The sequence below is a fragment of the Streptomyces sp. NBC_01723 genome, assembly GCF_036246005.1.
Classification (GTDB): domain Bacteria; phylum Actinomycetota; class Actinomycetes; order Streptomycetales; family Streptomycetaceae; genus Streptomyces.
The window spans coordinates 3,687,276-3,744,946 of record NZ_CP109171.1 but is presented as its reverse complement, the minus strand read 5'-3'; the positions used below and the strand labels follow the sequence as shown (position 1 = coordinate 3,744,946).

The 57,671-nt window shown below is 73.1% G+C and carries 48 protein-coding genes and 1 tRNA gene (2 of these 49 cut by a window edge); 18 read left to right on the top strand and 31 right to left on the bottom strand.

The window, feature by feature from the left end; all coding sequences use genetic code 11:
* Together OIE75_RS17145 and OIE75_RS17140 are read left to right on the top strand one after the other, a co-directional pair.
* A protein-coding gene (locus OIE75_RS17145) for a phosphoglyceromutase (RefSeq protein WP_307013391.1) crosses the window boundary here: on the top strand, positions 1-389 show its 3' portion. The gene continues 373 nt to the left of window position 1, outside the view; 389 of the gene's 762 nt are visible here — the last part of the coding sequence; its start codon lies off the left edge, out of view; its stop codon occupies positions 387-389.
* 530 nt (positions 390-919) lie between these two features.
* Positions 920-2,458, top strand: a complete 1,539-nt coding sequence (locus OIE75_RS17140; protein WP_329471401.1) for an alpha/beta hydrolase — start codon at positions 920-922, stop codon at positions 2,456-2,458.
* Positions 2,459-2,516: 58 nt separating this feature from the next.
* Here OIE75_RS17140 and OIE75_RS17135 read toward each other — a convergent pair whose 3' ends face one another.
* Positions 2,517-3,344, bottom strand: coding sequence for a helix-turn-helix domain-containing protein (locus tag OIE75_RS17135; protein ID WP_329471400.1), 828 nt, complete (start codon positions 3,342-3,344; stop codon positions 2,517-2,519).
* A gap of 111 nt (positions 3,345-3,455) precedes the next feature.
* Between OIE75_RS17135 and OIE75_RS17130 the strand changes: the two genes are divergently transcribed.
* A complete protein-coding gene (locus OIE75_RS17130; RefSeq protein WP_329471399.1) occupies positions 3,456-4,268 on the top strand; it encodes an alpha/beta fold hydrolase in 813 nt (270 codons plus the stop codon).
* Positions 4,269-4,372: 104 nt separating this feature from the next.
* On the opposite strand, the gene OIE75_RS17125 is transcribed toward OIE75_RS17130, so the two are convergent.
* The 7 genes from OIE75_RS17125 to phoU all read right to left on the bottom strand — a co-directional run bounded on the left by OIE75_RS17125 (position 4,373) and on the right by phoU (position 9,497).
* A complete protein-coding gene (locus OIE75_RS17125) occupies positions 4,373-4,969 on the bottom strand; it encodes a dihydrofolate reductase family protein (protein ID WP_307013383.1) in 597 nt (198 codons plus the stop codon).
* A 279-nt stretch (positions 4,970-5,248) separates the two neighbouring features.
* The gene (locus tag OIE75_RS17120) at positions 5,249-5,512 is read right to left on the bottom strand and encodes a DUF1905 domain-containing protein (RefSeq protein ID WP_329471398.1); all 264 of its coding nucleotides are present in this window, start codon (positions 5,510-5,512) and stop codon (positions 5,249-5,251) included.
* Positions 5,513-5,611: 99 nt separating this feature from the next.
* Positions 5,612-6,481: an AraC family transcriptional regulator gene (locus OIE75_RS17115; RefSeq protein ID WP_307013379.1), complete on the bottom strand. Its 870-nt coding sequence runs from the start codon at positions 6,479-6,481 to the stop codon at positions 5,612-5,614.
* Between the two features lie 85 nt (positions 6,482-6,566).
* Complete coding sequence (locus tag OIE75_RS17110) at positions 6,567-7,907, bottom strand: lanthionine synthetase LanC family protein (protein WP_329471397.1); 1,341 nt, start codon at positions 7,905-7,907, stop codon at positions 6,567-6,569.
* 51 nt (positions 7,908-7,958) lie between these two features.
* The gene (locus tag OIE75_RS17105; RefSeq protein ID WP_307013375.1) at positions 7,959-8,309 is read right to left on the bottom strand and encodes an SCO4225 family membrane protein; all 351 of its coding nucleotides are present in this window, start codon (positions 8,307-8,309) and stop codon (positions 7,959-7,961) included.
* A gap of 173 nt (positions 8,310-8,482) precedes the next feature.
* Entirely contained in the window at positions 8,483-8,638 is a 156-nt protein-coding gene (locus tag OIE75_RS17100; protein ID WP_307013373.1) for a hypothetical protein, read from the bottom strand.
* A gap of 169 nt (positions 8,639-8,807) precedes the next feature.
* Positions 8,808-9,497 carry a phosphate signaling complex protein PhoU gene (gene phoU / locus OIE75_RS17095; protein ID WP_161326571.1) on the bottom strand — a complete coding sequence of 230 codons (690 nt, stop codon included), beginning with the start codon at positions 9,495-9,497 and terminating at the stop codon, positions 8,808-8,810.
* 236 nt (positions 9,498-9,733) lie between these two features.
* On the opposite strand from phoU, the gene OIE75_RS17090 reads away from it, so the two are divergent.
* Together OIE75_RS17090 and OIE75_RS17085 are read left to right on the top strand one after the other, a co-directional pair.
* Positions 9,734-11,014 (top strand): sensor histidine kinase, encoded by a 1,281-nt coding sequence (locus OIE75_RS17090; protein ID WP_307013372.1) that lies wholly within the window; start codon positions 9,734-9,736, stop codon positions 11,012-11,014.
* Positions 11,011-11,691, top strand: coding sequence for a response regulator transcription factor (locus OIE75_RS17085; RefSeq protein ID WP_019326704.1), 681 nt, complete (start codon positions 11,011-11,013; stop codon positions 11,689-11,691). The genes OIE75_RS17090 and OIE75_RS17085 overlap by 4 nt, the downstream gene beginning before the upstream one ends.
* 73 nt (positions 11,692-11,764) lie before the next feature.
* Here OIE75_RS17085 and OIE75_RS17080 read toward each other — a convergent pair whose 3' ends face one another.
* Positions 11,765-12,469 carry a DUF461 domain-containing protein gene (locus OIE75_RS17080; protein WP_307013371.1) on the bottom strand — a complete coding sequence of 235 codons (705 nt, stop codon included), beginning with the start codon at positions 12,467-12,469 and terminating at the stop codon, positions 11,765-11,767.
* 619 nt (positions 12,470-13,088) lie between these two features.
* Between OIE75_RS17080 and OIE75_RS17075 the strand changes: the two genes are divergently transcribed.
* From OIE75_RS17075 to OIE75_RS17050, 6 genes are all read left to right on the top strand, one after another.
* Positions 13,089-13,571 (top strand): CarD family transcriptional regulator, encoded by a 483-nt coding sequence (locus tag OIE75_RS17075; protein WP_003953493.1) that lies wholly within the window; start codon positions 13,089-13,091, stop codon positions 13,569-13,571.
* A gap of 303 nt (positions 13,572-13,874) precedes the next feature.
* Complete coding sequence (gene ispD / locus OIE75_RS17070) at positions 13,875-14,663, top strand: 2-C-methyl-D-erythritol 4-phosphate cytidylyltransferase (RefSeq protein WP_329471396.1); 789 nt, start codon at positions 13,875-13,877, stop codon at positions 14,661-14,663.
* Positions 14,653-15,156 carry a 2-C-methyl-D-erythritol 2,4-cyclodiphosphate synthase gene (ispF, locus tag OIE75_RS17065; protein WP_307013368.1) on the top strand — a complete coding sequence of 168 codons (504 nt, stop codon included), beginning with the start codon at positions 14,653-14,655 and terminating at the stop codon, positions 15,154-15,156. Before ispD ends, ispF begins: the two co-directional genes overlap by 11 nt.
* Positions 15,157-15,446: 290 nt before the next feature.
* Complete coding sequence (gene cysS, locus OIE75_RS17060; protein WP_329471395.1) at positions 15,447-16,847, top strand: cysteine--tRNA ligase; 1,401 nt, start codon at positions 15,447-15,449, stop codon at positions 16,845-16,847.
* A gap of 120 nt (positions 16,848-16,967) precedes the next feature.
* Positions 16,968-17,909: a 23S rRNA (guanosine(2251)-2'-O)-methyltransferase RlmB gene (gene rlmB / locus OIE75_RS17055; RefSeq protein ID WP_307013364.1), complete on the top strand. Its 942-nt coding sequence runs from the start codon at positions 16,968-16,970 to the stop codon at positions 17,907-17,909.
* Positions 17,910-18,057: 148 nt separating this feature from the next.
* A complete protein-coding gene (locus tag OIE75_RS17050) occupies positions 18,058-19,764 on the top strand; it encodes a DoxX family protein (protein ID WP_307013362.1) in 1,707 nt (568 codons plus the stop codon).
* Between the two features lie 99 nt (positions 19,765-19,863).
* Here the strand turns inward: OIE75_RS17050 and OIE75_RS17045 are convergent, their stop codons facing one another.
* The 3 genes from OIE75_RS17045 to msiK form a co-directional block, all read right to left on the bottom strand.
* Positions 19,864-20,601 (bottom strand): nucleotidyltransferase family protein, encoded by a 738-nt coding sequence (locus tag OIE75_RS17045; RefSeq protein ID WP_329471394.1) that lies wholly within the window; start codon positions 20,599-20,601, stop codon positions 19,864-19,866.
* 42 nt (positions 20,602-20,643) lie between these two features.
* On the bottom strand, positions 20,644-21,102 hold the full coding sequence (locus OIE75_RS17040) for a hypothetical protein (RefSeq protein ID WP_329474003.1): 459 nt from the start codon (positions 21,100-21,102) through the stop codon (positions 20,644-20,646).
* Between the two features lie 221 nt (positions 21,103-21,323).
* Entirely contained in the window at positions 21,324-22,460 is a 1,137-nt protein-coding gene (gene msiK, locus OIE75_RS17035; protein WP_307013359.1) for a diacetylchitobiose ABC transporter ATP-binding protein MsiK, read from the bottom strand.
* A gap of 224 nt (positions 22,461-22,684) precedes the next feature.
* Between msiK and OIE75_RS17030 the strand changes: the two genes are divergently transcribed.
* Positions 22,685-22,758, top strand: a tRNA-Thr gene (locus OIE75_RS17030).
* Between the two features lie 65 nt (positions 22,759-22,823).
* On the opposite strand, the gene OIE75_RS17025 is transcribed toward OIE75_RS17030, so the two are convergent.
* The 12 genes from OIE75_RS17025 to OIE75_RS16970 all read right to left on the bottom strand — a co-directional run bounded on the left by OIE75_RS17025 (position 22,824) and on the right by OIE75_RS16970 (position 37,218).
* Positions 22,824-24,278: an NADase-type glycan-binding domain-containing protein gene (locus OIE75_RS17025; RefSeq protein ID WP_329471393.1), complete on the bottom strand. Its 1,455-nt coding sequence runs from the start codon at positions 24,276-24,278 to the stop codon at positions 22,824-22,826.
* Positions 24,275-24,784, bottom strand: a complete 510-nt coding sequence (locus OIE75_RS17020; RefSeq protein ID WP_307017981.1) for a phage tail protein — start codon at positions 24,782-24,784, stop codon at positions 24,275-24,277. The genes OIE75_RS17025 and OIE75_RS17020 overlap by 4 nt, the downstream gene beginning before the upstream one ends.
* 62 nt (positions 24,785-24,846) lie before the next feature.
* Positions 24,847-26,805, bottom strand: a complete 1,959-nt coding sequence (locus tag OIE75_RS17015) for a putative baseplate assembly protein (RefSeq protein ID WP_329471392.1) — start codon at positions 26,803-26,805, stop codon at positions 24,847-24,849.
* Positions 26,805-27,257: a GPW/gp25 family protein gene (locus tag OIE75_RS17010; protein WP_307013353.1), complete on the bottom strand. Its 453-nt coding sequence runs from the start codon at positions 27,255-27,257 to the stop codon at positions 26,805-26,807. The genes OIE75_RS17015 and OIE75_RS17010 overlap by 1 nt, the downstream gene beginning before the upstream one ends.
* Before the next feature lie 49 nt (positions 27,258-27,306).
* Positions 27,307-29,226, bottom strand: coding sequence for a VgrG-related protein (locus OIE75_RS17005; RefSeq protein ID WP_329471391.1), 1,920 nt, complete (start codon positions 29,224-29,226; stop codon positions 27,307-27,309).
* The gene (locus OIE75_RS17000; RefSeq protein ID WP_329471390.1) at positions 29,226-29,945 is read right to left on the bottom strand and encodes a CIS tube protein; all 720 of its coding nucleotides are present in this window, start codon (positions 29,943-29,945) and stop codon (positions 29,226-29,228) included. The genes OIE75_RS17005 and OIE75_RS17000 overlap by 1 nt, the downstream gene beginning before the upstream one ends.
* Before the next feature lie 29 nt (positions 29,946-29,974).
* Entirely contained in the window at positions 29,975-30,397 is a 423-nt protein-coding gene (locus OIE75_RS16995; RefSeq protein WP_064728566.1) for a phage tail protein, read from the bottom strand.
* A gap of 63 nt (positions 30,398-30,460) precedes the next feature.
* Positions 30,461-34,408 (bottom strand): hypothetical protein, encoded by a 3,948-nt coding sequence (locus OIE75_RS16990; protein ID WP_329471389.1) that lies wholly within the window; start codon positions 34,406-34,408, stop codon positions 30,461-30,463.
* Between the two features lie 3 nt (positions 34,409-34,411).
* Complete coding sequence (locus OIE75_RS16985) at positions 34,412-34,570, bottom strand: DUF6760 family protein (protein ID WP_007450918.1); 159 nt, start codon at positions 34,568-34,570, stop codon at positions 34,412-34,414.
* Positions 34,567-35,085 carry a hypothetical protein gene (locus OIE75_RS16980; RefSeq protein WP_307013343.1) on the bottom strand — a complete coding sequence of 173 codons (519 nt, stop codon included), beginning with the start codon at positions 35,083-35,085 and terminating at the stop codon, positions 34,567-34,569. The genes OIE75_RS16985 and OIE75_RS16980 overlap by 4 nt, the downstream gene beginning before the upstream one ends.
* Positions 35,085-35,531: a phage tail protein gene (locus OIE75_RS16975; protein WP_307013341.1), complete on the bottom strand. Its 447-nt coding sequence runs from the start codon at positions 35,529-35,531 to the stop codon at positions 35,085-35,087. Before OIE75_RS16975 ends, OIE75_RS16980 begins: the two co-directional genes overlap by 1 nt.
* Positions 35,532-35,613: 82 nt before the next feature.
* Complete coding sequence (locus OIE75_RS16970) at positions 35,614-37,218, bottom strand: phage tail sheath subtilisin-like domain-containing protein (RefSeq protein WP_307013340.1); 1,605 nt, start codon at positions 37,216-37,218, stop codon at positions 35,614-35,616.
* A 330-nt stretch (positions 37,219-37,548) separates the two neighbouring features.
* Between OIE75_RS16970 and OIE75_RS16965 the strand changes: the two genes are divergently transcribed.
* The 5 genes from OIE75_RS16965 (at position 37,549) to OIE75_RS16945 (ending at position 45,808) form a co-directional block, all read left to right on the top strand.
* Positions 37,549-40,383 carry a hypothetical protein gene (locus tag OIE75_RS16965; protein WP_329471388.1) on the top strand — a complete coding sequence of 945 codons (2,835 nt, stop codon included), beginning with the start codon at positions 37,549-37,551 and terminating at the stop codon, positions 40,381-40,383.
* Positions 40,384-40,581: 198 nt separating this feature from the next.
* Positions 40,582-41,232 (top strand): eCIS core domain-containing protein, encoded by a 651-nt coding sequence (locus OIE75_RS16960; RefSeq protein ID WP_307013338.1) that lies wholly within the window; start codon positions 40,582-40,584, stop codon positions 41,230-41,232.
* A gap of 90 nt (positions 41,233-41,322) precedes the next feature.
* Positions 41,323-42,747 (top strand): hydrolase, encoded by a 1,425-nt coding sequence (locus OIE75_RS16955; RefSeq protein ID WP_329471387.1) that lies wholly within the window; start codon positions 41,323-41,325, stop codon positions 42,745-42,747.
* Positions 42,748-42,820: 73 nt separating this feature from the next.
* A complete protein-coding gene (locus OIE75_RS16950) occupies positions 42,821-44,248 on the top strand; it encodes an RICIN domain-containing protein (RefSeq protein ID WP_329471386.1) in 1,428 nt (475 codons plus the stop codon).
* A 99-nt stretch (positions 44,249-44,347) separates the two neighbouring features.
* Complete coding sequence (locus OIE75_RS16945) at positions 44,348-45,808, top strand: RICIN domain-containing protein (RefSeq protein ID WP_307013332.1); 1,461 nt, start codon at positions 44,348-44,350, stop codon at positions 45,806-45,808.
* A gap of 19 nt (positions 45,809-45,827) precedes the next feature.
* On the opposite strand, the gene OIE75_RS16940 is transcribed toward OIE75_RS16945, so the two are convergent.
* The 3 genes from OIE75_RS16940 to OIE75_RS16930 all read right to left on the bottom strand — a co-directional run bounded on the left by OIE75_RS16940 (position 45,828) and on the right by OIE75_RS16930 (position 49,402).
* The gene (locus tag OIE75_RS16940; RefSeq protein WP_443078367.1) at positions 45,828-47,873 is read right to left on the bottom strand and encodes an ATP-binding protein; all 2,046 of its coding nucleotides are present in this window, start codon (positions 47,871-47,873) and stop codon (positions 45,828-45,830) included.
* Entirely contained in the window at positions 47,870-48,547 is a 678-nt protein-coding gene (locus tag OIE75_RS16935; RefSeq protein ID WP_307013330.1) for a DUF4255 domain-containing protein, read from the bottom strand. The genes OIE75_RS16940 and OIE75_RS16935 overlap by 4 nt, the downstream gene beginning before the upstream one ends.
* 171 nt (positions 48,548-48,718) lie before the next feature.
* On the bottom strand, positions 48,719-49,402 hold the full coding sequence (locus tag OIE75_RS16930) for a helix-turn-helix transcriptional regulator (protein WP_307013328.1): 684 nt from the start codon (positions 49,400-49,402) through the stop codon (positions 48,719-48,721).
* 354 nt (positions 49,403-49,756) lie between these two features.
* Here OIE75_RS16930 and OIE75_RS16925 point away from each other — a divergent pair, with 354 nt between their 5' ends.
* Positions 49,757-53,098, top strand: a complete 3,342-nt coding sequence (locus tag OIE75_RS16925) for an AAA family ATPase (protein ID WP_329471385.1) — start codon at positions 49,757-49,759, stop codon at positions 53,096-53,098.
* Positions 53,099-53,116: 18 nt separating this feature from the next.
* On the opposite strand, the gene OIE75_RS16920 is transcribed toward OIE75_RS16925, so the two are convergent.
* The 4 genes from OIE75_RS16920 to OIE75_RS16905 form a co-directional block, all read right to left on the bottom strand.
* A complete protein-coding gene (locus tag OIE75_RS16920) occupies positions 53,117-53,998 on the bottom strand; it encodes an aminoglycoside phosphotransferase family protein (RefSeq protein WP_307013324.1) in 882 nt (293 codons plus the stop codon).
* A 77-nt stretch (positions 53,999-54,075) separates the two neighbouring features.
* Positions 54,076-55,578: an MFS transporter gene (locus tag OIE75_RS16915; protein WP_307013321.1), complete on the bottom strand. Its 1,503-nt coding sequence runs from the start codon at positions 55,576-55,578 to the stop codon at positions 54,076-54,078.
* 63 nt (positions 55,579-55,641) lie between these two features.
* Complete coding sequence (locus OIE75_RS16910) at positions 55,642-56,622, bottom strand: zinc-binding dehydrogenase (RefSeq protein WP_329471384.1); 981 nt, start codon at positions 56,620-56,622, stop codon at positions 55,642-55,644.
* 69 nt (positions 56,623-56,691) lie between these two features.
* Positions 56,692-57,671, bottom strand: partial view of an NAD(P)-binding protein gene (locus tag OIE75_RS16905; RefSeq protein ID WP_329471383.1) — the 3' portion only. 187 nt of this gene lie beyond the right edge of the window; the window shows 980 of its 1,167 coding nt (coding positions 188-1,167); its start codon lies off the right edge, out of view; it ends in the stop codon at positions 56,692-56,694.

Sequence of the window (57,671 nt, the reverse complement as noted above, 5' to 3'; positions counted from 1 at the left end):
CGCCCCCGCTGGACCGCGACGCCGAGTACTCCCAGTTCGACGACGCCCGCTACGCGACCCTCCCGCCGGAGCTGCGCCCGCAGACGGAGTGCCTGAAGGACGTCGTCGCCCGCATGCTCCCGTACTGGTTCGACGCGATCGTCCCCGACCTCCTCACCGGCCGCACGGTCCTGGTCGCCGCCCACGGCAACTCGCTGCGCGCCCTCGTCAAGCACCTCGACGGCATCTCCGACGCCGACATCGCGGGCCTGAACATCCCGACGGGCATCCCGCTGTCCTACGAACTCGACGCCGAGTTCAAGCCGCTGAACCCGGGCGGGACGTACCTGGACCCGGACGCGGCCGCGGCTGCGATCGAGGCGGTCAAGAACCAGGGGAAGAAGAAGTAGAGCACGTGATCACGCCCTTGACCTGCGCGGTTAGCGCGGGTCAGGGGCATTTTCATGCGCTGGGAACCTCCTGGACCCTCTGCCCCTGGGCTGAGCCCGTGGGTTTCCTGAGACCGGAGCGCGTCAGCCCCGGGCCGGAGTGCCCGAGGGGCCGCTTGAACGCACCCCAGCGGAGCGAGCGTGGTGTCGTGGAAAAGGCGGCACCGGCTGCGATGTCGTGCACGTGAATAGCTGTGTGCTCCAGCATTCTCCCACTCTGTGCTGACGCACAGGGCTTGTCGCACCAATGCTCACCCGCGGAACACGAGCCGACGGGACGGTATACGCCGCAGCAGATGCAGAGCAGTGGCACAGGAGACCGGTCCTGTCGGCAGGCAGGTGGGGGTCGTCTCCGTCCTGCGGCGGAGCCGCCCCCGTCTCAGGGCGAAGGTGACCGGGTCCTGCTGGACGATGTGCTGTCACCGATCACGGGCAGACGGTGGTCCTACGCCGGATCTTCCGGCGTAAGCGGGCGCGTGGGAGGACCTGGCATGCAGCGCAAGACGCTCTCGGTCACTGTGGGCACGGTCGCCGCCCTGGCGGTTGCGGCGGCCGGGACGATCGTGACGTGGCCGGACGAGGACGGGGACCGTCCGGTCACGGCGGCGGAGAAGCGTGCGCGGAAGGCGCAGCAGGACAGGCGGGAGGAGCAGGCGGAGAAGGCAGGGTTGAAGTGGGGTGATTGTCCCGAGGGGCTCGCGGCGCCCCGCGTCCAGTGCGGCAGCTTGAAGGTCCCGCTGGACTACGACGACCCCGACGGCCGAACGATCCGGATCGCACTCACGCGGATGGCGAGCAGCGATCCGGACCGCCGGCGCGGGGTGCTGCTGACCAACCCGGGCGGTCCCGGCATGTCGGGCCTGGGCCATCCGGCGCTGCTGGCGAAGGCCGAGTTGCCCGAGGAGGTGCAGGCCAGGTACGACATCATCGGAATGGACCCTCGCGGTGTCGGCGCCAGCAGCCCGGTGACCTGTGACCTCACACCGAAGCAGATGGCTCGCGGCAACTTCCCCTCCTTCGCGGAGAACTCGGAGCAGGTCACCGCCGAGGCCGAGTACGCGAAGACCGTCGCCGGACAGTGCGGGAAGTCGAAGACCGCCGACATGCTGCCGCACCTGTCCACCGCGAACACCGCGCGCGACATGGACCGGGTGCGTGCCGCCCTCGGCGAGGAGAAGGTCTCCTACTTCGGCCAGTCGTACGGCAGCTACCTCGGGGCCGTGTACGCGACACTCTTCCCCGGCCATGGCGACCGGATCGTCCTGGACAGCAACCTGGGTCCGGGCGGTTACGACGCGGCGGGCTTCCGGCTCATGGCCCGCGGCATGCAGGTCCGCTTCCCGGACTTCGCCGCCTTCGTCGCGGCCCAGCCCGAGTACGGGCTGGGCCGCTCCCCGAAGGAGGTGGCCGCGAAGTACGACGAACTGGCCGACCGGCTGACGAAGAAGCCGGTGGACGGGGTGGACGGGACGCTGTTTCGCGGCATCAGCTTCGAGTATCTGTTCTCCGACGCGCGCATGCCGGAGCTGGCGAAGCTGTGGCAAGCCCTCGACAAGGGCGGACCTCTGCCGTCCAAGCCTCCGACAGCGGCCTCGGACAACTTCCCGGCAAGCCGGCTGCACGTACTGTGCAACGACTCGCGCTGGCCGCAGGACGTCGCGGCATACCAGGCCGGCGCCGCCGCCGACCGCAAGGCGTACCCCATGTTGGGCGGTTCAACGGGCAACGTCACTCCCTGCGCCTTCTGGCCCGAGCCGAAGGAGAAGCCCGTGCGGATCAGCGACGAGGGTCCGTCGAACGTCCTCATGGTGCAGAACGAACGGGACCCGGGCACGCCGCTCGCTGGGGCCCGGAAGCTGCGCGAGGCGCTGGGCGACCGGGCGAGGATGGTGACCGCCGATCAGGGCGGCCACGGCGTCTACCCGTTCGGGACGAACACCTGCGCGAACGACGCGGTGACGGCGTTCCTCACGGATGGCAAGCGCCCGAAGGAGGACCTCGCCTGCGAGGCGCAGCCGTCGACGGGCTGAGCCGGCGCGGCCTCGGACCGCCGTGTTCCGTCCAGCCGACGTCCAGCTGAGTTCCTCCTCACTCGCCGGCCGCCGTCGCCTGCCACGCGCCCGGGCGTTTGCCCGTCGCCTTCCGGAAGAACACCGAGAAGTTGGACGCGTCGGGGAAGCCGAGTACGTCGGCGCAGCGGGCGGCGGTGAGGCGGTCGTGAGCGAGGAGCCGTTTGGCTTCCAGGGTGATCCGTTCGACGATGTACGCCTTCGCGGTGCGGCCGGTGGCCTGCTGCACCGCTCGTGAGAGGGTGCGGGGCGCGTATCCCAGCGCACGGGCGTAGTAGCCGGCGTCGTGGTGTTGCCGGAAGTGCGCTTCCACGCTGGCGCGGAACAACCGGAACACCGGAGGTGTGAGCCGTGCTTCGGCGTGCGGTGGGTGCAGCCGGATGAGGAGCGCGGAGAGCAGGATCTCGGGCAGCTCCGTCGAGGAGTCACCGGGTGGGGCGGATGCTTCGAGGAGGAGATGGCCGCGTGCCGCGTCGACGAAGGGCCAGTCGGCGTCGGGGATGCTCCAGTGCGCGGCCAGGTCCGGGGAGGCGACGAGTTCCCGGGTGGCGTGGGTGACCGGCGCGGTCGGCACGAACAGCACGAGGTGCCCTGCCGTTTTTGCGATGTCGTCCCACCGGTGCACCGCGCCGGGTGGAATCCACACCGCGGACCGGTCCCGGAGCGGGTGGAGGCGGAAATCGACCGTGACCGAGCCGGGTCCGGCGTCGATGACGGCGAGGACGTGGAAGTCGGCGCGCTGCGTGCCGCCGTCGTTCAGCTCGCGAAGGCGGCCGAACGTCATCGTCTCGACCGAGGCGGCGGGGCGTCCCGAGGGCTGGTAGGTCATCTGCCGGATCACGCTCACGTGTCCAGTTTTCACCATCGGGCGACCAGTCACGCCGATGTCCCGTCCGGGTGCGGAAGTTTCAATGAACACACAGGGCAATCGCCCAGAGCACCGACCGGAAGAGCCATCATGAACACGACGCAGCAGACGCTTCTGCCCGTTTACGACCATCGGCCGGGGACCGGGCCGACTCTGGTGTTCCTGCACTACTGGGGTGGTTCTGCCCGCTCCTGGGACCTCGTCGTCGACCGCCTGGCGGGCCGTGACGTGCTCACGGTCGACTTCCGCGGGTGGAGCCGGTCGAGTGCTCTGCCCGGTCCCTTTACGCTCGGTCAGCTCGCCGACGACACGCTCGCCGTGCTCGCGGACGCGGGGGTCAGCGACTACGTCATGGTGGGGCATTCGATGGGGGGCAAGGTCGCACAGTTGGTCGCGGCCACCCGGCCCGCCGGCCTGCGCGGCCTCGTTCTCGTGGGCTCCGGCCCGGCGAAGCCCGCCGCCCAGGTCACTGCCGAGTACCGGGAAGCCCTTTCGCACGCCTACGACTCCGCCGAGTCCGTGGCCGGGGCACGGGATCATGTCCTCACCGCGACCGAGCTGCCCGCTCCGGTCAAGGCGCAGATCGTGACCGACTCGCGGACCGTCACCGATGCCGCCCGCGCCGAGTGGCCGCTGCGCGGCATCGCGCAGGACATCACCGAGCACACGCGCATGGTCAACGTGCCGGCTCTCGTCGTCGCCGGAGAACACGACCAGGTGGAGCCCGTCGGCGTGCTCCGCGACAACCTGGTGCCCTACCTCTCCCAAGCCGACTTCGTGGTGGTCCCCCGTACCGGTCACCTGATCCCGCTGGAAGCCCCGGCCGACCTCGTCGACACCATTACCGCCTTCGAGCCGGTGGCCTCACCGGCCCCGCGGCCCGACGACGGGCGGTGCCCCTGAGCACCCGCCCGCGGGGCCCGGACAGGCCCTGCCGCGATGCTCCGCACCCGACCGATCCGCCCGCCGCAACGAGGGGATCCGGCTCGGCGTCTTCGCCAGCAACCTCATGCCGTCGCCCCGGGGCGACGCACCCGGTAGCGCAGGTGAGTGACGTCCCGGTCGTCGAGGCGTCGGACGAGGTCGAGTTCGATGTGATCACTGCCCAGGTGGTCGAAGAGCCGTCGGCCGCCTCCGAGGAGGACTTGGACCAGGTGGATCTCCATCTCGTCCAGTTGCCCGGCTCGGAGGAGTGCCTGGGCCGCGCCCGCCCCGTGCACCATGACCGGGCGGTCCCCGGCGGCCGCGCGAGCCTGACGGGCGCAGTCCTCGACGTCGGTGACGAATCGCGTGTGGCCGGGTGGCACGTCTCCGTCGTCCACCCGGTGGGTGAGGACGAAGATCGGCACGCCGTGGTGATGGTCGCCCTGCCAGCGCCCGGCGAGTTCGAAGGTCCGACGGCCGGAGATCAGCGCGCCGGTCGCCAGCGCCTCGCGGTAGACCTGTCCGCTGGGACCGTCGGATTCCCGGTCGTCGAGCCAGTTGAAGAGACGACCGCCCGAGCGCCCGAGCTCCTGGCCCGGTCGATCGTCCGGGCCGGCGACGTAGCCGTCGAGCGACATCGACATGTACAGCCTGATCGGATTGCCTGCTTCGGCTTCCATCGCTCCTCCATGCATGGGGGTGCTGCTCCGCTTCCCGCCCCGCAGCGGCGGGGGTGTCACAGTGGAGGGACCGCAGGCGGCGGGCAAACTCATCGGCCCGGCGAGGCATGCGAGGGACATGCGGGAAACATGCGAACACCCGGTCGGGAACCCGTGTCCAAACCGACGGCCGCGTCGGCGGGTGGCTTCTCAGAGGACGGTCGAGAGGGTGATCGCCGCGGCACGTCGGCGTCGTCCAGGGGCCGTCTTCGTTCGAATGGTGCATGGGCGGCCCAGGGGTCAGGCATCCACCCGCTCCACCAGCCGCACCGTCACCGCATCCCCCTCCCCGATCGCCCTCCGCACCTCCGCCTTCACCGGCAGTTTGTGGGTGCCGTCGCCCAGGGCCATGAAGGAGCTCTGGAAGGGGTGGCCGTCGATCGTGCCGCGGACCTTCACCAGGCCGTGGGTGCCGAAGAAGGTGGTCGACTCGGGCCAGACGACGTAGGTCCAGCCGCCCTTGTTCGGGCTCTTTCGCAGGGTCGCGGTGAATCGTGCGTCCATCGTCCGTACCGCCTGTTCGGGAGTTCTGCGTGGCGTCCGTCTTCAGGGAGTAGGACGGCAGCCGGCCACCGAACTCATCGGTGGCCGGGCGGATGGTGGCTACGCCGGTTCCACCGGGAGCCAGAGTTCGCACGTCGCCGTCGTGAAGTCCTCCGTGCGGGACAGGACGGCCACGAGTGACGGGCCGGGCCGCAGGCGCCACGGGTTGGAGGGGAACCACTCGGTCGCCGTCGCCGCCCAGGCGGTCTGGAGGGTTTCCGGGTGGGGGCCCGAGGTGCGGAAGACCGCCCACATGCCCGCCGGGACCTCGATGGCGTCGAGGTCGTCGGGGGCCGGTGTGTCCCGGGTGACTGCGACGCCGTGCAGGTAGGTCAGGTCGGTGCCCTCCGCGCTGTCGGGGGCGAGGTCGTCGCAGACCTGGAGGAGGCCCGCCGGTTCGGTGTCGCCGAGGGACTTGAGGCGGGCGTGCTCCTGCGGGGGGAGGGCCGCGATGTGCTCCTGGATGTGCGGGTTGACGCCCTCGTGGATGAGGGGGACGCGGGTCGCGTGTCCGATCAGGCGGAACGCGGGGCGGTCGGCGAAACGGGTGTCCATGGGAGTGCTCCCTTCGACGGTCAGGCGGAACCTGAGCTGCGGTTGTGACTGAAGGGGGCCTCCGGCACGGCGTACCTCGCGCGGGGCGGCGCCGTGCACGGCCCGGAACGCGCGTCCGAATGCCTCCGTCGAGCCGTATCCGTGGCGGACGGCGATGCTCAGCAGGTCGTCCTCGCCCCGCACGACGTCGGCGGCGGCGACCGTCATGCGGCGCCGGCGCACGTACTCCGACAGCGGCATGCCCGCCAGCGACGAGAACATCCGGCGCAGGTGGTACTCGGTCGTGCCGAGCGTTCCGGCCAGCGCGGGTACGTCGAGCTCCTCGGTGAGGTGCTCCTCGACGAGATCGATGAGTCTGTTCAGTGCCGAGATCACGGGGCCTCCCTTCCTGCGTCAACCGTGGCAGGGGGCGGCCCCGCGGCGCCCGATCGTTGTGGTCCGGTGCGATCGGGGCCCCGGCTCACGCGGGTACGGCGGGCTGGTCGGGCCACGTGAAGGCGTAGCGCGGGTCGCCGCCGCGGGTCAGGCGTACGAAGCGCAGCAGCTCGCGGACGATGCCCGCGTTGCCCATGGCCCAGCCGACGCGCGGTTCCAGCGTGCTCGGGGTGGCGCGGTGCTCGACGTTGGACCAGCGGGCGCCGTCCTCGTCCCGGGTCGCGTGTGCGGCCAGGTCCGTCGCGAGGAGGTGGGCGAAGCCGTCCGGGGCGTACGGGTCGAGCCGCTCGGCGATGCGGTCGCAGGCCAGGGCGAGGACGCCCGCGGTGCCGCAGCAGCGGCCGTTGTTGTCCCAGAAGCCGGGGCGAAGCCGCCGGGGCACGCCGGAGTGGGTGACCGTGTGCCAGCAGCGGTCGGCGAGGGCGGACCAGGCGGGATCGGCGGTGACGTCCCGCAGCAGCCGGAAGGCCTGGGCGTCGCCGGCCGGGCCGTGGCACCAGCCGTAGCTGAAGGGCTCGATCAGGTCGGGGAGGAACTGGGGGGTGGAGTGGCGGACGAGGAAGCCCGGACCCGCCTCCCCGGTCGAGCCGGCTTCCCCGGTCGCTCCGGCTTCCCCGGTACCCCCGGCCTGCTCGCCGTCCGGTCCCGCCTCGGCCCGCGCCACGAAGTCCGCCGCGCCCGCCAGTGCCAGCTCCGTCAGGTCCGCACGGCCGGTGTCCGCGCCCACCCGGGCCAGCGCCAGGGCGATGCCGAGCGAGCCGTGCGAGACGTGGTGCAGCCGGGCCTCGACGTCCGGGCGGTGGGCCCACTGGACGCCGTCGGGGGTGTGCTCAGCGGTGCGCAGATACGGCTCCATGGCCAGCACGGCCAGTTCGTCGTCCCCGGCCAGCAGGGCCCCGAGGCCTATCCCCGCGTTGCCGCCCATCAGCTCGAAGAGCGGGCCCCAGCGCGTCCCGTCGAAGCGGGACCGGACGAGGGCCAGCGCGCGGTCGGCCGCCGCGCCGGACGCCCGGTCGCCGAGCTGTTCCTGCACGGCGCGCAGGACGAGCGCCAGCCCGGTGCGGCCGAAGTAGAGGGAGTCGTCCTCGATGTCGTCGACGCGGTGCGCCAGCTCGCGGGCCGCGCGCAGGGCGGTGTCGGCGTAGGCGTCGTCACCGAAGTGCCGCCACGCCTCCAGGAGTACGGGGATGTTGCCGGCCGTGCCGCTGTAGAGCATCGGGTCCGAGGCGTCGTCCGAGGGGCGGTCCGGCCAGGCGAGGCCGCCGTCGGGGGCCTCTCGCCCCGCACCGGTCAGCCAGCGCAGCGCCTCCGCCGCGAGTTCCTCGACCTCGTCGGCTGCCACGACCGTGCCCCCGGTTGCCCTCATGCGGCCACTCTCCCATCCGTCACCGGACGGACCCAGGGGGAGGTCGCGGTGTCAGTTGGCCGCGGTGAGGTGCCCGCGGCGGCCGCGCAGGCCCTCCCAGACCGCGCCCAGCGCCAGCGACTGGACCAGCGCCGAGAGCACGATGCCGCCGATGAAGAACCACGCCGGGGCCTCGCCGCCCCAGCTCCCCTCGCCGAGCCAGGCCACGAAGCCGAAGGCGGGGAAGGTGAACAGGGCGGGCCAGACCCAGATCAGGGACGCGTCCGGGCTGTCCGCGAACAGGGGCTCCAACGCGGCCACGGCCATCGCCCCGCCGACCAGGGCGAGGTAGATGCCCGAGACACGGTTGGCGACGGCGAGGCGGGCGAGGCGGGAGAGGGCGGGTATCGGGCTGCGCTTCATGGATCTCGATCTCCCCGGGAGTCGTCTGGGTCTACGTCTTCTTCCTGTTTCCAGGGTCGGACGTGGGCGGCTCCGGAGCCTGAGTACCCGTACTCAAGTCGAACGACGCGACACCCATGGGGCGCCCGGGGCGGCCGGCCACCCCGGCCGCCCCACGCACCACCGCTGTGCCGTCAGCCGCACTGGCAGGGATTGCCCGACTGGCAGCCGCAGCCGCACCCCGAGCCGCAGCCGCAGGCGGCGATCAGGGGCAGGGCGCGGATCTCGGTGGGCCGCTCGGTGCGGCGTTCCCGGGCGGGGTCGGGCTTCGTGCTGGGGGAATCGGTCATGGTTCCTCCTGGAAGCTGCTGCCTGCCTCCATCCGGAGGCTGGTGTCCGCCTCCATTGCACGCCCGGGGCGGCCGCCGTATCAACGGCGCATTGGGGCATCGCCGCGCGCCCCGGGCCGTATGCTCCCGCGCCCGGCCCGTACACCCCGCCCGTACGCCCCCGCGCGGGTCAGGCGCCCTCGACCTGCGTGGTCGGCTGGATGTCCGCCTGGAGGTCGTCCGCGTGCTCGCCGGTGACCAGGTAGACCACGCGCTTGGCGACCGCGACGGCGTGGTCGGCGTAGCGCTCGTAGTAGCGGCCCAGCAGCGTCACGTCGACGGCCGTCTCGATGCCGTGCTTCCAGCGGTCGTCCATCAGGTGCTGGAAGAGCGTGCGGTGCAGGAGGTCCATCGCGTCGTCGTCCTGCTCCAGCTGGAGGGCCAGGTCGACGTCCTTGGTGATGATCACCTCGGCGGCCTTCGCCATCAGGCGCTGCGCGAGCTGCCCCATCTCCAGGATGGTCGCGTGCAGGTCGTGCGGGACGGCGCGCTCCGGGTAGCGCAGCCGGGCCAGCTTGGCCACGTGCTGGGCCAGGTCGCCCGAGCGCTCCAGGTCGGCGGACATCCGCAGCGAGGTGACGACGATCCGCAGGTCCGTCGCCACCGGCTGCTGCCGGGCCAGCAGGGTTATCGCCCGGGCCTCCAGCTCGTGCTGGAGTTCGTCGACCCGCTGATCGCCCTCGATGACGGCCTCGGCCAGCTTCAGGTCGGAGTCGAGGATCGCGGTCGTGGCGCGTCCGATGGCCGACCCGACCAGCCGGGCCATCTCCACCAGACCGTCACCGATCGAATCAAGTTCCTCGTGGTACGCGTCCCGCATCAGGGTTCCCTCTCGTACGTCCGTTTAGGGGGCTCAAAGAACTGGCTCGCACATGGCTCGCACCGGCTCGCACCCCTCGCCGTGCCCCCACGCTTACACGTTCCGGCCTGTACGCGTCCGTTTCCGGCACCACAAATGAACCATCACTGGCTCCAAGGTGAACTCTGGGCGACGAGTGTTCGAGGTCGCACCCCGATGGCTGGGGCGAGGACGTACGGCATGCCTAACCTGGAGACATGGACGTGAACGCGGCGGTCGCCGCAGTGGCAGCGATCGCCGGAGTACTCACCGGCGTCATCGCCGTGCTGGCGTTCCGCTGGAGCGAGCGCGACCAGAAGCGCCCCACCCGCACCTCCCTGCACACGGACCCCGTCCTTCCACCCGGGGTGGACACCGTTCTGTCGGTGCTCCGCTCCTCCGCCGTCGTCCTCGACGAGGCCGACGGGGTGGTCAAGGCCAGCTCGGCGGCGTACGCCCTCGGCCTGGTCCGGGGCGGCAAGCTCGCCGTGGAGCCCATGCTCCAGATGGCCCGGGACACCAGGAGGGACGGGGAGATACGGCAGGTCGAGCTGGACCTGCCCAGGCGCGGGAACGGACGGGGCGAGGCCCTGGCCGTCTCCGCGCGCGTCGCGCCGCTCGGATCCCGGCTGGTGCTCCTGTTGGTCGAGGACCTCACCGAGGCCCGCCGCATCGAGGCCGTACGGCGCGACTTCGTCGCCAATGTGAGTCACGAACTGAAGACCCCGGTCGGGGCGCTCTCCCTGCTGTCCGAGGCCGTCATGGACGCCGCGGACGATCCGGAGGCGGTGGAACGGTTCGCCGGACGGATGCAGATCGAGGCCACCCGGCTCACCAACCTGGTGCAGGAGCTCATCGACCTGTCCCGGGTGCAGAACGACGACCCCCTCGACGACGCCGAGCCCGTCCGGGTGGACGAGCTGGTCGCCGAGGCCATCGACCGCTGCCGGCAGGCGGCCGGCAGCAAGCAGATCACCATGGCCGCCGGAGGAACGGCTGATCTGCACGTACGCGGCAACCGCGGCCAGCTCGCCGCCGCGCTCGGCAACCTCGTCGAGAACGCCGTCAACTACTCGCCCGCCCGCACCCGCGTCGGCATAGCCGCCCGCCGCGTCAACGCCCCCGGCGGCGACCTGATCGAGATCGCCGTGACCGACCAGGGCATCGGCATCTCGGAGCGGGACAAGGAACGCGTCTTCGAGCGCTTCTACCGCGTCGACCCGGCCCGCTCCCGGGCCACCGGAGGCACCGGTCTGGGTCTCGCCATCGTCAAACACGTGGTCGCCTCGCACGGCGGGGAGGTCACGGTGTGGAGTGCCGAAGGCCAGGGCTCCACCTTCACCCTGCGACTGCCGGAATCGGGCCTGTCCCGCGACCGCGCGGCGCGACGCCCGGACCACGCCGGACTCAGCGAAGAGACCGGCGACACCGAACGGTCCCCCTCATCCCCCCAAACATCCCCGTACGAAACGCTTCCCGCCCCGGAGGTCCTTCCGTGACCCGTGTGCTCGTCGTCGAGGACGAGGAGTCCTTCTCCGACGCCCTGTCGTACATGCTCCGCAAGGAGGGCTTCGAGGTCGCCGTCGCGACCACCGGCCCCGACGGACTCGACGAGTTCGAGCGCAACGGCGCCGATCTCGTCCTCCTCGACCTGATGCTGCCCGGCCTGCCGGGCACCGAGGTCTGCCGCCAGCTGCGCGGCCGCTCGAACGTTCCCGTGATCATGGTGACCGCCAAGGACAGCGAGATCGACAAGGTTGTCGGGCTGGAGATAGGGGCCGACGACTACGTCACCAAGCCCTTCTCCTCCCGCGAGCTGGTCGCCCGCATCCGCGCCGTACTGCGCCGCCGCGGCGAGCCGGAGGAGGTCGCTCCCGCCGCGCTGGAGGCCGGCCCCGTCCGCATGGACGTCGACCGGCACGTGGTGACCGTGGGCGGCACCAAGATCGACCTGCCGCTCAAGGAGTTCGACCTGCTGGAGATGCTGCTGCGCAACGCCGGCCGCGTCCTCACCCGCATGCAGTTGATCGACCGGGTGTGGGGCGCCGACTACGTCGGCGACACCAAGACCCTCGACGTCCACGTCAAGCGGCTGCGCGCCAAGATCGAGCCCGACCCGGGCGCGCCGCGGTACCTCGTGACGGTGCGCGGGCTCGGGTACAAGTTCGAGCCGTAGACCGGACGCCGTCCCGCGGGACACGGCGAAGGGCGGGACCTCCCGGAGGTCCCGCCCTTCGTTCGTACGGTGCTCAGTGGCCGGCGTCGGTGCCCGTGCCGGTGCCCTGCGAGGTGCCGGAGGTAGCCGTTCCGGTCTCGTTCGCCGCCCCGGAGGGCTCGCCCGAGGCTTCGCCGGTGGGCTCGCCCGAGTTCTCGCCGTCGGAGGGCTCCCCGGAGGTCCCCTCGGAGGGCTGTGCGGACGCGCCGGGCGCCGCCGGGACGTCGCTGGGGCCCCAGCCGGAGAAGTAGCTCTCGGCGGGCACGACGAAGGCGCGCAGGCTCACCTCACCGGCCTTGCTGAAGGTGAAGGTGATCTTCTGCGCGTTGCCGTCCTGGACCGCCTCGCGGCTGCTGGGCAGGACGGCGGCGGCGTTGTCCTTGCCGCCGACGACCAGGGAGCCGCCGGCCGGGACGGTCAGGCCGCCCTTCTGGCCCTCGGCGGGCTTCAGCTCGGCGGTCTTGTCGGTGCCGGCCACGGTGATGGACTCGAGCGTCTGGTCCGACCTGCCGTTGTTGAACAGCGTGGCGGAGACCACCGCCGGGCCCGTCGACTCCAGGTCCGGCTGCGTGATGACGACGGCGTTCTGGATCTGGATGTCACCGACCGTCGTTGCGGCGTTGTCCGGCTTGATCTCCAGCGACTGGGCGTTGTGACCGGCACCGCACGCGGCGAGCGAGGCGATCGAGAACGCGATGGCGGCGGCGGCGAGGGCACCGCGTCGAAGGCTGCTGCTCACGGCGGCGGCAACTCCTTGGACTCGAGCGGGGTGGCGGCAACGGATAAAGCCGCCCTAAGTGACTGTCAGCGGCCTTAGGCTACCGAGCCGTTCCCGGGCCGCCGCACCCGACCCTCCCCGAAGGACCACGGGCTTCGCCCGGCAGGCGGCAGTCCCGGCCCTCTTCAGGGGCTGCTTTGCGGCTCGCACCCGTCCGCCATTCGTATAAGAGCCGGTCCGCCATACGGGTTGTCGATCGGTGCGCGAAATTTCGGTGAAGGAATGCGCGGACCGCCGGAAATTGATCACCGAGGGCCCATCGGCGTGGCTCGTGATCAATTCCGGAATCGGCCGGAACCCCGGCACGGCCACCGAACGGAGTAGCGGAAGTCGCACGCCTGGAACCGGACATATCGGGATGTTCAGCCCGGTGGATGGCGCTCCGGTTGTGTGTGACGGGCCCGTTTCGCCCGGCCTGGAGAGCCGCTCCGACCTGCGAATTCTTTCTTCCGCTCGCCTCGCGCAGCACGTTCCTGTTGCTGTTGTCAAGCCCCGAGATATGCCCTGACCTGCGAAAACGCCATTCAGAACCCGCCGTTTCCGTGTTACCCTGGATAGCCACGGAAGGGGTACCTGTCACATGACGTTCAAGGTTGGCGACACCGTGGTCTATCCCCATCACGGGGCCGCGCTGATCGAGGCTATCGAAACTCGCCAGATCAAAGGCGTGGACAAGACCTACTTGGTGCTGAAGGTCGCTCAGGGCGACCTGACGGTACGTGTGCCAGCGGACAATGCGGAGTTCGTCGGCGTGCGTGATGTGGTTGGTCAGGACGGGCTGGACCGGGTCTTCGAGGTGCTGCGCGCGCCGTACGCCGAGGAGCCCACGAACTGGTCGCGTCGCTACAAGGCAAACCTGGAGAAGCTCGCCTCCGGCGACGTCATCAAGGTCGCGGAAGTCGTGCGCGATCTGTGGCGTCGTGAGCGCGAGCGCGGACTCTCCGCAGGTGAGAAGCGCATGCTCGCCAAGGCCCGCCAGATTCTGGTGAGCGAGCTGGCTCTCGCGGAGAACACCAACGAGGACAAGGCGGAGGCCCTGCTCGACGAGGTGCTCGCCTCCTGAGGCGAGGCGCGGACCGCCGCCCGCTCGGTTCAGCGCACTGAAAATGCCGTGGTGCCCGATGACGTCTTTGCTGTCGCCGGGCGCTGCGGCATGTTCGTACCCGGATGTGAATTTCGCGCATCCGCAGGTCCGGATGCCGATGATCCTCGTACGCTCCTCCCGGGAGGCTTCCCCCGGGTCCTGTTGTGCCGGGCCCGGACTGCTGGCTCGACCAGGGTCACGGAAGGGTCCGGTCGAGGCGTCGCGCCCGGCACGGTGAGGCCATACCCAACTAGGTCGAGCACACAAACCTGACAGGAACCGATGTCTGACGATTCGCGTCCCTCGCCCGCCCCGCCGTCGGCCGACAGGGCCGCCGATGACCGTGCCAACGCCAGGACCGCGGCGGTCATTCCGGCCGCCGGCCGTGGCGTACGGCTCGGGCCGGGCGCCCCGAAGGCCCTCCGGGCGCTGGGTGGCACGCCCATGCTCATCCACGCGGTCCGGGCGATGGCCGCCTCCCGCGGGGTCTCCCTCGTGGTGGTCGTCGCCCCGCCCGACGGCGCGGCCGAGGTCAGGAGCCTGCTGGACACGCACGCGCTGCCCGAGCGGACGGACTTCCTCGTCGTCCCCGGCGGCGCGACGCGTCAGGAGTCCGTACGGCTCGGACTGGACGCGCTGCCGCCCGAGTACGGCATCGTCCTCGTGCACGACGCGGCCCGGCCGCTGGTCCCCGTGGACACGGTGGACGCCGTGATCGAGGCGGTACGGGAGGGCGCGCCCGCCGTGGTGCCGGCCGTGCCGCTCGCCGACACCGTCAAGCAGGTCGAGCCCGCCGAGGTCCCCGGCGTGCCGGAGCCCGTGGTGGCGACGCCGGAGCGGGCGCTGCTGCGGGCGGTGCAGACACCGCAGGGCTTCGACCGGGAGACGCTGGTGCGGGCCCACACGACGGTGACCGGCGAGGTCACGGACGACGCGAGCATGGTCGAGCGGATGGGGCCGGCCGTGGTGGTCGTGCCGGGGCACGAGGAGGCGTTCAAGGTGACGCGGCCGCTGGATCTGGTCCTCGCGGAGGCGGTACTGGCACGCAGGAGGCTCAACGATGGGTTCTGAGGCGGAGGCGCTGCCGGTGTTGCCGCAGGTCGGGATCGGCACGGACATCCACGCCTTCGAGGCGGGGCGGGAACTGTGGTGCGCCGGGCTGAAGTGGGAGGGCGAGGGGGACGGCCTGGCCGGGCACTCCGACGCGGACGTGGTCGCGCACGCGGCGTGCAACGCGTTGTTCTCCGCGGCCGGGCTCGGGGATCTTGGGCAGCACTTCGGCACCGGGCGGCCGGAGTGGGCCGGGGCCTCCGGGGTGACGCTGCTGGCGGAGGCGGCGCGGATCGTGCGGGCGGCGGGGTTCCGGATCGGGAACGTCGCGGTGCAGGTGGTGGGGGCGCGGCCGAAGATCGGCAAGCGGCGGGACGAGGCGCAGAAGGTGCTGTCCGAGGTGGTGGGGGCGCCGGTGTCGGTGTCGGGGGCGACGACGGACGGGCTGGGGTTTCCCGGGCGGGGTGAGGGGCTGATGGCGGTGGCCACGGCGTTGGTCGTGCGGGTTCCCTAGCCGGGCGGGCGAGGTAGGGCGGTGTGGCGGCGGTGTGAGGGGTGCCGCCGGGTGGCGCGCCGTGCGGCGCGCCGCCCCGCGCCCCGCCAGGGGCCCCGCCCCTGGACCCCGGCCTGTGCCCACCCACCACCCGACTCGGTCGGGTAAGCGGCCGGACTCGCCACGATCGCCCGGCTCGGCCGGGCATGACGGTGGACTCGCAGCGATCGCCCGGCTCGGTCGGGCAAGAGGTGGGCGCCGACGTCGGCCGTGTGCCCGTGGCACTGCTCGGGGCCTACTACCCTGGACTCGTGACTATTCGGCTGTACGACACCAGCGCCCGGCAGATCCGTGACTTCGCCCCCCTCACGCCGGGCTGCGTCTCGATCTACCTGTGTGGCGCCACCGTGCAGGCGGCCCCGCACATCGGGCACATCCGGTCGGGCCTGAACTTCGACATCATGCGCCGCTGGTTCGCGTACCGCGGCTACGACGTCACGTTCATCCGCAACGTCACCGACATCGACGACAAGATCATCTGGAAGGCGGAGCAGCAGAACCGCCCCTGGTGGTCCATCGGGTACGAGAACGAGCGGGCGTTCAACGACGCCTACGACGCCCTCGGCTGCCTGCCGCCCACCTACGAGCCCCGCGCCACCGGGCACATCACCGAGATGGTCGAGATGATGCGCGGGCTCATCGAGCGCGGGCACGCCTACGAGGCCGAGGGCAGCGTCTACTTCGACGTACGGTCCCTGCCCGGGTACCTGTCGCTGTCCAACCAGGACCTCGACGAGCTGCGCCAGCCCGCCGGGGAGGGCGAGACCGGCAAGCGGGACCCGCGGGACTTCGCCATGTGGAAGGCGGCCAAGCCCGGGGAGCCCAGCTGGGAGACTCCGTGGGGGCGCGGGCGCCCGGGGTGGCACCTGGAGTGCTCCGCCATGGCGCACAAGTACCTGGGGAGCGAGTTCGACATCCACGGGGGCGGGATCGACCTGATCTTCCCGCACCACGAGAACGAGATCGCCCAGGCCGAGGGCTTCGGCGACGCCTTCGCCCGGTACTGGGTGCACAACGCCTGGGTCACCATGAGCGGCGAGAAGATGTCGAAGTCGCTCGGCAACAGCGTGCTCGTCTCCGAGATGGTCAAGCAGTGGCGGCCGGTCGTGCTGCGGTACTACCTCGGCACCCCGCACTACCGCTCCACCATCGAGTACAGCGAGGAGTCCCTGCGCGAGGCCGAGTCGGCGTACGCGCGCATCGAGGGCTTCGTGCAGCGCGTCACCGAGCTGGCCGGGCAGACCGTCGAGCCGGCCGCCGAGGTGCCGCCCGCCTTCGCCGAGGCGATGGACGACGACCTGGGCGTCCCGCAGGCGCTCGCCATCGTGCACACCACCGTCCGGCAGGGCAACAGCGCGCTGGCCGCCGACGACAAGGACGCCGCCGTGGCGCGGCTCGCCGAGGTGCGGGCCATGCTCGGAGTCCTCGGCCTCGACCCGCTGGCCCCGCACTGGGCGGGGGAGCAGGAGCAGGGCGAGGACCTGCGGCACGTCGTCGACAGCCTCGTACGCCTGGTGCTCGACCAGCGGGAGGCCGCGCGGGGGCGGAAGGACTGGGCCACCGCGGACGCCATCCGCGACCGGCTCGGACAGTCCGGGCTGGTCATCGAGGACAGCCCGCAGGGGCCCCGTTGGAGCCTCGGGTCGCGCTGACCCGGCCGGTCGGCGAGGTCCGTCCCGTAGATCGATTGTGCCGCCCGGCCCTCCGGGCGGCACACTGCATAGAACACAAGCTTCACGCACACTCCCGTAGAGAGCGGAGACAGGTAACTCATGGCCGCGAACAACCGCCGCATGTCCGGCAAGAAGGGCGCGCAGGTCGGCAGCGGCGGCAAGCGGCGCCGGGGCCTGGAGGGCAAGGGGCCGACGCCTCCCGCCGAGATGCGCAAGGGGCACGCCAAGCAGCGCGCCGCCAACGCGAAGGCGCGCCGCTCCCCGGGACGTCCGCAGCAGCAGCGGCGCGGGGGCGGACGGTCGACGTCCGAACTCGTCGTCGGCCGCAACCCCGTCTACGAGGCCCTGCGCGAGGGCGTGCCCGCCTCGACGCTCTACGTCCAGCAGTTCATCGACAACGACGAGCGGGTGCGCGACGCGCTCCAGCTCGCCGCCGAGCGCGGTGGCATCAACCTCATGGAGGCGCCGCGTCCCGAGCTGGACCGGATGACCAACGGGCTCAACCACCAGGGTCTCGTCCTCCAGGTCCCGCCGTACGAGTACGCGCACCCCGAGGACCTCGTCGCCGCCGCCCACGACGAGGGCGCGGACCCGCTGATCGTCGCCCTCGACGGGGTGACCGACCCGCGCAACCTCGGTGCCGTCGTCCGCTCCGTCTCCGCCTTCGGCGGCCACGGCGTCGTCGTGCCCGAGCGGCGCGCGGCCGGGATGACGGCCGGTGCGTGGAAGACGTCGGCCGGCACGGCCGCGCGTACGCCGGTCGCCCGTGCCACCAACCTCACGCGCGCGCTGGAGTCGTACCAGAAGGCGGGGATCACGGTCGTGGGCCTCGCCGCCGACGGCGAGGCCGAACTCGGCGACCTGGAGGCCCTGGGCGGGCCCGTGGTCATCGTGGTCGGCAGCGAGGGCAAGGGACTGTCCCGGCTGGTCGGCGAGACCTGCGACTTCCGCGTGCGGATCCCGATGCCGGGTGGCGCGGAGTCGCTCAACGCGGGCGTGGCCGCGGGGATCGTGCTGTACGAGGCGGCGCGGCGGCGCTGACCCGGGATTGATCGGTTCTTCGGGCGGGGGATGGGTGTTCGGATCCGTCCCCCACACGGGGTGTTCCGGATGGTCCGGGCTGGTTTGACGCGGTCCGGACAGATCCGGGCGGTCAAGGCAGTGTCCTAACGACACATCACTCGGTTAGATGAGTGTGGACACCAGAACACCCCGCACACCCACGGGGGACCGCTCGTCGGGATACGACGACGCTCCCGCGTTGAGCATGGTGAAGGTGCCGAGCGATCCGGCCCAGGTCATCGTCAACCACGCGAGTTTCCGCGTGCAGTTCGGTGCCTCCGCCCGGCGGACCCAGTCGCCGCGGATCGCACAGCACTTGAGCGCCACCCAGGCCACCCCCCGCATGCCCGCCGCCCCGGGCCGTCGCCGGGCCGTCGTGTGGAGCGGACGGTCCGACCCGGACGACACCGGCGCGCACCGGCTGCTCCAGGCGGTGCGGGCGGGAGCCGGTCACCACGTCGAGGACCCGGCCGCCGACGCCGGAGCCACCCAGGTCATCCCCAGGTTCGATCTCGGCGGGGACCCCCTGGGCTACGACGGCTACGACGCAGGCCCCGCCACCGAGACCCTCGAAACACCCCTCGTCGGCGCCCAGCGCGGCCCCGTCCCCGAGGGCACCCGGCTGCTGCCCGCCATGCGCACCGTCGGCAGCGCCTACGACGAACCCGCCTACACCGCCCAGGACTTCGGCCACGACGAGCGCGAAGACCACGAGGACCACGACGGCTACGGCGACGACACGGGCCCGGACGAGCCGCGCGGCAGGCGCCGTTCCGACGACCCGGCGCGGCACGCGTACTTCCCCGGCCGCCGCATGAACCTCGGCGTCGTGCTGCTGCCGCTGCGCGTCTTCCTGGGCTTCATCTCGATCTACGCCGGCATGGGCAAGCTCTGCGACCCCGTCTACTTCGACGGCGGCGAACGCGGCTCCATGGTGAAGTGGCTCAACACCCTGCACCCCTGGGACGTCGCCGAGCCGCTGCGCCAGTTCGCCCTCGCGCACCCGGTCGGCGCCGGGCTCGTCATCGCCTTCCTCCAGGTGCTGGTGGGCGTCCTGACCGTGCTGGGCTGCTGGCAGCGCGTGGCCGCCGTCATCGGCGCGGGCCTGTCCGCCGCGCTCCTGGTCACCGTCAGCTGGAAGAGCGTCCCCGTCTACGACGCGCCCGACATCATCTACCTCGCCGCCTGGTCACCGCTGATCATCGCCGGGGCGCCCGTCTACTCCGTGGACGGCAGACTCGCCGGCAGCGCCTGGCGCCGGCTCGGCCCCCGCGCCGACATCTGGGACCTGCGCCGCTACGTCCTGCGCCGCGGCGCCCTCGTCACGTTCCTGGTCGCCGGTGCGACCCTCCTGGTCGGATCGCTGCTCGGCGGTGCCGTCCGGGACGCCGACCGCGTGGTCGTCCCCGGCCCCGGCGAGGCCCCGCGCAACGAACTGCCCGGCGCCCCGCTCCCGCAGGAGCCCGGCACGCGCGAGCCGAAGAGCCCGGAGGCCTCCGCCTCGCCCACCCAGGGCGCGACCAGCGGGGCCACCACCCCCTCCACGGGGGCCGCGACCACACCGGGAGCGACCCGGGAGAGCGGCACCACCGGGGGCGGTACGCCCAGCCGGTCCCAGGGCACCGGCGGACAGGCCCCGCCGCGGCAGTCGTCCCCGGCCGGCCGGGACCAGGCGCCGACCACCTCGGCCGGACCGACCGCCGGGGGCACCTCGACCGGCTCCGGCGGCTCCACCGGCGGCTCCACCGGGGGCTCCGGAAGCGAGGAGGGCGGCGGCTCCTCCTCCACCGGCCAGCCGGGCAACGGCCGCCTCGTGGGCGGCCTCCTGGGGTAGGACGGCGGCCGGAACGCGGCCCACGGGCCCGTGGACACGCCGAGGGGCCCCGCACATCACCGTGCGGGGCCCCTCGGCGTTCGCCCGTGGAGGGAGCGCTCAGCGGCCGGACAGGGCCGCCAGCTCGCGGGCCGCCTCCGTCAGGTCCTTCGCGGTGTCGATCGCGCGCCAGTAGGAGCCCTGCGGGATCGGGAAGCCGGACAGCCGGCGCTCACGGGCCAGCCTGGGGAACGTGGTCCGCTCGTGGTCGCCGCGCTCCGGGAGCATCGCGGCGAAGGCGGACGAGAAGACGTACACCCCGGCGTTGATCTCGAAGGTCGACGGCGGGGCCTCGATGAAGTCGGTGATGTGGCCGAAGCCGTCCGTCTGCACGGCGCCCCACGGCAGCCGCGGGCGGGCCAGGGCGAGGGTCGCGACGGCGTCCCGCTCGGCGTGGAAGTCGGCCATGTCGCGCAGCGAGAAACGGGTCCAGATGTCGCCGTTGGTGGCGTACCAGGGCCGGTCCGGGTGCGGCAGGTGCGCGGCGGCGTACTTGAGGCCGCCGCCGCGGCCGAGGGGCTCGGTCTCGACGACCGTGGTGACGGAGAGCGGCAGGTCGGCGGTGTCCAGCCACTTCTGGAGCACCTCGGCCAGATGGCCGCAGGAGACCACGACGTCCGTCACGCCCTCGTCGGCGAGCCAGGCGAGCTGATGGCCGATGATCGGAGTCCCGGTGCCCGGGATCTCGACCATCGGTTTGGGCCGGTCGTCGGTGTACGGGCGCAGCCGGGAACCCTGTCCGCCCGCCAGGACGACGGCTTGAACGGGGCGGCGGGACGCGGCGTTCGGATCGGTCATGCCCGAACTGTACGCGGCGCCCCGCCGGCCCCCGAAGCCTCGTCAGCCGTGCGTGGCCAGCACACCCGAGGCGAAGGCGGTGTCGCAGACGGGGCGGGAGTACGACTGGGCCCGGGTCGGCCCGTACACCTTGACCGCGGCGCGGCCGAGGGCGCGGGCGATGGACGCGCAGTGGCCGGCCAGCGACGGGCGTTCGTTCACCGCCTCCTGGAGGTGGGTGAGGGCGACGCCAGGGTCCTCCTCCTGGAGCTCGGTCAGCAGCCGGTCGCGCAGCACCTCGTGCGGCGCGCGGGCGACGGTCCGGGAGGTGGAGGCCTTGGCCGAGGATGCCTCCGACGCGGCGAGCACCGAGTCCGAGGGGTCCCCGGACCAGTTGACCCTGGTGACCGCGAGGGTCCCGGAGAGCACCAGGACGACGGGCAGGACGAAGGCGAGAGAGCGGCCGATCCGGTGGGCGGGGCCCCGGCCGCGTCGCGTCTGTCGGGTGGTGGAGTGCTTCACGGAGTGCTTCACGCGAGTGAGGGTAGCGCCCGGTAATGATTTGGCGACATTTAGTCACCCTTTCGGGGGATGAAGAGAAGCCCCGGAGTGGGTAAGGGGTTGACGCGCGAGGGGTGAAAAGTCCGTTCTGCCGGGGTATTTGTCGACAACGAAAAATGCCCCGCAGCAGGCCGCGGGGCACTTTTCGTCAACGCGGGTGAAAATCACCCGCGCGAGGACGTTCAGTCGGAGAGACGCTCGCCCGTGGACGACGAGAACACGTGCGCCTCGCCCGGCCGCGGCACCACGTGGACCGTCGCGCCCTTCTCCGGCACCGCGCGGCTGCTGACGCGGACCACGAGGTCCTTCGACTCGCCGCCGACCTCGACCGTGCCGTAGATGTAGCCGTCGGCGCCGGTCTCCTCCACGACGTTCACCGAGACGGCGAGGCCCGCCGGGGCGTCCTCGGAGTCCTTCGTCAGCGTCTTGGCCGCGCCGCCGTTCAGCTCGACGACGTCGAAGTGCTCCGGGCGGACGCCGACGGTGACCGTGCGGTCGCCCTTGTCGGAGGCGGCCTTCAGGGCGTCGCGGTTGACCGGGACGACGCTGTTGCCGAACTTCACGCCGCCGTCGGTGATCGGGACCTCGACCAGGTTCATGGCCGGGGAGCCGATGAAGCCGGCGACGAAGAGGTTCGCGGGCTTGTCGTACATGTTCCGCGGGGTGTCGACCTGCTGGAGCAGACCGTCCTTGAGCACCGCCACGCGGTCGCCCATCGTCATGGCCTCGACCTGGTCGTGGGTGACGTAGACGGTGGTGATGCCGAGACGGCGCTGGAGCGAGGCGATCTGGGTGCGGGTGGAGACACGGAGCTTGGCGTCCAGGTTGGACAGCGGCTCGTCCATGAGGAACACCTGCGGCTCACGCACGATCGCGCGGCCCATCGCCACACGCTGGCGCTGACCGCCGGAGAGCGCCTTCGGCTTGCGGTCCAGGTACTCGGTGAGGTCGAGGATCTTCGCGGCCTCCTCGACCTTCTGCCGGATCTCCGCCTTGTTGACGCCGGCGATCTTGAGGGCGAAGCCCATGTTGTCGGCGACGGACATGTGCGGGTAGAGCGCGTAGTTCTGGAACACCATGGCGATGTCCCGGTCCTTCGGCGGCAGGTGCGTCACGTCGCGGTCGCCGATGCGGATGGCGCCGCCGTTGACGTCCTCGAGGCCCGCGAGCATGCGGAGCGAGGTGGACTTGCCACAACCGGAGGGGCCGACCAGGACGAGGAACTCGCCGTCCTCGATGGCGATGTCGAGACCGTCGACGGCGGGCTTGGTGGAACCCGGGTAGATGCGGGTCGCCTTGTCGAACGTAACTGTGGCCATGGTGAATGGGCCCCCTTCTACCGGCAGGAACGTGCCGGACGATCCGTTGTAGGAAGGTGGTGGTGTAGTCCACACGGGTGTAGCTGGCTCAGGACGGTACCCGGCGTTCACCTGGTCTGTCAGTACCTGTGGGCCTGTGAACTTCGCCGAAATTTTCGAATCCCACCGTTCACCGGGCTCTGTGTAGAGTGGACCGACCCGCGCGCGCGTGCCGTCGCGCGAGTGCCTCCTTAGCTCAGCTGGTCAGAGCGCCGCTCTTGTAAAGCGAAGGTCGTCGGTTCGAATCCGACAGGGGGCTCCGAGAAAGCGGCAGGCCGAGGGCCCCTCACCGGATCCGGTGAGGGGCCCTCGGCCTGCCGTGGTTCAGGAGGAGCGGTTGGCGCTGGACCGGCCGAAGAACTCGATCTCCGCGATGGCGACCTGCTTGTCCGCGGAGGCCGCGTGGGCCGACTCGATGGTGAAGCGGACCTTGGTGACCTCGCCGACGCGGAACGGGCGTCGCTGGCCGCCGGCACCCTGGTCCAGGGTGAGGTTCCGGGTCGTGGTCGACCCGTCCTTCAGGGTGATCGTCGCCTTCACGCGGTGCGGGAGGGCGCTCTCCTTGATCTTCGCGGCGCGGGTGGAGACGCCGGGCGTGATGATCACGTCCAGCAGGCGGGTGGGCTCGGTGAAGGTGGCCTCGATCCACTCGCCCTTGCCGGACTGCGAGATGCCGGGCCCCCACCAGGTGTTGCTGAGCTGGTCGATGACCAGCTCCGGCTTGTGGCCGGCGTAGGAGTGCGACGCCTTGATGCCGTCCGGGGAGACCGGGGCGCGCTTGGCGAAGTGGTCGCGGGTGGCCTGGTAGCCGTCCGGGATGTACATGAAGCCGAGGACGGTCAGGGTCACGACCACGACGACGGTGATCCAGGTGCCGATGCGGTCGAAGACGCGGCGCAGGCGCGGCCGGTCGCCGGCCCACGGGGTCTCGCGGCGGGTGCCGCCGAAGAGCCTGCGCCACCAGGGGGCGCGCAGGTCGGCCTGGTCCCCGGAGGCCACCAGGGGCATGGCGCAGCGCGCGCAGTAGTGGCGGTCGGGGCGGTTGGGCGTGGAGCACCACGGGCACGGCGGGCCGTTGGCGATGTCCACGTGGCCGGGGGCGCGGACCTGAGGCCGGTCCGCGTCGGGGCGGCCGGGCAGGACGGGGGCGATGCCGGGGGGCGGTGCCGGGGTCCGGGCCTCGGGGTCGGCGACGGGGACCAGCAGGGAGCGGGCGCGGTCGGACATGGTGTCGGTGAGCGCGTTCGGCGCGGGGACCGGTGTCACCGGGGTGGTGGGGGCGGTCTCGTCGGTGTCGGGGGTGCGGGCGGGCGCCGGGGCCGAGGGGGAGGACGCGGTGGAGGCGGCCGGGGCGGCGTCCGCGTCGGCGGGCCTGCCGGCTCCCGCCGCACTCGCTCCCGCCGCACCCGCTGCCGCCGCACTCGCTCCCGCCGTACCCGCTGCCGCCGCACCGGTGTCCGGCGTGCCGGGGGCGGGCGCGCTCGCCGCGCGGCGCGGCTGCTGCACGGTCGGGTTGTCCTCCGCGTCGCCGTCCGGCGCGTCGGCGCCGCCCGGGGCGGTGGCCGTGGCACCGCCCGGGGCGGTGGCCGTGGCCTGGTGACCGCCTCCGGCGGGGGCCGCGGCCGGTCCGGCGGCGTCCCGGCCGGCGGCCGAGGCGGTCGCGGGCTGCGCGGTGCGGGCGCCGGCCTGGTCCCAGCGGAGTACGGCGCCGCACGCGTCGCAGAAGGACTGGCCCGGTTCCGCGGGTGTCCCGCACTCGGCGCAGTTCTGCGTGGTCATCTCTCCGGGGTCCTTTCGGCGGCGGTCACTTCGACCGTGTAGGGCATGTGGGCGGGACGGGCCGCGGCGACCAGGGCGTCCAGGCGGTGGGTGTCGCCGGGTCTCGGTGCGGGCAGCCGGAGGGTGACGTGCAGGTGGGGGCGGGGAGCCCCGGGGAACGGGCCGAGGGGGCGGGCGTTCCAGTCGGCGCCGCCGCTCTCGCTGATGTCCGGCTCCACGCCGAACGCGAGCAGCACGGCCTCGGAAAGACCCTGCCGGGTGCCGCGCACGCGGTGCAGCCGGGCGGCGGCGGCGACGGCCGCGCGCAGCATGGGCTCGGGTTCCGTGCCGTCGGTCTCCGCGCCGATCCAGCTGCCGAGCCACTGCGCGAAGTCCGCCGGCGTGAGGGCGGGGTCGAAGTAGGTGTCCAGGCAGTCCAGGACGTTCAGGATCGGCGCGAGGACGTCGTCGAGCCCGCCGACGAAGCGCAGCGCGAGGTCGTCGTCGGCGAAGACGGCCGGCAGCATCGTGGCGATGGGCAGCGAGGAGCCGAGCCCGTCGACGGAGCCCCGGCGGGACGTGGCGGCCGTCACGCGCCGTCCCCGATCACGCGGACCCGGTGGTCGAAGGAGAAGACCAGCGCGGGCGCTTCGAGGTCGATGCGGTCGGTGGGGTCGCCGCGCTTGCCGGTGAGTGGGTCGGCGGGGTGCAGGACGACCTCGTCGACGAGTTCGACGCCGGGTACGCGCTGGAGGACGGCGAAGACCTCGCCGGTCTGGACGGGGCGGCCGAAGGGCCAGCCCTTGCCGTCGGCGCCGCCGGTGAGCGGGTCGAGGTGACGGTAGAGGGCGTCGTGGGCCTGGCGGCGCACGCGGTCGGTGTCGACGCCGCGGAAGGCGTGGACGGTGGCGACGACGGTGACGCCCTGGTAGTACGGCGGGCCGACGGCGAGGCGGGTGCCGATGAGGCGGCGTTCGTCGAGGTGGCGGGTGATGCGGCCGAGCAGGGCGTCGCCGGGGACGAGCTGCTCGAAGCGGAGCCGCCCGCCCGGGTCCGGCACGGCCTGCGGGACGACCAGGACCCGGACCGCGTAGGCGCCGTGGTCGCCCTCCTCGCCCTCCAGGCAGGTGATGCGGGCGGTCTCGGGGGCGGCGCGGCGGGCGAGCTCCTCGTAGTCGCGCAGGGTCACGGCGCGTTCCTGGGCGCGCAGGGTGATCGGCGCCCGGAGCTTGGCCTCCTCGACGGTCTCGCCGTCGACGCCGCCGCGGGCCGCCTCACGGTTGACGACCTCGGAGACGTACGGGATGGAGGTGCGCAGCACCTGGACGGCGCCGCGGGCCACGTTGCCCGACCTGCCGCCGCCGGTGCGGTAGCGGCGAGCGCGGATGACGGCGCCCTTGGGGGCCACGGCGCCGTACTGGCGCAGGGTGCCGTCGGCCTCGCGGACGGCGGGGCCGAAGGCGATCTCGCCGGTGGCGGCGTCCAGGGTGATGTGGTGGTCGTCGGGGTGCGAGCCCGAGAAGTGCGGGACGACCTGCCACTCCTGCCAGCCGTCGTCGGCGGCGGTCTGCAGCAGGACCGGCGGGTCGTCGGCGACGACGGGGGAGTGCTCCAGCCGCAGGCGCTGGCCGGGCAGGCCGGTGGATTCGCCGAGCGGCTCGTCGTACACGGTCTCGGCGTGGACGGTGCCGGTGGTGCCGCCGATGGTGTAGGCCTCGGCGGAGCGGATGGTCGGTGAGGTGGTGTAGAAGGGCTGGCCGGGCAGCGGCTCGGTGACCCGGCAGCGGACCCAGCCGGCCTCGTGGCCGCCGTTGCGGGACAGGACGTGCCCGCCGGGTATGTGCAGCACGATGTCACCGGGGCGGTTGAGGCCGCCGGTGCCGTCGCGGTCGACCTCGCAGGGCTGCCAGCCGTCCTCGGTCCAGGCCTCCCAGAGCAGCGGCGGCTGGCGGGGGTCGACGCCGACACCGTCGACGCGGCTGTCGAGTTCGAGGGCGAGCGCGCAGTGCGGGACGGCGGCGGTGAGGCCGATGAGCATGCAGTCGCCGGGGGCGGGTGCCTCCGCGAAGCACAGCACGTCCTTGCTCTCGGCGAGGTCGGAGGTGCGGTCGCTGACGGCCTGGCCCTGGTGCTGGACCACCAGGCGGCCCAGCGAGCACGGCACGACGCTCAGGTCGCGCTCGGTGGCGAACACCACGGCCTCGTCGCGCTCGGTGCGCAGCGTGGCGACCTCGGTGCCGACCGGGACCAGGATCGTCTCCTCCTGCGGCGCGGACAGCCAGAAGGTGACGTCCGTGCGGGCGGCGGACGGCGGGAACAGGGTGATGCCGACGAGGTCCAGGAAGGCCAGGTGGTTCTTCTCCGGGACCCGGTTGAGGCGGTACACGATCTGGTCGGCCATGTGGGCGAGCGTCTCGACCAGGGTGATGCCGGGGTCGGAGACGTTGTGGTCGGTCCACTCCGGTGCGCGCTGCTGGATGTAACGCTTGGCGTCGTCGACGAACTGCTGGAAGCGGCGGTCGTCGAGGTTGGGGGAGGGCAGGGGCATCAGCGGTCGCTTTCGGGAGAGCCCGGGAGGCCGGCCGGACCGGCGGGGAGGTCGGGCTCGTCGTGGGAGGGGATGACGTAGAACGGGAAGACGAGGCTGCGCGGGTTGTTGGTGCCGCGGATCGAGTAACGGACGTCGATGTAGAGGACGTTCTGGCCCTCACCGGTGGTGACCTCGACGTCGTGGACCTCGATGCGCGGCTCCCAGCGGTCCAGGGTGACGTGCACCTCGTGCTGGATCCGCCCGGCGGTCTGCTCGTTGACCGGGGCGAAGACCAGGTCGTGGATGGCGCAGCCGAACTCGGGCCGCATCGGCCGCTCGCCGGGAGCGGTGGCGAGGATCAGCCGCATGGCCTCCTCGACCTCCTGCTCGCCGCTGACGAGGGCGATGCCGCCGGTGGGCCCGATGCGCAGGGGGAACGACCAGCCGGACCCGACGAACTGTTCGGCCATCAGTGGGCCACCTGCCTTCTGCTTCCTGCGGTCGTGCCGGTTCCTGCGGTCATGCCGGCAGGGGGTACTTGATGGTGTTGACGAAGACGGCGCCCATGAGGTCGACCTTGATGGCCTTGATGTTCACGTTGGCCACCGAGGTGACCGAGACGAGGCCGGTGGCGGTGAGCGTCATGGCGCCGGACGCGTTCATGAGGAGGGCCCCCATCGCGCTCACGTTGACCGTGCCGGCCATCGACTTGAGGTTGACCAGGCCGCGCCCCTGGAGGAGGAGCGGTCCGCCGGACTTCACCGTCACCGACCGGCGCCCCTCCAGGGTGAGGTCCATGCCGGCCTCCACGGACACCGAGCGGCTGCCGGTGATGCTGACCGAGCCCTTGCTGTCGACGGTGATCTCGGTCTTGGTGCGGTCGAGGTTGATGGTCAGCTTGTCGTTGCCGCTGGCGATGCGCACGCCCTGCTTGCGGGCGCCGGTCTGCTGGCTGAGCAGGTCGACGCGGTTGCCCGTGCGGTCGGACAGGGTGTGCCGGGCGGCCTTCTTCTTCAGGCCGTCGTGCAGCGGCACGTCCTTCACCTTGGTGGGCAGGTCCCGGCCGTTGTAGAGACCGCCGATGACGAAGGGGTGGTCGAGCGCGCCGCGGTCGAAGGCGACGAGCACCTCGTCGCCGACGTCCATGGGGAAGACCCCGCCGCCGCCCTTGCCGCCCATCTGGACGCTGCGCGCCCAGTCGCTGACGTAGGTGTCGTCCAGCCACGGGAACTGCAGCTTGACCCTGCCCTGCTTGAGGGGGTCCTGTACGTCGGTGACGATGGCGTTGGCGACGCTGGGCAGCCGGGTGGCGCTCGCCGGGTCCGTGCCGCCGCTGCCGCCCGAGGCCAGCCCGTACAGGGAGCGCCACTGGCGGCCGCTGACCGTGATCCAGGACTCGTAGGGCACGCCGTCGCCGAAGTGGTGGCGGACCGAGGTGACGGTGTACTTGCCCTCGAAGGGCTTGCCGACGTCGGAGAGGGCCACGGGGACGCCCGGCCGCAGGTCGGGGTGGCCGTACGCGGCGACCTCCAACTCGGCGAAGGAGGAGGTCACGTCGGCGGCGAGGGCCTTCGCGGCGTGCTGGACCTCGTCCTGCTTGTCGTACGGGTTGGCGGTCTCGACGAGCTTGCCGGCCTTGAACTTGCCCGCGGCCGTGCCGGGCGTCGAGCCGATGCTGATGCCGGGGTCGGTGGTGGCCGGGGCGATCTCGGTGATCTTCTTCTTGGTGGTGACGTTCCAGCCGCGCGACTCGACCTTGCCGATCTGGTCGGCCGCCGTCACCGCGGCCCGCAGCCGCAGGATGTCGTGGCGGGCCTGGAGGACGAAGGTGCTCTTGTCGCCGTCCGTCTTCGGGGAGGGCGCGCCGGCCGACGGCTTCGGCGTGACGAACCTGAACTTCCCCTTGGCGTCCAGGTACATGACCATGTTGTTCTCGTCGGCCAGCCGGGAGAGGAAGTCCCAGTCGGTCACGTTGGACTGGCTGATGAACGTGTAGGTGCCCTTGGTCGGCTGGATGCGGCCGATGGAGACGCCGTCCATGGCCACGAGCTTGCGCGCGATGTCCGAGGCCTTCTGGTTGCGGTACGCGGCCACCCGGCGCTGGCGCATCAGGCGGTGCCCGTAGTCGTAGCCCCGGATGACGGTGAAACTGCCGGTGCCGTCGTAGTCGGCCTCCATGCCGGTGACCTCGCCGGTCAGCAGGGGGTTGCCCTTGCCCTGCCCGTCGGCGATGGGGGTGATGACGACCTTGGTGCCGAACTGCACGCCCAGTTTGCCGAGGACCAGGTGGTTGGGGTCGCGGAAGGTGATGCGGAACGCCGCCGGCACGCCGACGCCCTGGTCGACCCAGCCGTCGGTGAGCATCGGCGCGATGTCGTCGGGCAGCTTCGCACCGCCGATCTTGACCTCGACGATGCTGGAGAACGCGGGACGCACCATCAGTGCGGCACCTCCTCGGCGGCGGGGAGCATCAGCTCGGTGCCGGTCGGCAGGTGGGACGGGTCGTCGATGCCGTTGGCCTCGGCGATCACGCGCCAGGCGTTGGCGCTGCCGTACTCGCTCCAGGCCAGCGACTGGAGGGAGTCACCCGCGACGACCCGGTGCACGCGCTGGGCGGTGAGCGCGCCCGAGGTCGGGTTCTGGCCCAGGGTCGGCCCGGGTATCTCCACCAGCGCCACCTGGCAGGTCGCGCGGATGGGGACGCCCGTGGTGCCGAAGAGCGTGTACTGCGTCTCGATCGAGGAGACGTACGCGGTGAACCGCGCGGTGGAGAAGGAACCCCACTCGAAGACCACCCAGGGCGGCGACGGCTGCTTGGCGCTCAGGCTCTTGGCGGTCACCTCGCAGCACAGCAGCAGCGACTCGACCTTCTTCATCACGGTGTTGCCGTCGGGCTTCATGGACGAGTCCAGGAAGATCTCCAGGGTCATCTCCCGCGGCTCGGCACCCATGAACTGCGGTTTGGCGGCCTCCCGGACGGCCGCCGTCGGCGTCGCCTTCCACTGGGTGCGCTGGCTGATGGCCAGCTGGGCCGGGTTGAACTCGAACGCGAACGTCCGGATCAGCGCACCGGGGGTGGTGGTCGTGCCGGTGGGCGGCTCGTGGATGGCGAGGTTGGCGCGTACGAGGCTCTTGCCGGCGCCCCTGCTGGTGGCCATGGGTCTTCCTCTCTGCTCTTCGGGCGCCGTCAGTCCGTGAACCCGTGGTGGGCGATCTCCAGGACCTCGGTGGCCACCGACAGGTTGCCGGGGTCGAGGCTGGGACCCTGCCAGCTGACGGGCAGGACGTCGATCAGTCCCCAGCGGGCGACCAGGGACCCGTCCGCGCGCAGGGCCGAGATCTGGGCGGTGGGCCGCTTCACGCCGGTCTGCACGGAGGAGATCCACTTGGCGACCTTGGCGGTGTCCGGGGTCAGCGGTCGCGTCAGCCGGATGTTGGAGAACGTCACGCGGGTGGGCAGCTGCCAGACGAACCCGTTGTTGCCGCCCTCCTGGCGCTGCTCCACCTCGACCTGGGTCGACAGGCCTTCGCACCCGTTGAAGTAGCCGAGGCTCTCGCCGTCGATGGCGAGGCTGAACCAGATGGAGGAGCCCGGGTCCTGGCGGGACATCGCAGGTCGGCCTTTCTTGTCGGGGAACGGTGGCGGTGGGGCGTCGCTGTCCGGGCGGTCCGGTCAGCGGGGGTCGCGCAGTCTGCCGATCCGTTCGCGGTCCATGCGCAGTTCGGTGCGGACGAGGCGGGTGACGCGGCCGATGATCCGGTGCACCAGTTCGTCGAGCTGGAAGTCGGTGAGTTCGCGCGGGTCGAGCCCGCCCTCCGGGATCGCCGTGTACGCGGGCGGCGCGTCGCCCCCCTCGGCGGGGGAGCCGGCTTCGGAGTACGGGGGAGGCGGGTCGGAGGGCGGCGGAGGCCCCGCCGGGCGGTGCTGGGACGAGGACCGGATGCCGGGGAAGGTGTTGGCCACGGTGGCCGCCGCCTGGGAGGCCAGGGCGCTGATGGCACCGCCGGTCCGGCCGAGGCCGAACGCGCGCTGCACCGGGGGTGCGGCGGTGGACGTGGCGGCCGTGGTCGTCGTGGTCTCCGCGGGGCGTGCCGGGGCCGGCTGCGCGTGGACCGGCAGCGGCGGGTGCGGCGTCGCCGGTGGGGGCGGCGCGAGCGGCGCCACCGGGAGCGGGACCGCCGTGGCCGTGGTGCCGGGGGCCGCCGGACGCCGCAGCGGCACGGCCGTCCGGGCGGGCGCACGCTGGACGGTGGGGTTCGCGGGGCCGCCGCTCGGGGCGGGGCGTGCCGCTCGGGCGGGCGGCGTGAAGGGTGACGCGGCCGTGGGGGCCGCACCGGCCGGGGCGAACGGCGTTGCGGCCGGGGTCGGGGCGAAGGCTCCCGCGGGGGTGGCCGGGGGCGGGAACGCCGGGGAGGAGACCGGGAGCGGGGCCGGGTCGGTGGTCCTCGCCATGGGCGGGGTCGCCACGGCGGACCGCTGGACGGGCGGGGTCGGGCCGGCCTCGGTGGGCGCGGGGAACGGGGCCTCGGTCGGCGCCCGGTGCGCGGGCCGCGCCGCCGGTTCGGCCGCCGGGGTCTGCCGGGCGGCGGGCGTCGCGGTGCGGCGTACGGCGTCCACGGGGCCCGACGAGGTGGGAGCACCGAGGCCCGCGCGGCGCGGTGGTGCCGCGGCGCGCTGCACGGGAGGCGTGGAGGCGGGCGGTGTGCCGGCGGAGCCGGGCCGCGCGAGCGGTACGGCGGGCCGACCGGCGGCGCCTTCGACCGCGCGCTGGACCGGAGGCGTCGCCGGTGTGCCCGAGGCCGGGGCGTTGGCGGGTGCGCTCGCCGCGTCGGCCGGCGACGGGTGCGCGGCGCGCTGGACCGGGGTCGCGGGTGCCGGGTCCGGAAGAGGCGCGGGCGCGGCGCCGGGTCCTCGGGAGGGCTCGGGTCCGCGCGACGGGGTGGCCGCCGTGGCGGGTGTGCCGGGGGCGCCGGACGCGGGACGGACCGGCGGGGTCTGGTCGGGGCGGGCGGACCGGGCCGGTGGGGCCTCGCCGCGGCGGGGGGACCCGGCTGGTGCCGGTGACTGCGGTGGGCCGGTGGGACCCGCCTTGCGCTGGACGGGCGGCTGCGCTCCGGTTGCGCCGGTGGTGGGACGGCTCGGGGCGGTGGAGGGGCGGTGCGCCGCCGGGGAGGGCGTCGCGGAGCGCGGTGCCGGGGTGGGTCCGGCCTGACGTGAGGGGGCGCCGGGCGTCTCGCCGCCGGGGGCGGGCGCGGCGCCGACGCTGCCCGCGGCGCGCTGCACGGGCGGGAGTTGGTCGCCCGGGCCGCGCTGCTCCGGGGCGGGAGCGGACGCGGACGTGGGGGTGGCGGGCCTGTTGGACCGCGGAACGGCCCGCTGGACCGGGGCGCCGGGCGCCTCGGTGCCTGAGGGGCCGGCCGTAGGGCCGTCGGTGGCGGGCTCGTGGTGCGGGGCGGTGGCTCGCCGGACCGGTGCCTGCGAGGGCGGTGTGGCTCCGGCCGACGGGGACGGCGACGGCGACGGCGCGGGTGTCGCCGCGTCGGCCGTGGGCCGCGGGGCGCTGGTGCCGGGGTTCGCTCCGGAGGCCGGGGCGGTGGGCCGGGACGCCGCGCGCTGCACCGGCGGGGCGGGGGTGGTGGGCGTGGAGGCGGGGGTCGCGGGGGCGGCCGGCGCTCCGGGGGCGGGGGAGGACGGCGGCCGCGCGGGACCGGACTCCGGTCGCCGCGTGGGGGGTTCACCCGTCGTGCCGCTCCTCGCGGGGCCGGGCTGGGCGGCGGAGCGGCGCACGGGGGCGCCGGATGCCTGGGCACCGCCTCGGGTGGGCGCCGTCCCGTCGCCGGGCCGGTTCAGGGCGGGGCCGAGCCCCGGCCGGGGGTGTGACACCGACCGTTGGACCGGGGTGCCGGAGGCGGGGGCGCCCGGGGAGGTGGGCGCGGCGCCGGAAGACGGGGTGGGTGGCGTGCCGGTGCCGAGTGGGGTGCGCTGCACGGTCGTTGGTGCGGGCGTCTCGCCCCTCTCGCCGGGCGCGGTGGGGCGTTGTGCGGGTGAGGTGGCCGGGGTGCCGGGCGAGGGGGCGGCCGGTGTGCCGGTGCCGGAGTCGACCGCGCTGCGCTGCACGGTCGTGCGTGAGGGGCCGTCGCCGTCCCGGGCGGGCGCGGTGGGGCGCTGTGCGGGCGGGGTTGACGGGGTGCCGGGCGAGAGGGCGGCCGGTGTGCCGGAGTCGGGGGTGGCCCGCTGCACGGGCGGGCGGGGCGGCGTCGCACGGTCCGGTGCGGGTGCCGCCGCGGTGCGCGGGGCCGGGTCGGACGGGGGTACGGGGGACGACCGGCGCGCCGGGGGCGTGGCGGCCGGACCCTGGCCGCTTCCGCTTTCGCGCGAGGCACGCCGCTCCGGCGTACCGGGTGCGGAGGCGCCGTCGGCCGGGGTGGCTCCGGGGCGGGCCGCCGCTCGCTGCACGGGAGGGGCGGCCGGGGAGTCGCCGGCGGCCGAGCCACGGCCCTGCGGGCGCACGGCGCGCTGCACCGGGGCGTCCGGCGCGGGGGCGGAAGCCGGTGCCTGTGTCGGTGCCGAGGGTGTCGCGGGCGACGGGGAGACCGTCTGCGGAGCGCGGTCGGCACGGGCGGCCGGGGAGGCGCCCCCGGCCGGTGCCGAGCCGGGGCCCGCTCGGTCGCCGTCCGACGACGAGGAGGCCGTGCCGGACGGTCCCGGCGCTGAGTCGGTGGTCCGGCGGCTCGCGGGCAGGGCCCGGCGCTGCACGGCGGGCGTCCCGGACGAAGCCTTGGTCAGTGCCTGCCGCGGACTGGACGCGGCGGGCGGTACGGGCGTGACCCGCACCCCGCGGGCGCCCTGGGCCGGTGTGCCCGCGGGAGCCGTTGAGGCGGCCGGCCCGGCGGCGCGCGCCCGCTGGACCGGCGGGCCCGCGGAGGCGGACGCCGACGCCGCCGAGGAGGGGGCCGGCCGCCTGGGCGGTGCCGGAGTGGCCCGCGTCGCCGCCGGCGGTGCGGACGGCGTGCGGGCCGGGGCCGTCGCGCCGCCCCGGGTGCCGGCGGCACGGGAGGCGCCGGACGACGCTCCGCGCGTCCCCGGCGTGGTGGCGGGGGCGGACTGCCGGGCACCCTGCGCGGCCGAACCGCCCCGCGGCCCCGGAACCTGCCCTGTGGGAGCGGCGGTTGCCGAGGTGTCCGCGGGTATCGCGCGCAGCGGCGCGACCGGCATCCGCTGCACCGGTGCCGTGCCCGTCACGGGACGTGCGGGCGCGTTCTGGCGGGCCGAGGAGTCGAAGGCGCCCGACAGCAGGCTGTCGCCGGCGGCCGGGTTCAGCACGGCGGGGGACGGCGCCCCCGTGAACGACGGGTTCTGCCACGTCGGAAGGCGGCCGCCGAAACCGGCGTCCGCCACTCCCGCGCGTGCCGCACCCGTCGCCCGCTGGATCGGCGGCAGGCCCGTCCAGGCGGCGACGGCCGCGGGCGCGGCCGGGGCGTGTGCACCGCTCCCCGCGTCCGTGCCCGGGCCGTCGTCCGTGTCCGGGAGCGGGCGTGCGGAGACCACGGGTGACGCGGTCTCGCCCCCGCCCCCGTCGACGTCCTCCCGACGACCCCGCAGCCGGTCCAGGAATCCCACCGATCAGCCCTCCGCCGTGCCTCGCGTCACGAGGGACGCGATCTGGTCCGTGTACCGGCGGCGGTCCTGGTGTTCCAGGTCCAGGATCGCCTCCAGGCTCCAGTGGAAGTGGTAGGCGACGTACGCGATCTCCTCGTGCAGCCGGTCGGTCGCGTACGTCACGATTCCCCCAGGCGGCTCCCGCCGAGTTCCACCTCGAAGGGCTCCGCGCAGTGCGGGCACTCGACGGCGGCGCGGGTGTGCCCCTCCGCGTTGATCTGGCGGTAGAAGTCCTGGAGGAACGCCAGGTCGGAGGCGAACATGTTCTCCACGACGCCGTCGTGCACCATCGCCAGCGTGCCCAGCCGGGTGATGACCCGGCCGAGCAGCACCACCGACAGGAACGCCGGGTTCTCCTGGACGCGCACGTCGCGCAGCGGGATCAGCTCGTCCCGTGCCGTCGACAGGCGCATCACACCGTCCCGGTGGACGGTGCCCGACTCGTCGACGTACCCGCGCGGCAGCTCGAAGGGGAACTCGGTCCGCAACTGCTGCCGCGGGACCGCCTCGACGGGAGGCGCGGCCGGAAGACCGGACCCCGCCTCCGCCGACGCGGCGGCGGGAGCCGAACGGGGGAAGTCCGCTCCCGCCGCCGCGGTCTGTGCCGCGGCGGGTGCCTTGGCAGGCGTACGGCGCATTACTCGATGACCAATTCTTCGAACACGATGGTGACGGTCTCGGTCAGTGCGGCGGCCTCGCCCGCCTTCACCGTGCTCGTGTCGATCTTGCTGCACCAGGCGTTGCGGAGGTTGTACCGCTTCACCGGGACGTCCTCGAAGTCCATCATGATGATCGAGGCGTTCTTGCGGGCGGTGGCCATGCGGCCGTTGATCGAGTCGTTGATCCACGTGGTGAACGACGGGGAATGGGTCATCCCGCGTACGACGGTGCACTGCCCGTCCTTCTGGGTGCCCGGCAGCAGCGCGATCTCGCTCTTGCCGGTCGCGCCGTTGTTCTGCGGGTACTTGATGACGTCCTGCTCGAGGGTCAGGCCGCTGACCTCGGCGAGGTACTCGACCGTCACACCGTCGATCTGCAGACCGAAATTGTGTGAAGTAAGGGAGTCACCCGGGTTCAGACTCATGTGTTCGCTGTCCTTCTGGTGTTAAGTGACTATGGCGTACGGGGGCGACGCCCGAGGGGTCGCGCGAGGCCGGCGGGGCCGCCTACTCCTCCAGCTCCCCGCTGCCGCTGGAGAACTGGGCCAACCGGAAGATCACGAACTCGGCGGGCTTGACCGGCGCGATGCCGATCTCGCACACGACCCGGCCGAGGTCGACCGACTCCGGCGGGTTGGTCTCCTCGTCGCACTTGACGTAGTAGGCCTCGGCCGGGCTCTGGCCGAACAGGGCGCCGCTGCGCCACTCGTTGACCAGGAACGCGGAGACGTTGCGGCGGATGCGCGCCCAGAGGTTGTGGTCGTTCGGCTCGAACACCACCCACTGGGTGCCGATCAGGATCGACTCCTCCAGGTAGTTGAAGTACCGGCGGATGTTCAGGTAGCGCCACGCCGGGTCGGAGGAGAGGGTGCGCGCGCCCCAGACGCGGATGCCGCGGCCCGGGAAGGAGCGGATGCAGTTGACACCGATCGGGTTGAGCAGGTCCTGCTCACCGCGGGTGATCTGCAGCTCCAGGTCGACGGCGCCGCGCACGACCTCGTTGGCGGGGGCCTTGTGCACACCGCGCTCGAAGTCGTTGCGCGCCCAGATGCCGGCGACGTGGCCGCTCGGCGGGACCAGGCGGGACTGGCCGGTCGCCGGGTCGAAGGACTTGATCCAGGGGTAGTACAGGGCGGCGTACTTGGAGTCGTAGCCGGCCGTCTCCTGGCGCCAGACGCGTATCTGGCGGGCGTTCTGGCTGGGCGGCGGGTCGATGATGGCGACGCGGTCGCCCATCAGCTCGCAGTGCGCGATCAGACCGAGCTGGACGGCCTTGACGGCCTCCAGGTCGATCGCGCCGCGCTGGTAGGCGGCCATCAGGTCGGGCACCGCGACCATGGAGATCTCGTCGATGGCCTCCAGGCCGCCGAAACCGGTGCGGTCCGAGGAGTCGCCGAGGTACTGGGCGGGGCCCGGGTGCGCGGTCTCGTCCTGGCCGGCCGGAACGGCGGGCGCGGCGGACGGCGGCGCGGGCAGCGTCAGGGTCTGGTTCTCCGGACGGGCCAGCTGCGCGGACGGCGCGGCCTCGGTCACGGTGATGAGCTTGGAGCGCTCCTTGACCTGCGTGACGACGTAGGAGCGGTTGCCCTTCTTGGCGCTCACGTCGAAGGTCTCGACCGGCTTGTCGCCGTCCTTGACGATCAGCTTGAAGCGCTCGGCGGGGCCCTCGCCCTCAGGGTCGGCGACCTCGACGGTCAGCGGGCCGGTCTGGCCTTCACCGGTGGCCGTCACGGCGAACGTGCCGAGCTGCTTGGGCTCGGCGGCGGGCAGTGCGGCCTTGGCGGCGCTGCCGGTGACGGCGGCGGGCGCGGCGGAGCCGTCCGTGGCGTCGCCGGCCGCGTCCTCGGGCGAGCCGCCGACGCGGACGACGTACGCGGCGGAGCCGCCGTTGTTGAAGAACCCGTAGACGGAGTGCGCGAGGTAGTACCCGCCGGTGAAGTCACCGAAGGCCGCGACGTACTGCGTCCAGTTGGTCACCAGCGTGGGCTCGTTCAGCGGGCCGGTCGGAGCGAGTCCGACGAAGGCCGCCACCGAGGTGCCCACCCCCTCGATCGGGCGCGAGCCGCTGGCCACCTCCTCGACGTAGACGCCGGGCGACAGGTAGGACGGCATGCTCTGCTCTCCTCGGGGGTACGAGACAAGACGCCTCTCAGCGTCACGCGCGCGTTGCTCCCACCGAAACGTCCTCCGGTGCCAGTGCGGGGGCACGGTGATTGCCCCTGGTCGTGCCCGTTGGGGCAGATTCACCGGGCTTCCGGGCGTTTCCCCCGCGGCCCCCTGGCAGACACCTCGCATTTCTGATTCAACATCTTTTGTCGACTGCCAGTTCGCCAGGATGTCATCTTGCGATCACGCCCCGGACCGGGGCCCGCCGTCCCGCCGCACCGGGGCGCTGCCCCGCGCGAGCGGGGACGGTGACGAGGTGTCAGGAGGGAATCGTCCGTGTCGGACCGCATGAGGGAAACCCAGAGCCGCCACCCGGCCGGCGCGTCCCCGGCACGGCACCGCCCGCAGGCACAGCAGACGCCCCTGGCCTCGCTGCAGGCCAAGGCGGGCAACCGGGCGGTCTCCTCGGTCATCCAGCGCGCGACCGGAACGGACCAGCTCACCAGGGCCGCGGGCCAGGAGCGGGCGGGCTCCTCGGCGGCGGACGATCTGGTGATCTCGGCGGTGACGGCGCCCGAGCGGCAGGCCCCGGAGCAGGCCCCGAAGTCCCAGGCGGACGACCCGAAGGCGAAGCAGAAGGCCGCCGAGAACGAGGTCGAGGAGCGCAAGCAGGAGGTCGCCGCGGCCGCGCTGGACCGGGCCGGTGCCGCGGACGAGGTGTGGAAGGCGTCCGGGGAGGCGGTGGACGCGCGCAAGCAGGCGGCCACCGCCCGGGCGGACCGGGATCGACTGACACGTGACGCCGAGGCCGCGGAGCGGGACCAGCGGACGTCGACGGCCGACGAGCGGCGGCACACCGCGGAGGCCCGGGAGGCGGACCGGCAGCGGGCCGGCGCCGAGGGCCGGGCGGGGACGCAGCGGAGGACCGAGCACCAGGCGCGCCAGAAGGCGGAGGCGGCTCGGACCGAGCAGGAGAAGTGCGAGAAGCAGGCCGAGCAGGCGGAGCAGCGGCAGAAGGCCGCCGAGGCCGACGTGGTCAGGTTCCAGAAGCAGGGCGAGGAGGCGCTGCGGAAGCAGAAGGCCGCCGAGGCCGACGCCGCCAGGTTCCAGAAGGAGGCCGAGGAGGCGGAGAAGGCGCGCGAGGCGGCCGAGGCCGAGGCGAAGCGGAAGTCGGCGGCCGACGACGAGGCGCAGGAGCGGGCGGCGAAGGCGGAGGTCGAGGCGGAGACGCGGGCCGCCGCCGAGAAGGACGTCCAGAAGTGGGCGCAGGCCGCCAGGGACGCCGTGGAGCGCGCGGGCAAGGCCGAGGCCGAGGCGCACGAGCGGGAGGGCGAGGCCGAGGCGGCGAAGGAGGCGCTGACGGCGGCCGGCGCCGAGGGCAAGCGGTGGGCGGCGGCCGGGGAGACGGCGCGGCAGGGGGCGAAGGACGCGGCCGACGAGGCACGGCGGCGGACGGAGGAGGCCGACGCCGCGGCCAAGGCGCACGGCGAGGCTCTGGCCGAGGCGAGGGAGCACGCGGAGACCGCCGAGCGGGCGCGGGCGGAGGCCGGGAAGGCGCGGACCGCCGCGGAGACGTACGGGACGAACGCCGCCCAGGCCCGGGAGCAGGCGGCGGCCTCCGACCGTACGGCCCGGGAGCAGGCGGCGACGGCGGCCGAGGCGCAGGGCCGGGCGGCGGCCGCGGCCGGACGGCACTCGGCGGCGGGTACGACCGAGACCGGGGCGCGGACCGCCGAGGTCGAGGCGCGCAACGCCCAGGCCGAGGCCAAGAAGGCGCAGGAGGCCGCGCAGGAGTCGGAGGCCTCGGCGTCCGGTGCCGAGAAGCCGGGCAAATCGGCCGGACAGCGGCTCAAGGAGACGTTCAGCCTCACCAAGGCCAAGCAGCGGATCGACCCCGCGGACACGGCGGTCCTGCGCGGCAGCGCGCCGGTCGGCGGCCCCCTGCGGTCGGACGCCACCCAGGACGCGAACCAGGGGCTGGTGCGCTCGACCGCACAGCAGGGGCAGGTCGAGACCGGCGTCAACGTGGTGAACTCCGCACTGGGCATCGTCAACGACGGCCGGGACGTGGCCGCAGGCTACAAGGGGCGCAAGGGCAAGGGCCCCGATGCCCACCAGGACCGCAAGAAGCTCAGGGGGAAGACCGCCGGCCTCGCGACCAACACCCTCATGGGCGTCAACGACGTCACGAAGATCACCGACAACGCGGTGCGGAACACCGAGAACGTGGCGGGCGTCGCCCCCCTCGGTGCCACCGGAGGTGCCCTGACGATGGGGTTCTCCACGCTGATCGCCGCCCGCGACACCGTCGTCATCAAGGACACGTTCGACAAGCGGAAGAAGCTCAAGGAGCACTTCCAGGGCGAGGCGGCCGCGCGTACCCGCAAACTCCAGGACGTCCTGGACGAGTTGGGGACGTCGACCGGGAATCTGGTGCGGGAGTGCGCCAAACTCTCGGGCGCGCCGGCCGAGGGCGTCATGCAGGCCGTCGACAGGGAGCGGAGCGACATCGACGGCCTCAGGCACGAGCTGATGGGGCACCTGGCCGCCGCGCGGGACTACGCCGTCGACAAGCAGAACAGGAAGCTCCGCAAGCGCGCCGCCGACCTGACGGGCAACGTCGCGCGGACCGCCGCCGGCGCGGTCGCGGTCGCGGCCGTCGCGGGAGCGGTGAGCGGACCGGTCGGTCCCGCCGTCGCGGGTGGCGCGGCGGCGGCCGCCCTGGGCGGCCTCGCCGTGCACAAGGGCCGGAAGAAGGCCGTCAAGCGCTACGACTCGGTCCGGCACCCCGACAAGCACGCCCGCCCCACGCTGGCCCAGGAGGGCACCGAGGAGACCGAGGCCGCCGAGCCCAAGATGTCCAAGGACGGCAAGGGCGGCCGCAAGCGCGACGCGTGGGCGGAGGCCTTCAAGGTGACGAAGGGCATCAAGCAGGGCAAGCGGCAGTTCAACGCCCAGGAGATCTACGCCCTCGCCGCCGGCCCGGCCGTCCCCGTGGGCCGGAACGTGCCCGACGACGTCCGCCGGCAGGCCCGCGACTTCCTCAAGGACCTCAAGTGCGACCCGGCCAGGCACAACCAGACGGAGGAGGAGTGGGAGGCCTCGCTGAACGACCCCGCGCAGCAGAAGGAATGGGAGGGCGTCATCGCCAAGCAGCTGGCGTCCGCCTGAGCGCGCGCCCGGCTGCCGCGCCCGGCTGCCGCGCCCGGCTGCCGCGCCCGGCCGAGCGCGTCCGCCTGAGCCGTCGCCGGACGGCCGGCCTGCCCCCGGGCCTGCCCTCGCGGCCGTTGCGCCGGGCGGGCCGGCCCGGGTAGACCTGCGAGAGTCCCGTAGCCATGTGCCGGAACCACCATCTGCCGAGGGAGCGTCGTGCGCGCACACGAGAACCAGGCTGACCAGCAGGCCGGCGAGAAGAACCCGGCCCGCCGCGCCACGCCGCTGGGCGCCACGGCCGACCGGATGCTGGCCCTCCAGCACCAGGCTGGGAACGCGGCGGTGAGCCAGGTCGTGCAGCGCCGCTTCGACCCGGAGCAGCACCAGCACGGCGCCGGCTGCGGGCACGGCGGCTATGAGGACAGCAGCCCCGAGGGCCAGGTGGAGCTGCTGAACGCGGCCAAGTCCACCCCGGGCAGCCCGCTCTCCGGGTCCCTGCGCAATGAGGCCGAGTCGTTCTACCAGACCAAGTTCCCCACCGCCCGGATCCACGACAACCCGACGGTTCACCGCGCGACCGCGGCCATGGGCGCCGAGGCCATGACGATCGGCACGGACATCTTCCTCGGCGCCGGGGCGTCCGGCCGCAAGGACCTCATCGGCCACGAGCTGGACCACGTCAGGAACAACCAGGAGGGCAAGACCGAGACCGGCGTCGACAACGGCGCCGGACAGGCCGTGACCAACCCGAACCAGGACTCCGAGGTCACCGCCGGCATCAACGGGAACGCCTTCGGCGCGGGCGCCAAGGTGGCACCGTCCATCGCCCAGCGCGCGGCCAAGGACCGGCCGGACGACGAGGCCTAGTCTCTCTCGCGGTGAACAGGGTGTCCTGGGGCAACCCGCCTTGCCCCGAAGGACCCTGACAGCCTGTCGTCCATTTCGTATTTTTGCGCCGTGAGCCTGTGGACTTCCCTGGAGCCCGCGTCCGCGACTGTGGACCCCGGCAGCAGTACGCGTGTGCGGCTGCGAGTGCGTAATACCGGTGATGTGGTGGATGAGTACCGGTTCGAGCCGGTGGGGGATGTGTCGCCGTGGGTGTCGGTGGAGCCGCAGACGTTGCGGTTGTATCCGGGGACGACGGGGACGGTGGAGTTGACGTTTGCTCCGCCGCGGACGTCGGATGCGGTGGCGGGGCCGAATCCGTATGCGGTGCGGATTACGCCGACGGAGCATCCGGATGCGGTGACGGTTCCTGAGGGGAATCTGACGATCACGGCTTTTACCGAGGTGCGTGCGGAGTTGGTGCCGCCGACGGTGAAGGGTCGTTTTCGGGGGCGTCCGCGGCTGGCGGTGGACAACGTCGGTAATACGAAGGTGACGGCGTCGGTCGCGGGGAGTGATACCGGGGATCATCTGTCGTACGAGGTTCGTCCGGGGAATGTGCAGATCGAGCCGGGTCGGGCGGCGTTCGTGGAGACGACGCTGAAGCCGCGGCAGGTGATCTGGTTCGGTTCGAAGGAGGAGCGTCCGTACACGTTGTCGGTGAAGCGCTCCGGTGTGGATCCGACGGAGGTGGAGGGGACGTATGTCCAGCGGGGGTTTCTTCCGCGCTGGCTGGCGACGTTCTTCGGGATCTTTTTGGCGTTGGCGCTGGCGTTCGTGATGATCTGGATCGCTTACAAGCCGCAGGTTTCCTCGAAGGCCACCGAGCAGACGGAGCAGGCCGGCGCGGCCCTCGCCCCCAGCCCCTCCGCCACCCCCGAGACCCTCCCCAGCACCGCACCCTCCGCCCCCGCCGAAACCCCCGCGGTGCAGCCCGCCGCGCCGGAACCGAAGGACGACGGCGCCGGTGGTGGCGGCGGAGGTGGCGGCGGGGAGTCCAAGCCGCCGACGAAGAAGCCCAAGCCGCCGGTGCGCACCGCGGCCACGGCGGTCAAGGAGCTCGCCGCACGCAGCGACGGCCGGCACATCTGCTACCGCGCCTACGTGGCCGACAAGGGCTGGCAGCAGCCGGTGTGCGACGGCGCCGAGGCCGGCACGGTCGGCAAGAACCTGCCGATCAAGGTGCTCAACATCGCCGTGTCCGGCACGAAGGGTGTCTCCGGCAACGGAGCACACGTCGTCGAGGGCTGGCTGACCGGCGACAAGTGGGAGAGCGAGGGCGACGGCGTCGACATGTACCTCGGCAGCTCCAAGGAGGCGGTCTCGCCGCTGGAGGGGTTCACCCTCAAGACGACGGAGGGCATCGTCTGCCCCAACACCCACGTCAAGGACAAGGGCTGGCAGAAGCAGGGCTGCACCGAGGCCGGCAACTGGCGCTACTTCGGCAGCCCCATGGACCAGCGGCTCCAGCTGGAGGCGGTCCGGATCACCGTGTGAGTCGACCGGCGGGGCAGTTCGGTCTGCCCGCAGGCTTCCTGACGTCACGACGGGGCTCACGTAGCGTCGAGGCGTGAGCCTTTGGACTTCCCTCGAGCCCGCGTCCGCCACCGTCGACCCCGGCAGCAGTACGCGTGTGCGGCTCCGGGTGCGTAATACCGGTGATGTGGTGGATGAGTACCGGTTCGAGCCGGTGGGGGATGTGTCGCCGTGGACGACGGTGGAGCCGCAGACGTTGCGGTTGTATCCGGGGACGACGGGGACGGTGGAGTTGACGTTTGCTCCGCCGCGGACGTCGGATGCGGTGGCGGGGCCGAATCCGTATGCGGTGCGGATTACGCCGACGGAGCATCCGGATGCGGTGACGGTTCCTGAGGGGAATCTGACGATCACGGCTTTTACCGAGGTGCGTGCGGAGTTGGTGCCGCCGACGGTGAAGGGTCGTTTTCGGGGGCGTCCGCGGCTGGCGGTGGACAACGTCGGTAATACGAAGGTGACGGCGTCGGTCGCGGGGAGTGATACCGGGGATCATCTGTCGTACGAGGTTCGTCCGGGGAATGTGCAGATCGAGCCGGGTCGGGCGGCGTTCGTGGAGACGACGCTGAAGCCGCGGCAGGTGATCTGGTTCGGTTCGAAGGAGGAGCGTCCGTACACGTTGTCGGTGAAGCGTTCCGGTGTGGATCCGACGGAGGTGGAGGGGACGTATGTCCAGCGGGGGTTTCTTCCGCGTTGGCTGGCGACGTTCTTCGGGATCTTTTTGGCGTTGGCGCTGGCGTTCGTGATGATCTGGATCGCCTACAAGCCGCAGGTCTCCTCGAAGGCCACCGAGCAGACCGAGCAGGCCGGCGCGGCCCTCGCCCCCAGCCCCTCCGCCACCCCCGAGACCCTCCCCAGCACCGCAGCCGAGTCGCCGGAGGCCGAAGCCGAGCCACAGGTCTCCGAGGAGCCCGACAACGACGGCGGCGGCGGTGGCGGTGGTGGCGGCGGGGACGACAAGCCCGCGCCCCCGAAGCCGAAGCCCGTCGTGCCCGCCATGAACGTCATGCTGCGCAACGCCACCACCAAGATGTGCGCCGACGTCCCTGGGCGGGAGAAGGGCCAGATCAACGGGATCGTCCAGCAGGCCAACTGCCACGAAGAGGGCGACAACCAGTACTGGAACCTCGAGGTGAAGTACCCGAAGGGCGGCCCCGGTGGGGTCCCGCTCTTCCAGATCCGCAACGTCACCGACAAGTTCTGCATGGACCTCGGCGAGTACGACGGGCGCCCCGTCGGTACCGGCATCGGTGAGTTCCACTGCGACGGCACGCTGGCCGACAACCAGCTCTGGTGGATCCAGAAGCAGGAGAGCGGCGACTACTGGATCCGCAACTACGCCAGCAACCACAAGTGCCTGAACGTGAAGGGCCAGAACGGCGGCACGGAGACCCCGCTCAACATCTCCGACTGCACCAACACCGACGACCAGGAGTGGAAGATCATCCACCCCAACAAGGACTGACGGGGAGGGCCGCGAGGCCCTCTCGCCAGGTACCGCTGGACAGGCAACCTTGCCCCGACTTCCGCTGACGTGCCGTGAGTTCACCTCTAGCCTCGCCACGTGAGCCTGTGGACTTCCCTGGAGCCCGCGTCCGCGACTGTGGACCCCGGCAGCAGTACGCGTGTGCGGCTGCGAGTGCGTAATACCGGTGATGTGGTGGATGAGTACCGGTTCGAGCCGGTGGGGGATGTGTCGCCGTGGGTGTCGGTGGAGCCGCAGACGTTGCGGTTGTATCCGGGGACGACGGGGACGGTGGAGTTGACGTTTGCTCCGCCGCGGACGTCGGATGCGGTGGCGGGGCCGAATCCGTATGCGGTGCGGATTACGCCGACGGAGCATCCGGATGCGGTGACGGTTCCTGAGGGGAATCTGACGATCACGGCTTTTACCGAGGTGCGTGCGGAGTTGGTGCCGCCGACGGTGAAGGGTCGTTTTCGGGGGCGTCCGCGGCTGGCGGTGGACAACGTCGGTAATACGAAGGTGACGGCGTCGGTCGCGGGGAGTGATACCGGGGATCATCTGTCGTACGAGGTTCGTCCGGGGAATGTGCAGATCGAGCCGGGTCGGGCGGCGTTCGTGGAGACGACGCTGAAGCCGCGGCAGGTGATCTGGTTCGGTTCGAAGGAGGAGCGTCCGTACACGTTGTCGGTGAAGCGTTCCGGTGTGGATCCGACGGAGGTGGAGGGGACGTATGTCCAGCGGGGGTTTCTTCCGCGTTGGCTGGCGACGTTCTTCGGGATCTTTTTGGCGTTGGCGCTGGCGTTCGTGATGATCTGGATCGCTTACAAGCCGCAGGTCTCCTCGAAGGCCACCGAGCAGACGGAGCAGGCCGGCGCGGCCCTCGCCCCCAGCCCCTCCGCCACCCCCGAGACCCTCCCCAGCACCGCACCCTCCGCCCCCGCCGTGGAGCCGGCACCGCAGCCCTCCATGGAGCCGGCGATCGACAAGGACGCCGGCGGCGGAGGGGGCGACGGCGGCGGAGAGCCGAAGCCCAAGCCGAAGCCGAAGCCGAAGCCCAAGCCCAAGCCGAAGCCCTTGCTGCCCGCCAAGAACGTGATGCTCTACAACACCACGACCAAGATGTGCGCCGAACTCGTCGGACGCGAGAAGGGCAAGCCCGACGACCCCGTACAGCAGTCGATGTGCATCCCGGGCGACGAGGACAACCAGATGTGGAACCTGGAGGTGCGGTACGCGAAGGGCGGCCCCGAGGGAGTCCAGCTCTTCCAGATCCGCAACACCAAGGACAAGCTCTGCATGGACCTCCCCTGGTACGGCGGTGCCGCGGTGGGGACGCCCGTCACCGAGTTCCACTGCGACGGGACCAAGGCGGACAACCAGCTCTGGTGGATCGACAAGCAGGAGAGCGGCGACTACTGGATCCGCAACTACGCCAGCAACCACAAGTGCCTGAACGTGGAGGGCAACGGGACCGGCGGGCTCGACGCCAAGCTGAACATCTCCGACTGCACCAACATCGACGACCAGGAGTGGCGGATCGTCCATCCCAAGAAGGAATGAGGGAACCGGTCCTACCGGTTCACCAGCCGCCTTCGCCGGGCACCAGCCGCCCGGCCTTGCGGTACTCGCGGCGGGCGCCCTCCAGGAGGTCGTCCGCCGTCACCACGTCGTCGCGTCCGGCGGCGAGGTACGCGGCCGTCACCACCGCGCTGCGGATCGAACCGCCGGCCAGCTCGAACTCCCGGGCCAGCGGTACCAGGTCGATGCCGTCGGCGGACGGCACCCGCGACAGGCTGTGGCGCCACAGCGCGAGGCGCTGCTCGGGGTCGGGGAAGGGGAAGTCGACCACCAGGTCCAGGCGCCGGGTGAAGGCCTCGTCGATGTTGGCGCGCAGGTTGGTGGTGAGCAGGGCGATGCCGTCGAAGGACTCCAGCCGCTGGAGCAGGTAGGCGCTCTCCATGTTGGCGTACTTGTCGTGCGCGTCCTTGACCTCGGAGCGCTTGCCGAACACGGCGTCGGCCTCGTCGAAGAGCAGCACGGCGTCGGTGCGGTCGGCCTCCGTGAAGATCCGTTCGAGGTTCTTCTCCGTCTCGCCGACGTACTTGTCCACGACCGACGACAGCTGGACCACGTAGAGGTCGAGGCCCAGGTCGGCCGCGACCACCTCCGCCGACAGCGTCTTGCCGGTGCCGGACTCGCCCGCGAACAGGCCGAGGACGCCCCTGCCCCGCCCGCCGCCCGCGCTGAGCCGCCAGTCGCCGAGCACCCGGTCGCGGTGGCGGGCGCGCAGGGCCAGCTCGCGGAGCTGGACCAGCGGTCTGTCCGGCAGCACCAGGTCGCCCCAGTCCACGTCGGGCCGGATGCGCCGGGCGTGGCTCTCCAGGCCGGAGGCGGACTGGCGGCGGGCGGCGAGCCGGACGTGGTCGGCGTTCAGCGGGAGGCCGTCGAAGGCGGCGAGGGCGCGCGCGGTGAGCGCGGCCCGCTGGATGCGGTCCCCGCCGAGGCGGTACGGGGCGACGGCGGTGGCCAGGTCGAACCCGTCGGCGTCCGGGCCGAGCGCGGCCCGCCAGGCGGTGGCGCCACCGGCCCGGCGGCCCGGCGCGTCCAGGACCAGCGGGTCGGCGCGGGTCCACTGCGGGTCGTAGGGGCGCGGGTCGCACATCAGCACCGTGACGTCCGTCGCCGCGGTGAGCGCCCGCACCAGGGGGCCCGGCTTCTCGGGAAGGTCCGACACCACGACCGCCCGGCCGGTGAGGCGGGCCTCGCGCAGCAGGTCGGGGACGTGTTCCTCCGGACCGGCGAAGCGCAGCGCCTCCGTCTTCGCCGCGTCCAGCACCGACGCCAGGGCGGCCAGGCCGTCGCCCTCGCGGGGTTCGCGGAGGTAGGCGGTGAGCGGCCCCTGCCGCAGCCGGGCGGCGAGGCGGTCCGTGAACACGTCGGCCGCCGGGGCGGCCGAGGGCAGCGGCTCCGGCATCGCGGACAGCAGCCCGAGCAGCGCGGCGTCGGGGGAGTCGTCGCCGAGCAGGTGGCCGACCAGGCGGTCCGGGACGCACAGCGTGCGGGTGAGGAAGGGGCGCTCGGGCTCCTCGACCTCCAGCAGGCCCAGGGAGCGCAGCGGGGCCGAGGCGTGGAACCGGGCGCGGGCAGCCGCCAGGTGCGCGGGAACCCCGCACAGTTCGAGGGCGAGGCTGACGGTGGCACGGCGGCGGCTGACGTCGTTGTTGAGGTAGCCGTAGAGCGGCTCGAAGGTGCGGTCGACGTCCGGGGCGAGGGCGATGAGCAGGACGGCCGTGTCCAGCTCGGTCAGGCGCGTCCGGTCGGCCAGCCACGCCAGCCGGTCGCCGGGGCCCGCAGGGGTGACGGCGGGGAGCGGTTCGGCCGGCCCGGTCGCGTCGCCGGAGGGCCAGGTGTCCAGCAGGTGCTGGACCGCCTCGTCGGACAGGTACAGGCCGCGCAGCGGGTCGTCGGCCGTGGGGTCGCCGCCGGCCCGCCGGTCGACCAGCGCGGTCACCGGCCCCCGCAGGCCGGCCAGCCGCGCGGACAGCACCCGGCCGGGATCGTCGTACGGGCCGGACGCCGCGGTGCCGGGAGCGGCGGGCCCTGAGCCGGTGCCGGGAGCGTTCACGGCCGTCCCGTGCCCCGGTCCTGCGCGCCCCGGCGGGCGGCGCGGGCCGCGGCCACCTGGTGCGGCCGGTGCGAACGCCCCTCGGCCATGGGCGGGTCGCCCTCGATGCCGCCCACCCGGACCGTCGCGCCCTCGGTGACCGGGGGACCGGCGTCGTACTCCGGGGAGGCCGGGAAGGGCGCGGTCACCACCAGGTCCAGGGAGGGCTTGAGTTCGCCGCCCAGCGCGGACCAGATCTCGGCGAGCGAACGGGCCTCGGTCTGGATGCCGGCCACCGTGAGCGGCACCGACAGGCCCAGCGCGCCGAGCGAGCCGGGAAGTTGGGACGGGGGCAGCAGTTCGCGCGGCAGCAGCGTCGCCATCACGGCGGACAGCAGCCGGTGTTCGTCCTGCGGGGTCTTCGTCCAGGCCGTCACCAGGTACGACAGTCGGAACCAGCGGGGCGGTTGGCGGCGCTTGATGATGATGGCGTCCTCGTCGCGCACGGCCATCTGGCCGCGCTGACGCCGGTTCACGTCCTCACGGATGTCGTACAGGTACGTGTTGATCACGGGGGCGTTGCGCCGGGCCGCCCAGTCGCGGGTCGGTGCCTCGAAGGCCACGTCGATGCCCGAGCCCGTCATCGCCCCGCTCTTGAGGAGGGTTTTGAGGACCTCGTCCACCTCGTGGATCACGCTCGCGCTCCCGCCCTGCCCGCACTCGACTCCGGCCGGCCCGTGCGGGGCCGCCGTCTGTCACCGATCGTGTCCGGTCGCCCTCCCGCGCGCACGCGCGCCGGGGACGGCTCCGGGGCAGGGTGCCCTGCCCGCGCGGTCCCGGGAGACCGCTCTCGATTGCCCGTTCGGTCAGATGTAGCCTTCCCGAAGGGCATAAGCCACGGCGTGCGCGCGGTTGCGCAGGTGCAGTCGCGTGGTGAGTCCGTGCATGACGTTCTTGACGGTGCGTTCGGAGTAGGACAACTTGCCCGCTATCTCCCCGGTGTCGAGACCCTCGGCCACCAGACGCAGGACGTCCACCTCACGGGGTGCGAGACCCAGCGAGGGGGCGCCGGGGCGTCCCGCCGCGCCCCGGTGCAGCGTGCCCACCTGGCTGATGAGCCGGCCGAGCAGGTCCGCGGGGAGGTCCCCGTCGCCGCGCGAGGCGGCCAGCACCGCCTGCACCAGGCGGTGCGCGGTGGCCTCGTGCCGCCAGACGATGGCTCCGACGCCGCACTCGACGACGTCGAGCAGCTCGCTCTCGCGGATGGCGCCGACCACGAGCACCGCACGCGCGCCCTCGCTGCGCACCAGGCGGCGCAGCCGGGTGAGCGCCGCCTCGTCGAGCGCGTCCTCGATGAGCAGGGCGACCGTGCCGGGCCCCGACTCCTCGCGCAGGTCGATCTCCGGATGCCGGCGCAGCTGGCTGATCGCGCCCTCGCGGCTGATCGGATCCGGAGCGGTCACCGCCACCGGTACGCGCCGGTCGGTGACGCCGACGGCGCCGTCTGAGGCGCGGCCGGATGTGGTGGTGGTCCGGGGTGAGTTGAGCAACCGTTTCCCCCCTGTTCACGAGCCCGTTACGCGGCGCGAGCCGGTAGCGGATGAGCGTGTTCCACACTTCTGTGACGGGAGGGACTTCGCAATCGTGGAGCACCACGAGGCACACCACGAGACCAGCGCGGCGACCACCACGACTGGCCGCCCCGGGGAAGTACTGGCAGGTCAAAAGGGTTCACAGAGGGGGTACATGGGTGCGGAGAGGGGGCCGCGGGCCACCGTGAGCCCCACCACAGCCACCGACGGCGCGGGGGCGCGGCGCGGCGATATCGGCGACTGCATGCCACCCATCAGCGCGTTCGGGCGTCTCACATACCGGGGGAGCGTCATCCACCACAGGAGGCACCGATGACCGGACCGCTGCGCGAACGCGACGACGCCCACGCGCTGCTCGCGGCCGAGATCGAGCGCGCGCGGGCCGGCGCCGGCCGCCTCGTCCTCCTGCGCGGCGCGAGCGGCACCGGGCGCACCGCCGTCCTGGAGACCGCCGTCCGGCACGCCGCCGACCGCGGACTGCGGGTGCTGCGCGCGCGGTGCTCGCCCGAGGACACCGCGGCGCCCTTCTCCACCGTCCTCCACCTCCTCGGCCCCGTACCGGAGTTCACGGACGTGGCGCCGGGCGGCGACGACCGGGGCAGCGCGGCCCGCCTGTGGCGGCTGCTGCGCTCGTACGCGGCGGAGGGCCCGCTGCTGGTGGCCGTCGACGACGTCCACCTCGCCGACGAGCCCTCGCGGCGCTGGCTTACGGAGGCGGCCCGGCGGGTCGACCGATTACCGCTCCTGCTGGTCGCCACCGAGCGCAGTCAGTACGACGTCGAACCGCGCCCCGCCGGGCTCACCCAGGCGTTGTCGCCCTCGCTCGTGCGCACCCACACCCTCGCCCCGCTCAGCGACGCCGCGGCGGCCGGGCTGGTCCGCGCCGCCTTCCCCGGCGCCTCGGCACGGTGGACGGCGGACTGCGTACGAGCCGGTGCGGGCAGCCCGTTGCTGCTGCACGCCCTGCTGGACGACCTGGGCGGCACCCGGCACCCCGAGGGCCTGCCGCGGGTGCCCGAGACGTCCGCGGAGCTGTACCCGGGGTCCTATCCGGCGGCCGTCTCCTGGTGGCTGAAGAGCGCGGGTCCCGCGACGGCCGCCGTCGCCCGCAGCCTCGCGGCCCTGGAACAGGCATGGCCCCAGGGCCCGCCGCCGCGCCGGGCCGGGCTTCGCCATGCCCTCGACCAGCCGGCCCCGCGGACCCCCACGGGGCACGCGGAGCCGGAGCACGACCGGCCCGCCGAGTACGGGGACGGCGGCCCGTACCCGCAACCCGTGCGGTACGCCCGGACCGAGACCCGGCGAGCGGCCTGCGCGGACCCGGGCCCCTCCCTGGCCCTCGACCCCCTCATCACGGATCCGGCCCCCCTCACCACCGCCCCCGGTCCGCACACCGACGCCTGGTCCGGCGCCTTCGGGCCCGGGTCCGGCGGCGTGGGCCGTGCCGGGCGGGGGCCGTACGGCGAGACGACGGTGTCCGCGCAGGGCGGCGCGGCCGCCGGGCACCAGGCGCACGGGCCGTACGCGCGGCCGGGCCGCGACGTTCCGGAGAGGGAGGGCGGCCCGTCGTACGCACTCCACGAGGAGTACGAAGCGTTCCCGGGGGACACGCCCGCCTCCTGCTACGGCCCTGACGACCCGTCCGCTCACGCCCGGCACCGCACGCCCGGCCGCTGGCGTACGCCCACGTCCCCGGAGGGGCCCGCGGGCGCGGCCGGCGCCGGGGACCCCGTCGACGTGCTCGCCGAGGCCGCCGGGGCCGACCCCGCGCGGGTCGCCGGCTGGCTCGCCGCCATGACACGGCTCGGTCTGCTGCGCGACGACGCGGGCGGCCGCCCCCGCTTCGCCCACCCGCTGCTGCGCGACGCCGTGCTCACCGGCTGGCCGCAGCCCCGCCGGGAGGCCGTGCACCGGGCGGCGGCGGAGGCCATGCTGCGCCGGGGCGACCGGGTGGAGGCGGTCGCCCGGCACCTGCTGCGCACCCCGGCCGTCGGCCTGCCCTGGGCGCTGCGGGTGCTGCGGGACGCCGTGACGGTCGCCGTGCACGACGGCCGCCCGGACGACGCCGTCGCCTACCTGCGCCGGGCCCTGGACGAGCGGTTGACCGACGACCTGCGCCAGCGGCTGCTGACCGAACTGGGCTCCCTGGAGTACGCCTCCGCCGACACCCCCGCCGCCATCGCCCGCCTCGCCGAGGCCCAGCACCTGCCGGCCGAGCCCCGCAACCGGGTGCGTACCGCGGTCGCCCTCGGCACCGCCCTGGCCGGCCGCGGCGAGATCCGTACCGCCATGGAGGTGCTGCGCCGCACGGAGGGCCGGCTCTCCGGCCACCCCGGCCTGGCCCGCACCGTGCAGACCGCCACCGCGATGCTGTCCGACCAGGACCTGGCGACCCGGCAGGAGGTGTACCGCTGGCTGTCCGAGACCGGCCGCCACTCCCCGGACCTGCTGGGCACCGCCGGACAGGCCCTGCTGGTGCGGTACGCGGCGACGGCCGCGCTGATCTCCGCCGAGGAGGCCATGGTCCGGGTGCGGGACCTGCTCGCCCAGCCCACCGACCCGCTCGCCGAGCCCTTCCTGCTGGGCACGGCCGCCGCGGTCGCCCAGTGGGCCGACGAACTCGACGAGGCGGACCGGCTGGTGGAACGCGGCCTGGCCGGACAGCACCCCGCCCTGCTGCACCCGATGCAGCACGCGATCCTCAACACCCGCGCCGACATCGCCGCCGCCCGCGGCGACCTGGCCCGGCTGCTCGCCGCCGACCCCGGACGCGCCAACGGCCCCACCAACCGGGACGCCCACGCGCTGATGGCCCTCGTCCACACCGGCCGCATCGACGAGGCGTTGCGCTACGCCGACCGCTTCGACCTGCGCGAGGTGCCCGAGAACTGGGAGTTGAACCGCTACCTGTACGCGCGGGGCGTGCTGCGCGCCGCCACCGGCGACCCGGCGGGCGCGCTGCACGACTTCCTGGAGTGCGGGCGGCGCCAGTCGGCCCGCGAGGTGGTCAGCCCGGTCGTCACCCCGTGGCGGACGGCGGTCGCGGAGTGCCGGCTGGCCCTGGGCGGCGGACCCGAGGCGCTGGCCCTGGCGACGGAGGAACTGCGGCTCGCCCGGGTGTGGAACACCCCGCGCACCGTGGGCCGCGCGCTGAGCGTGCTGGGCACCGCGACCGGCGGGCGCCGCGGTCTGGAGCTGGCCGAGGAGGCCGTACGGACCCTGCGGGACGCGCCCGCCGACACCGACATGGAGCTGATCCCGGCCCTGCTCGCCCAGGGCCGCCAGCTGATCGCGGCCGGTGAACGCGGACGCGCCCGCGCCCGGCTGCGCGAGGCGGCGGAGCTGGCCGAACGCAAGGGCGCGCTGCGGTGGCTCACCCTGGCCGGGCAGGCCCTGCGCGAGGGCGGCGCCCGGGGCTCCGTCGCGTCCCACACCGGCGCCGGGTCGCTGACCGGCAGTGAGCGCCGGATCGCCGAACTGGCCGCCGACGGCCGCACGAACACCGAGATCGCCGAGCTGCTGCACCTGGCCCGGCGCACCGTCGAGACCCATCTGACCAGCACCTACCGCAAGCTGCGGATACGGCGCAGGACCGAGCTGCCGGCCGCGCTGGACCGGGAACGCGGACGCGACCGGCCCCGGGCGCAGGGCTGACGGGCCGGTCCCGACGGCTCACAGGTCCCGCAGCAACCGCCCGATCTCCAGCTGTTCGGCCTCCAGCGGGTCGCCGTCCTCGACGTTCCACAGGGAGTTCTGGAGGACGCGGGCGAGGGACCAGGCGCGAGCCCGTTGCCGGTCGAGGCCGAGGACGTCGGTCATCGCGTCGAAGCGCCACCGGGTCTCGGCCGGGTCGTAGCGGTTGTCCAGGGCGGGCAGCAGGTCGAACCCGGGGTCACCGGCCAGCGGCTTGGGGTCGATGGCCAGCCAGGGGGCGCGTGCGGAGGCGAGGACGTTCTCGAAGTGCAGGTCCCAGTGGAGCAGCCGGTCGCCGGGCTCGCCGGCGACCTCGCGCAGGGCGGCGGCACAGTCGGCGACCAGCCTCCGGTCCGCCGGGTCCGGGATGGCGCCCAGGGTCCCGGGCGTCCGCTCCAGCATGGCCCGCGCGATGTCACCGAGACCGCGCACGCCGGGCGGAGCGGGGGCCGCGGTGAGGTGGGCGAGGAGCCGGGCGATGACGAGCACGGCCGCGCGGGAGTCCTCGACGTGGCTGAGCATGCGGCCCGAGTCCAGCCGCTCCAGGAGCATGGTGCCGGTGGCCGGGTCGTGGTCGAGCAGCCGGACCGCTCCGTCCCCGTCCCAGGCCCGCAGCGCGAGGGGCTCGCCCTCGGTCTCCTCGTCGAGGATCTGGAGCTTCAGCACGGCCGGGACGCCGTCGCGGCGCACGACCGGCAGTACCAGCGCGGCCCAGCCGTGCATCGAGGGCCCGTCCAGCCGCAGCTCCCACCGCCGCAGGAACGAGGCGGCCAGCTCCGGCAGTCCGTCGATGAAGGCACGCCCCGCCTCTCCGTTGTACTTCGCCTGCGCGGCCGCGAGTCCGTCCGGAACGTCGATCACGGGCGACGACGCTACCTGGGCGCGGTGTCGCGGTCACGTGGATATCGGGGCCTCGGCGGGGGAGGGAGGACTTCCTCTCAGGCCACCGGCTCCGGCACCGGGTCGTCGGCCGGGGCGTCGTGCTTCGGCGCCTTGGCCGTCACCATCAGGCCCGCGGCCAGTGCGGCCAGCAGCATGATGCCGGCGGCCACCCAGATGGCGACCGTGTAGCCGTGGACGATGCCCTCCCGGACGACCTGTGCCCGCCGCGTCGGGTCGGTGAGGTGGGAGGCGATGTAGGACGCGCTGGTGCCGGTCGCGATGGTGTTGAGCAGCGCGGTGCCGATCGAGCCGCCGATCTGCTGCGAGGTGTTGACGGTCGCCGAGGTCACGCCGGAGTCCCGCGGGGCGACCCCGGCGGTGGCGGTGGAGAAGACCGGCATGAAGGTCAGGCCCATGCCGAGCCCCATCAGGATCAGCGCGGGCAGGATCTCGGACGCGTAGGCGGAGTCCACGGTCATCTGCGTCAGGATCACCATGCCGCCGGAGGCGAGGAGCATGCCCGGCACCATCAGCATGCGCGGGCCCACGCGCGGCAGCAGCCGGGCGGAGATCTGGGTGGAGCCCGTAAGGATCGAGGCGGTCATCGGCAGGAAGGCCAGGCCGGTCATCAGGGGGGAGTAGGCGAGGACGACCTGGAGGTAGTAGGTCATGAAGAGGAACATCCCGAACATGCCGATGACGGCCAGCATCATCGTCACCATGCAGCCGGCCCGGTTGCGGTCGCGGATGATGTGCAGGGGCAGCAGCGGCATCGGAGCGCGGGTCTGCCACCACACGAAGGCGGTCAGGAGTACGACGGCCAGGGCGAACAGGGCCAGCACCAGCGGGTCGCTCCAGCCCCGGGGCTGCGCCTCGCCGAAGCCGTAGACGAGGGCGACCAGGCCGCCGCAGCCGAGGAGCACGCCGGGGACGTCGAGGCGGGCGTCGCCGTGGCCGGGACGGTCGTGCAGCAGGGTGTAGGCGCCGATGACGGCGGCGACGGCGAAGGGGATGTTGACGTACAGGCACCAGCGCCAGTTCAGGTACTCCGTGAGCACGCCGCCGACGATGAACCCCGCGGCGGCGCCGCTCGCGGCCAGCGTGCCGTAGATGCCGAAGGCCTTCGCCCGTTCCCGCGGGTCGCTGAACGTGGTGCTCAGCAGGGAGAGCGCGGACGGCGCGAGCAGGGCGGCGAACACGCCCTGGAGGGCGCGGGCGCCGAAGAGCATCGCCGGGGTGGTCGCGGCACCGCCGAACGCCGAGGCGGCGGCGAATCCGATCAGCCCGACGACGAAGGTCCGTTTCCGTCCCACCAGGTCGGCGACCCGGCCGCCGAGCAGCAGCAGGCCGCCGAAGGCGAGGGTGTAGGCGGTGATCACCCACTGGCGGTTGCCGTCGGACATGCCCAGGTCGCGCTGCGCGGACGGCAGCGCGATGTTCACGATGGTCGCGTCCAGGACGACCATCAGCTGGGCCAGGGCGATCACCACCAGCCCCCACCAGCGGCGGGGGTCGGCATCCGTGGGCGCGGCCGGCTCACCTGACCAGGTGCCACTCATCTGGCCAGAAGACCATGGATCGGGGCATATCGCATGCTTTCCGTGTCCGGTCGTGACGGTGGGTCACGGGACCAGGACCACCTTGCCGGTCGTGCCGCGGTTCTCCAGCGCACGGTGCGCGGCGGCGGCAGCGGCGAGCGGGAAGCGGTGCACCGCCGGGACGAGGCGGCCCGCGGCGGCCTCGCCGAGCGCGCGCAGTTCGAGGGTGCGGAGGGGATCGGCGCCGCCGGCCCGCTCCAGCATCACCGGGCCGAGCACCTGCTGGGAGACGCCGTCGACCAGGTACGGCGTGCCGTCGCGCGGCCCCGAGGCCGACCAGCCGAAGACCACGTGCCGGCCGCCCGGCCCGAGCAGCGCGACGGCCTCGCGGGCCACGTCGCCGCCGACACCGTCGAGGACGACCGTCGCCGGGCGACCGCCGAGGTGGGCGCGGACCTTCTCCGGCCACCTCGGGTCCTGGTAGTCGACGGCGAGGTCGGCGCCGTTCGCGGCGACCCGGGCGGTCTTCCCGGGGCCTCCGGCGAGTCCGATCACGGTGGCGCCGGCGTTCTTCGCGTACTGCGTCAGCAGGGTGCCGATGCCCCCGGCGGCGGCCGGGATCACGGCCACGGTGCCGGGGCCGAGGTCGGCGAACTGGACGATCCCCATCGCCGTACGGCCCGTGCCGATCATGGCGACGGCCTCGGCGAAGTCCAGGTTCTCCGGGATCTCGTGCAGGCGCGCGAGGTCGGCGACGGCGAGTTCGGCGTAGCCCCCGGGAGCGAAGCCGAGGTGGACGACGACGCGCCTGCCGAGCCGGTCCGCCGGGACGCCCTCCCCGACGGACTCGACGACGCCCGCGACCTCGCGGCCGGGGACGGTGGGCAGTTCGGCCGGTGCGGGCAAAGGCCCCTGGGCGCCCTCGCGCAGGGCGGTGTCCAGGAGGTGGACGCCCGCCGCGCGGACGGCGATCCGGACCTGGCCCGGGCCGGGCCGCGGATCCTCGACCTCCTCCAGGACGAGGTTCTCCGCCGGACCGAAGGCGTGCAGACGGATGGCGTGCATGAGGGTCCCCCAACGGAAGAGTGGTCCGTACGGGCCTGTGCCGGCCGGTACGGACTCCACTCAACGACCTCAAGCATGCTTGAGGTCAAGTTCCCTGCGGCCCCGGCCGAGGGCGAGGGAGACCGCGGTGAGCGCGCTGTTGAAGGAGACCTCGGAAAGCAGACCCGGTGCGGCCACCTGGTCCCCGGCGAGATACACCCCGTCGCCCCGGTCGACGGCGGGCCGGTCCCGCCACGTGGTGCCGGGCGGGTCGACGGCGCCGGTACGGCCGTTCGCGACCGCCTCGCGCCGCCAGGTGACCCGCTCGCGCCAGCCGGGCATCCCGAGATCCAGCAGCTCCTCGGCACGGGCGGTCCCGTCGGCCTTCGACTCCCGCGGTGCGACGGGGATCTGCCCCTGGATCAGCTGCTCGCCCGCCGGGGCCAGGGTGCGGTCCTGCGCGGTGAACCGCTCGATCCAGCCCGGCGCGTCCAGGTCGGAGACCGCGAACGCGTCACCGCGCCGGGTCCGCAGGGCCAGGTCGACGAGGACGGTGCGCCCGCTCGGCCAGGTCAGTGCGGGGTCGCCCAGCAGCCGGCGGGCCGCGTCCAGCGAGGTGGCGACGACGACCGGGGCGTCGGTGGGGAGGGCGTCGACACGGGAGAGCGTCTCGACCCGGACGCCGAGGTTCCAGGCCAGGGCGGCCATCCGGTCGACGACCCCGGCCCAGCCGCCGCGCGGGTAGTGCGCCTCGGGCGGCAGCTTGGCGGCCCGGCGCAGCCGCTCCTGCACGAAGGCCGCCGACAGCGACCCGGGATCGTGGTGGAACAGCGCGACGGCGCAGTAGTGGGCGGCGGCCCGCGCCCCCTCCTCGCCCGCGACACCGGTCGCCCAGGTCAGGAAGTCGGTGTCGACGGGCGCCGGACCCAGGCCCCGGCGCAGCAGCTTGAGCATGGCGAAGGGCGGGGTGCGGCGCAGCACGCCCTTGTGCCGCAGCCGCAGCCGGGCCGCCTCCAGCGGCGGGAGGGGAGCGAGCGGACCGATCAGGTCGCGCTGCCGCAGCCACGACC

Bases quoted from the DNA above. Each gene is read 5' to 3' on its own strand.
- OIE75_RS17140 (WP_329471401.1), top strand. From the start codon at position 920: ATGCAGCGCAAGACGCTCTCGGTCACTGTGGGCACGGTCGCCGCCCTG.
- OIE75_RS17130 (WP_329471399.1), top strand. From the start codon at position 3,456: ATGAACACGACGCAGCAGACGCTTCTGCCCGTTTACGACCATCGGCCG.
- OIE75_RS17125 (WP_307013383.1), bottom strand. From the start codon at position 4,969: ATGGAAGCCGAAGCAGGCAATCCGATCAGGCTGTACATGTCGATGTCG.
- OIE75_RS17120 (WP_329471398.1), bottom strand. From the start codon at position 5,512: ATGGACGCACGATTCACCGCGACCCTGCGAAAGAGCCCGAACAAGGGC.
- OIE75_RS17110 (WP_329471397.1), bottom strand. From the start codon at position 7,907: ATGAGGGCAACCGGGGGCACGGTCGTGGCAGCCGACGAGGTCGAGGAA.
- OIE75_RS17105 (WP_307013375.1), bottom strand. From the start codon at position 8,309: ATGAAGCGCAGCCCGATACCCGCCCTCTCCCGCCTCGCCCGCCTCGCC.
- OIE75_RS17100 (WP_307013373.1), bottom strand. From the start codon at position 8,638: ATGACCGATTCCCCCAGCACGAAGCCCGACCCCGCCCGGGAACGCCGC.
- phoU (WP_161326571.1), bottom strand. From the start codon at position 9,497: ATGCGGGACGCGTACCACGAGGAACTTGATTCGATCGGTGACGGTCTG.
- OIE75_RS17090 (WP_307013372.1), top strand. From the start codon at position 9,734: ATGGACGTGAACGCGGCGGTCGCCGCAGTGGCAGCGATCGCCGGAGTA.
- OIE75_RS17075 (WP_003953493.1), top strand. From the start codon at position 13,089: ATGACGTTCAAGGTTGGCGACACCGTGGTCTATCCCCATCACGGGGCC.
- ispD (WP_329471396.1), top strand. From the start codon at position 13,875: ATGTCTGACGATTCGCGTCCCTCGCCCGCCCCGCCGTCGGCCGACAGG.
- ispF (WP_307013368.1), top strand. From the start codon at position 14,653: ATGGGTTCTGAGGCGGAGGCGCTGCCGGTGTTGCCGCAGGTCGGGATC.
- rlmB (WP_307013364.1), top strand. From the start codon at position 16,968: ATGGCCGCGAACAACCGCCGCATGTCCGGCAAGAAGGGCGCGCAGGTC.
- OIE75_RS17050 (WP_307013362.1), top strand. From the start codon at position 18,058: ATGAGTGTGGACACCAGAACACCCCGCACACCCACGGGGGACCGCTCG.
- OIE75_RS17045 (WP_329471394.1), bottom strand. From the start codon at position 20,601: ATGACCGATCCGAACGCCGCGTCCCGCCGCCCCGTTCAAGCCGTCGTC.
- msiK (WP_307013359.1), bottom strand. From the start codon at position 22,460: ATGGCCACAGTTACGTTCGACAAGGCGACCCGCATCTACCCGGGTTCC.
- OIE75_RS17025 (WP_329471393.1), bottom strand. From the start codon at position 24,278: ATGACCACGCAGAACTGCGCCGAGTGCGGGACACCCGCGGAACCGGGC.
- OIE75_RS17020 (WP_307017981.1), bottom strand. From the start codon at position 24,784: ATGCTGCCGGCCGTCTTCGCCGACGACGACCTCGCGCTGCGCTTCGTC.
- OIE75_RS17015 (WP_329471392.1), bottom strand. From the start codon at position 26,805: ATGCCCCTGCCCTCCCCCAACCTCGACGACCGCCGCTTCCAGCAGTTC.
- OIE75_RS17010 (WP_307013353.1), bottom strand. From the start codon at position 27,257: ATGGCCGAACAGTTCGTCGGGTCCGGCTGGTCGTTCCCCCTGCGCATC.
- OIE75_RS17005 (WP_329471391.1), bottom strand. From the start codon at position 29,226: ATGGTGCGTCCCGCGTTCTCCAGCATCGTCGAGGTCAAGATCGGCGGT.
- OIE75_RS17000 (WP_329471390.1), bottom strand. From the start codon at position 29,945: ATGGCCACCAGCAGGGGCGCCGGCAAGAGCCTCGTACGCGCCAACCTC.
- OIE75_RS16995 (WP_064728566.1), bottom strand. From the start codon at position 30,397: ATGTCCCGCCAGGACCCGGGCTCCTCCATCTGGTTCAGCCTCGCCATC.
- OIE75_RS16980 (WP_307013343.1), bottom strand. From the start codon at position 35,085: ATGCGCCGTACGCCTGCCAAGGCACCCGCCGCGGCACAGACCGCGGCG.
- OIE75_RS16975 (WP_307013341.1), bottom strand. From the start codon at position 35,531: ATGAGTCTGAACCCGGGTGACTCCCTTACTTCACACAATTTCGGTCTG.
- OIE75_RS16970 (WP_307013340.1), bottom strand. From the start codon at position 37,218: ATGCCGTCCTACCTGTCGCCCGGCGTCTACGTCGAGGAGGTGGCCAGC.
- OIE75_RS16925 (WP_329471385.1), top strand. From the start codon at position 49,757: ATGACCGGACCGCTGCGCGAACGCGACGACGCCCACGCGCTGCTCGCG.
- OIE75_RS16915 (WP_307013321.1), bottom strand. From the start codon at position 55,578: ATGAGTGGCACCTGGTCAGGTGAGCCGGCCGCGCCCACGGATGCCGAC.
- OIE75_RS16910 (WP_329471384.1), bottom strand. From the start codon at position 56,622: ATGCACGCCATCCGTCTGCACGCCTTCGGTCCGGCGGAGAACCTCGTC.